The sequence below is a fragment of the Paraburkholderia sp. CNPSo 3274 genome (assembly GCF_024206475.1).
GTDB lineage: Bacteria > Pseudomonadota > Gammaproteobacteria > Burkholderiales > Burkholderiaceae > Paraburkholderia.
Map to the genome: position 1 here is coordinate 1 of NZ_JAMBPR010000013.1, position 56,151 is coordinate 56,151.

Below are 56,151 nucleotides of genomic sequence, written 5' to 3' on the forward strand. Positions count from 1 at the left end.
AAGAGAACAAGACCATCAACCTGGTGAGCAAGGAAGGGGTGCAGCTCGCGGCGATCGGCTATGCGCATCTGTCGCGCGACGAGATCTATCACCACCTGGAGCAGTTCTATCGCCAGTTCTATTTCCGGCCGTCGAAGATCTGGGAGATCGTGCGCGAGATGCTCACGAGCTGGGACATGATGAAGCGGCGTCTGCGCGAAGGCGTGGAGTTCTTCCGCTTCCTGCGCGCGCACGAGGCATGATGGACCGTTCGTCTCGCGATGCGCGCGCGCTCATCTTCACCGCCGACGACTTTGGCCTGCACGAGCGGGTCAATGCGGCGGTGGAGCGCGCGCATCGCGAGGGCGTGCTCGACTGCGCGAGCCTGATGGTGGCCGCGCCCGCCGCGCTTGATGCCGTGGCGCGGGCGTGCCGCACGCCGGGTTTGCGCGTGGGACTGCATCTGGTGCTGGCCGATGGCGCGGCAATGCTGCCGCGCGAGCAGATTCCCGCGCTCGTCGATGCGCAAGGGCGTTTCGGCGACAACATGGTCCGCGACGGCGTGCGTTTCTTCTTCCTGCCGCACGTGCGCAGGCAGCTCGCGAAGGAGATACGCGCGCAGTTCGAAGCGTTCGCGGCGACCGGGCTCGCGCTCGATCACGTGAACACGCACAAACATTTTCATCTGCATCCCACGGTGCTCGCGCTGATCCTCGAGATCGGCCGCGACTACGGCTTGCGCGCGATGCGTCTGCCGCTCGAGGCAGGTGCGCCGTTCGCGCTCAAGCCCTGGCTCGCGCTCGTGCGCGCGCGGCTAGCGCGTGCGGGTGTCGCGCACAACGACTACGTGGTCGGCATCGCGAAGACGGGCGCAATGGACGAAGCCGCCGTGCTCGACGCGCTCGCGCATCTGCCCGCGCAGGGCGTGGGCGAGATCTACTGCCACCCGGCGCTTGCCGATGAAGCGCACGACGGGCCCATCACGCCGTCGATGCAGACGTATCGCCACGCCGACGAATTCGGCGCGCTGATCTCGCCGCGTGTGGCCGCAGCGCTCGCGCAGGCGGGCGTGCGCCGGGGCGGATTTACCGACGTGTTCTTCGGCGCGGCTTCAGGCTCCGACCCCGCCGCGTCGCGCGGCCCCGAGGTGCAGGTGTCATGAAGTGGCTGAAATGGCTGGGCCTGCCGGTCGGGATCGCCATCCTGATCGGTCTCGTCGTCCATAACGGCGCGCACGACGTGCTGCGCGTGATTGGCACGGCAGGGCCCATGCTGCTCTGGCTCGTGCCGTTCCACGCGCTGCCGCTCCTGCTCGACGCTCATGCGTGGCGCCTCCTGCTCGACAAGCGCGCACCGCTCAGCTTCCTCTGGTGGACCGCGACCGTGCGCGAGGCCGTGAACCGGCTGCTGCCCGTGGTCGGGGTGGGCGGCGAACTCGTCGGCATTCGCCTCGCGCGCTGGAAGGTGCGCAATGCGAGCGAAGTCACGGCTTCGGTGATCGTCGAGGTGTTCGTGACGATCGCCGTGCAATACGCGTTCTCGGCGCTCGGCGTCGTGCTGATCGTTGCCGCAACCGGCGACGGCGGTTCGCTGCGCACCATCATCGCGATCTCACTCGCGCTCGTGCTCTCGGCGCCGCTGCCGGTGCTCGCCGTGTTCCTGCTGCGTCGCGGCGGCGTTTTCCATGCGATCGAACGCTGGGCCGCGCGGCTGCTCGGCACCGAAAATCCGCTCATGCTCGGCCTCGACGGCAAGCAGCTCGACGCCGATCTCGACGCGCTGATGTCGCGCACGGGCCTCATGTTTCGCGCTTTCTTCTGGCAGCTTGGCGGCTACATGCTCGGCGCGTTCGAGACGTGGTGGGCGCTGGCGCTGCTCGGTCATCCGGTGACGGTCGGCGACGCGCTCGCCATCGAGGCCATCACCCAGGCCGTGCGCCATGCCGCCTTCATGGTGCCCGCCGGCCTAGGCGTGCAGGAAGTCGCCGTGGTGCTGCTCGCGCAGCTCTTTGGCGTGAGCCAGGACGTGGCGTTCTCGCTCGCGCTCGTCAAGCGCATGCGCGAAGTGGTGTTCGGCGTGCTCGCGCTGCTTTCGTGGCAGGCCGCGGAAATCGTTCGCACGCGTCGCGCAGTGCGCCACGGTGTGCAGTCCGCCGCTCAGTCTGCCGATGCGCTGCCCGCCGTGGCGAGCGTGTCCGCAAGTGCGAGCCGCCCGAAGCGGGACTCACAGCACGACCCGGTCCATTGACGGTACATTGTGGACATGTCGGTGCGCGCCGGATCGGCGCGCGTAGACGCAAGCCCATGTTGATGCGTTAGCAAGGACATGAAGCCCACGTTTTCACTCACGCGTTCGCTCGCGCTCGCGTGCGCCGCCACGGCGGCGTTCACGCTTTCCGGCTGCGACGATCGCCAGTTCGATGCCATGCTCGACACCATCCGGCAGGGATTCAAGGCGTTCTTCGATTCCGTGAAGCCCGACGCGCTGCTGCTCAAGGGCCTCACGCCCGGCGTTTCCACGCTCGAGCAGGTACGCGAGCAGATGGGCAAGCCCGAGACCGAGCGCGTGTTCGACGATGGCTCGCGCCGCCTCGAATATCCGCGCGGCCCGCAGGGCCTCAAGACCTGGATGGTCGACATCGGTCCGAACGGGCGGCTCGTGGCCATTACTCAGGCGCTTACGGCGGAAAACTTCGCGAAGATCCGTGTCGGCATGAGCGAGGACGAGGTGCGGCGATTGCTCGGTAAGCCCGGGCAAGTGGCCGGCTACCGCTTGAAGAAGGAGACGGTGTGGAGCTGGAAGTGGCTGGAAGGGGGCGTGACGCCCGAAGCGTATTTCAACGTGCATTTCGGACCGGACGGGCGGGTCACGACGACCTCGCGCTCGGACATCATCCGCGGTCGATGACTCACTTGACTCAGTTGACCCAGAACCACGCAAGGAGGCGCGCATGATGAACCGGCGACGGCCCAAGCGCTTGGGACTCGTGCTCGGCGGCGGCGCGGCGCGCGGCTGGGCGCATATCGGCGCGATTCGTGCGCTCGAGGAAGCGGGCATCAAGCCCGACGTGGTGTGCGGTACGTCCATTGGCGCGCTGGTCGGCGCCGTGTATGCGAACGGCGATCTCGACTGGCTCGAGGACTGGGTGGGCAAGCTCACCTGGCAGACCGTGGTGCGCTTGCTCGACTTGCGTTTTTCGGGCGGCCTGCTCGGCGGGCGCAAGGTGATCGACCTTTTTGCGCACCGGTTCAACGGCCGCTCGATCGATGACCTGAGGCTGCCGTTCACGGCGGTCGCCACCGAACTCGACACGGGGCGCGAGGTCTGGCTGCGCGAAGGCGGCGTGGTGGACGCCGTGCGCGCTTCGATCGCGATTCCCGGCATTTTCACGCCGATCTGGCATGACGGCGTGTGGCTCGTGGATGGCGGACTGAGCAACCCGGTGCCGGTGTCCGCCGCGCGCGCGATGCGCGCGGACACCGTGATCGCCATCGACCTCAATCACGACATTCTCAACGGCCGCGACCTGGGCGGCGCGATCGACACGATGCCGCGCGAGTTGCCCGTGGAGGCGAGCGACGCGGCGAGGGCGGCATCGGCCGCCGGGGCGGTCGGCAGCGTCGCCAATGGTGCTGACAGCAGCGAAGCGGCGCTTGAACCGCTCCTGCGCCGCAACGGCAAGCGCTTCCCGCGCTGGCTGCAGCCAGCAGGCCCCGGCGCGGCTGGCGGGCCGGACGTACGCGTGGCGCCGCCGCCTAGCACGCGCGTGCCTTCCGTGTTGAGCTCGGTGGCCCAGAGCATCGACATCATGCAGGTGCGCATTACGCGCAGCCGCCTTGCAGGCGAGCCCGCCGACCTGCTGATCCAGCCGCGGCTGGGCGGCATGGGGATCTTCGACTTTCATCGCGCCGCGCCCGCCATCGAGGAAGGGCGCGCGGCCGTGCAGTACATGATGCCGGCCATCAAGGCGCAGCTAGGGCTGGACTAGGGCGCTTCTCGTGCGCTGCTGGCTACAGGTCCAGAATGCCGGCGACGGCGAATTTCGGCGCCTCCCGCTCCTCGGCTCAATCCACCACGGCGAGCCACACCCAGCCGTGCTGCATGCGGCGTAGCGCCGTCACGGAAAGCGGCGCGATTTCGATCGAGCGAAAACTTGATGACAGCGCGCCCAGCGCGTGAAGAATCGCCGCCCGGATCACGCTTGCGTGCGTGAAGGCGATCAGGTTGTGGCCCGAGTCGGGCACCGCATCGAGCCAGGCGCCGACGCGCGTACGGACATCGTCGAACGATTCGCCGCCGCCTGGCGGCCGAAAGCCTGGATCACGCGTCCAGGCCGCAAGGGCTTCAGGCACTTCGCGCGCGAGATCCGTGAGGCGCTGGCCTTGCCACGCGCCGAAGGCGGTTTCGGCGAGCGCGTCAGCTGGCGTTGCCCCCGCGAAGCCTGCCGCGTGTGCACTCGCGCGGGCGATTGCGGCGGGACTCGTGAACGCGCGCGGCACCTCGGCGTTGCGATTGCCACCGGCCAGCCGCGCATGCCAGCGTTCGCGCCAGGCGGCAAGCGCCTCGAGTGCGCGCGCATCGAGCGCTTCTTCGGCGTCATCGCCCGCTACAGGCGCTTGCGGGAATGTTCCCGAGCGCAGCGCGGCACTCGCCGCATGGCTCACCAGCCAGACTATCGTCGGCATGCTTTTCCTTATGCTTCACTACTCTGTGGCTGACCTATCCGGGTGACATCCGGGCCGCGGCCAGCCGTCGCAGCGCGTAGAATACAGGCTCCACGACACGCGGAAGCCGGTGCAAGTCCGGCGCGGTCGCGCCACTGTAACTGGTTGCCGTCGATTGAATCGAAGCAACGGAAGTCAGACCTGCGCGTCGTGAACCACTCTTGAACGACTAGCGGGGCGCGTAACCCCAGGAGAAGTCAGCATGTCCGAAACCTCATTCCCCTTGCAGCACGCACCGGCCGCGCCGGCGCCCGTTCCGCTGCGAGAGATCCTGCCCTGGGCGATCTTCGGCGGCCTCATGCTGCTGCTGGCCTTGTACTTCGTGGGCGCCGAGCAGGGCGCCACGTCGATCTTCCCGGGCATGTACGTCCACGAATTCGTTCACGACGGCCGCCATCTGCTCGGCTTTCCCTGCCACTGACCGGGAGCCGAATATGGTTGGCAAGTTGCTGGTACGCGGCATGCTCGCAGGCATCGCCGCGGGACTCCTTACGTTCGGCTTCGCGAAGATCGCGGGCGAGCCGCAGGTCGATCAGGCGATTTCCTTCGAAGAGAAAGCCGACGCCGCGAAGGGCGAGGCACCCGAGCCCGAGATCGTGAGCCGCAAGACCCAGGCGAGCTTGGGTCTCTTCACGGGCGTGATGGTCTATGGCGCGTCGATCGGCGGCCTCTTTGCGCTCGTCTTTGCATATGCGAACGGTCGCGTGGGGCGTCTTTCGCCGCGTGCGCTCTCGGCCTGGCTCTCGCTCGCGGCGTTCGTCGCGATCTACCTGGTGCCGAACATCAAATATCCGGCGAATCCGCCCTCGGTCGGCGACCCGGAGACAATCGGCTATCGAACCGGGCTCTTCTTCCTGATGATCGCGATCTCGATCGCCGTGTCGGTGTTCTCGCTCAAGGTGCGCGCCGCGTTCGTGCCGCGCCTTGGCGTCTGGAACGCTTCGATCGTGGCGCTCGTGCTGTTCGTCGTCGTGATCGGCGCGATCCAGCTCGCGCTGCCGACGATCAACGAGGTGCCCGCCGCCTTCCCGGCCGTGCTGCTGTGGAAGTTCCGCACGGTGTCGATCGGCATGCAGGTTATTCTCTGGACCACGATCGGCCTGCTGTTTGGCGCGCTCGCCGAAAAGCTGCCTGGTGCGAATGCCCGTGCGGGCGGCGCACGCGGCACGCAAACGCGCGCCGCTTAAGCTCCGCCGGGTCGCAGCGCGCACGCCGCGCACCTATCGAAAAAGCGACCCCAAACTTGCGTAAATGCCCCGCGCGCCTCGCGTGCCGGGGCATTTTTTTTCGCCTTTCAAAAGCATCGCGCCCGCGGCTGCGTGGGCCCGATCCGCCCGCATCCGTGCGTCGCGCCGCAATGCTGCACTGCAATATCCGGGCCGCGCGAGTTTGAGCAATCCATTTTGCACTGAGACGATCCGCGCCAGTTCATCGGTTTCGACGGCGCTCAGGTGCCGCGCGAGGCCGCCCGAAACGACAAAACGAATTTGTTCCGGAGACGCGCGTGATCCTTTACGGCTTTGGCCCGGTGCTGCTCGCCGGCACGATCCAGACCATCGAGCTTTCGCTGCTCTCGCTCGGCGTGGCTGTGCTGCTCGGCCTGGCCGGCGCGGCGGCCAAGCTCTCGTTCAACCGGCCGCTCGCGGCCGTGGCGACCGCCTACACGACACTGATCCGCTCGGTGCCCGACCTCGTGCTGATGCTGCTGCTCTTCTACAGCATCCAGATCGGCGTGAACGAGGCCACCGACGCGCTCGGCATGGCGCAGATCGACATCGATCCGTTCGTGGCCGGCGTCGTCACGCTCGGCTTCATTTACGGCGCGTACTTCACCGAAACCTTTCGCGGCGCGTTTCTCGCGGTGCCGCGCGGCCAGCTCGAAGCGGGCCATGCCTACGGCATGAGCGGCGCGCGCGTGTTCGCCCGCGTCCTTTTTCCACAGATGATGCGTTTCGCGCTGCCCGGCATCGGCAACAACTGGCAGGTGCTCGTCAAGGCGACGGCGCTCGTCTCGATCATCGGTCTCGCCGATGTCGTGAAGGCCGCCCAGGACGCGGGCCGCAGCACCTTCAACCTGTTTTTCTTCCTCGTGATTGCGGCGCTCATCTATCTCGCGATCACCACGCTCTCGAACTTCGCGCTCGTCTGGCTCGAACGCCGCTATTCGGTGGGCGTGCGTCACGCGCAACTCTGAGGAAAAGGCCGTCATGAACGAAATCATTCAGCAATTCGGCCGCGCGTTCCTCTACTGGGACGGCGAGCATGTTTCGGGCCTCGCGATGACGCTGTGGCTGCTCGTGATCTCTGTCGCCTTCGGCTTTGTGTGCGCGGTGCCGCTCGCCGTGGCGCGCGTCTCGAGCCGCCGCTGGCTCTCGCTGCCGGTGCGCTTCTACACCTACGTGTTTCGCGGGACGCCACTTTATGTGCAGTTGCTGCTCATCTACACGGGCGTGTACAGTCTCGCGTTCATCCGTTCGGAGCCGCTGCTCGACGCGTTCTTCCGCAGCGGCCTGAACTGCGCGGTTCTCGCGTTCGCGCTCAACACCTGTGCGTACACGACGGAGATTTTCGCGGGCGCGATCCGCGCCACCTCGCACGGCGAAGTGGAAGCGGCGCGCGCCTACGGCATGAGCCCGTTCACGATGTACTGGCGTGTGGTCCTGCCTTCGGCGCTGCGCCGCGCACTGCCGCTGTACAGTAACGAAGTGATCCTGATGCTGCACGCGACCACGGTGGCCTTCACCGCGACGGTGCCCGACATCCTCAAGGTCGCGCGCGACGCCAACTCGGCCACCTACCGCTCGTTCGAGTCGTTCGGCCTCGCGGCGCTGATCTACTGTGCGGTATCGTTCGTGCTGGTGGCCGCGTTCCGCCGCGCCGAAAAACGCTGGCTCGGCCATCTCGCCGTGCGCACCCGCTGATTCATCGGAAACTGGAGACCATCTTGGCTCAGACGCAATCCTCAGATAGCAAGCTCGTCGCGCGCGACATCCACAAGCGCTACGGCGACAACGAGGTGCTCAAAGGCGTCTCGCTCGACGCGAAGAAGGGCGACGTGATCAGCATCATCGGCGCGAGCGGCTCGGGCAAGAGCACGTTCCTGCGCTGCATCAATTTCCTCGAGAGGCCGAACGCGGGCGAGATCGTCGTCGACGGCGAGGCGGTGCGCACGAAGGCGGGCCGCAACGGCGATCTGGACGTGGCCGATCACAAGCAATTGCAGCGCATCCGCACCAAGCTCGCAATGGTGTTCCAGCACTTCAATCTCTGGTCGCACATGAACGTGCTCGAGAACGTGATGGAAGCGCCCTTGCACGTACTGGGCGTGCCGCGCAAGGAAGCCGAGGACCGCGCGCGGCAATATCTGGAGAAAGTGGGCCTCGCTCCTCGCGTCGAGAAGCAATATCCCTCGCATCTTTCGGGCGGCCAGCAGCAGCGCGTGGCAATTGCGCGCGCGCTCGCCATGCATCCCGACGTGATGCTCTTCGACGAGCCGACTTCGGCGCTCGACCCCGAACTCGTGGGCGAAGTGCTCAAGGTGATGCAAAAGCTTGCCGATGAAGGCCGCACGATGATCGTCGTCACACACGAAATGGGCTTTGCGCGCAACGTCTCGAATCATGTGATGTTCCTGCACCAGGGGCGTACGGAGGAAGAGGGCTCGCCCGCCGATGTGCTCGGCGCGCCGAAGAGCGATCGTCTGCGCCAGTTCCTCTCGGGCAGTCTCAAGTAGGCGGCGCGTTCGCTCTCGCGCCTCGTCTTGCCGATGGTCCGCTCCACCGTTCTTTCTCCCGCTTCCGTTCCTGCCGCGACGCCCGGCGGCCAGGCGCCGCTCGCGCGCGCCGGCCGCACGACCCAGGTGGCGATCGTCGCGCTCCCGCCCGTTTCGATGTCGGGCGTGGGCCCGATTGTCGACGCGCTCAATCTCGCCAACGAGATCGACGGCCGGGCGCTGTATCGCTGGCAGATGTGTTCGTGGAACGGCCGCCCCGTGCCGCTCGCGGGCGGCGCGCAGTGGCCCGCCGACTGCGCGTTCGGCGACGCCGTTTCAGCCGACTGGCTCATCGTCGTCACCGAGCGCTACCAGCAGTTCGCCGACTACCGGCTCTTTCTCGCGAGTCTCGCGCGCGTGGGGCAGCGCACGCCACTCGTCACGGGCATTCACCATGGCATCTGGTGGCTCGCGATGGCCGGACAGTTGCAGGGTTACCGCGTGGCCGCGAACTGGGAGACGTTCCAGCAGTTCGCCGAGCAGTTCGAGCGCACCATCGTCACGCAGCACATCTACGAAATCGACCGCGACCGCGCGACTTGCGCGGGCGGCCAGGCCACGCTCGACTTCATGCTCGCAATGATCGGCCGCGACCACGGCCCGGAACTCGCCGAGCGCATTGCCGACGCGCTGGGCGCAAGCACGTTGCGCAGCGGCGACGAGCGCCAGCGCATTCCGTTCGTGACCGCGCCCGGTGAGCGGCACCCGCGCCTGAACGACGCGCTCAAGCTGATGGAGGCGAATATCGAGGACCCGCTCACGACCGACGAGATCGCGAATCTCGTGGGCGTGTCGCGGCGGCAGCTCGAGCGGCTCTTTCGCCAGTACCTCGGCGCGATGCCGTCGAAGTACTACCTGGGCCTGCGCCTTGCCAAGGCGCGCTCGCAGTTGCAGCGCACCAGCAAGTCGGTGGTGCAGATCAGTCTCGCGTGCGGTTTTTCTTCGGCGGCGCATTTTTCGAATGCGTACCGTGAGCGCTTCGGCGTAACGCCGCGCGAGGACCGCCGCAACTGGATCGAGCGCCAGCACGGCGGGGCCGCCGCCGAGCCGCGCGCGGGCGCGCTCGTCGAGCCGCCGGAAGTTCAGTGAACGTAGCCGCGGCGCAGCAAGCGCCCGGACATTGCAGCTTCCGTACGAAAAAACGCGTCGCGCCTGCGCAAGACGTTTGCGCTCGGCTTGCCTACACTGCACAGGTGTCGACGGGACTTGGCGCTTGAGCGCTTAGTCCCGTCCCATGCAACGCTACTTGAGCGAAAGGGCGCCGCCCCGACGCACATTGACCCCGAATTCGACACGCACTGAGTAATAGAGGAATCGCCATGAACGACCAGACTGTGAGCCGCAAGACCTTCGACGAAGTGATGGTGCCGTGTTTCTCGCCCGCGCCGTTCGTGCCGGATCGCGGTGTCGGCTCGCGCGTGTGGGACACCGAGGGCCGCGATTACATCGACTTCGCGTGCGGCATCGCCGTGACCTCGCTCGGCCACGCGCACCCGGAACTGCTGCGCGTGCTCGAGGAGCAGGGCAGCAAGCTCTGGCACATCGGCAACGGCTACACCAACGAGCCGGTGCTGCGCCTCGCACGCCAGCTCGAAGCACTCACGTTTGCCGATCGCGCGTTCTTCGCGAACTCGGGCGCGGAAGCCAACGAGGCGGCGCTCAAGCTCGCGCGCCGCGTGGCGTTCGATCGGCACGGCGCCGACAAGTTCGAGATCATCTCGTTTACGCAGTCGTTCCACGGCCGCACGTTCTTCACCGTGAGCGTGGGCGGCCAGCCCAAGTATTCGGAGGGCTTCGGCCCCGTGCCGGGCGGAATCACGCATCTGGAGTACAACGACATCGAAGCGGCGAAGCGCGCCATCGGCGCGCAGACCTGTGCCGTGATCGTCGAGCCGGTGCAGGGCGAGGGCGGTGTGATTCCCGCCGATCCCGCGTTCCTGCGCGCGTTGCGCGAGGCGTGCGATGCGCACGGCGCGCTGCTGATTTTCGACGAAGTGCAAACGGGCGTGGGCCGCACGGGCCACTTCTACGCGTACGAAGATACGGGCGTCACGCCCGACATCCTCACGACGGCCAAGGCGCTCGGCAACGGCTTCCCGATCGGCGCGATGCTCACGACCGAGGCCATCGCCGCGCACTTCAAGGTGGGCGTGCATGGCACGACCTATGGCGGCAATCCGCTGGGCGCCGCGATTGCCGGCAAGGTGGTCGAGCTGGTGAGCGATCCGGCGCTGCTGGCGGGCGTGCGTGCGCGGGGCGAAGCGATTCGCGGCAAGCTCGCGAAGCTCAATGAGCGCTTCGACATGTTCAAGGAAGTGCGCGGCAAGGGGCTTTTGATCGGCGCCGAACTGAATGCGCGCTTTACGGGCCGCGCCAAGGACTTCAATGCGGCGGCCGCGAATCGCGGCGTGATGATGCTGATTGCCGGGCCGGACGTGCTGCGCTTCGCGCCCTCGCTCATCATTCCCGAAGCGGACCTCGACGAAGGCTTTGCGCGCTTCGAGCAGGCCTGCGAAGACGTCATCGGCGCACGCTAAATCGTAACCCAGCCGCAACCCAGCGCACACACAGGATCGACGATGCTATTCGTTCGCCCCGCCAGGCTTTCCGATCTCGACGCGATCGCCCACATGGCGCGCACCGCGCAGCCGGTGCTGCATTCGCTGCCGCATGACCGCGCGGCGCTGGAAGCGCGCATCGCGCTTTCAGAAGATTCGTTTCGCGCGGACGTGGACTTCCCCGGTGAGGAGTTCTATCTGTTCGTGCTCGAAGACTCCGCCACGGGGTGGCTCGTCGGCACCTCGAGCATCGTGGCGGCGGCCGGCTACGCCGAGCCGTTCTACGCGTTTCGCAACGACGCGCTCATTCATGCGTCGCGCGAACTGCACGTGAACCGCAAGATTCATGCGCTCACGATGTCGCACGAACTCACAGGCAAGAGCCGCCTCGCAGGCTTCTACATCGAGCCATCGCTGCGCGGCGACGCGGCCGCGCATCTCATGTCGCGCGCGCGCATGATGTACGTCGCGATGAACCGCCGGCGCTTCACGTCCGAAGTGTTCTCGCTGCTGCTCGGCGTGACCGACGAGACGGGCGCCTCGCCCTTCTGGGAGGCCGTGGGGCGCAAGTTCTTCGGGCGCGATTTCAAGGACATCGAACTGGCCTCGGGTGGACGCAGCCGCACCTTCATCGCCGAGGTCATGCCGGCTTATCCGCTCTATGTGCCTCTGCTGCCGGAGCACGCGCAGCGCGTGCTCGGCGAGCCCGATCCGAGTGCCTTGCTTGCTTACGAGATCCATCTGGAAGAGGGCTTCGAGCCGGATCGCTACGTCGATATTTTCGACGCGGGCCCGGTGCTGACCGCGCAGGTGGACCGCACGGCCTCGGTCGCCGGCAACGAGACGCGCACGGTGCGCGAAGTTGCGGGCGCAACGAACCTGGAAGGCGCGGCGTATCTGGTCGCGAGCCAACACGCGGGCGAGTTCCGCTGCGTGCTCGCGACGCTGCCTGAAAGCGAGAAGGGCGCGGGCATCATCGCCCCGCTCGACGCGAGCGCGCGCGCTGCGCTCGGCGTGCAGGACGGCGAGCCGGTGCGCTGTGCGCCGCTTTATCGCGCCACCCCGCAAACAGAGGACGCATATATGGGAGACGCACAATGATCGTGGTACGCGTCGTGCAAACGGGCGACGTGGACGCGCTCGTCGCGCTCGCCCAGGAAACGGGCCCCGGCCTCACCACCTTCAAACCCGACCGCGAGGCGCTCATGGCGCGCGTGGAGCGCGCGCGGCGCACGCTCGCTGGCGTTGCCGCGCCGCGCGAAGCCGGCTACTTCTTCGTGATGGAAGACACGGCCACGGGCGACGTGGCCGGCGTATGCGGCATCGAAACGGCCGTGGGACTGGAGCAGCCGTTTTACAACTACCGCGTGAGCACGGTGGTGCACGCGAGCCAGGAGCTCGGCATCTGGACGCGCATGCGCGCGCTCAATATCTCGCACGATCTCACGGGCTACGCCGAGGTGTGTTCGCTCTTTCTTTCGCCGCGCTATCGCACGGGCGGAATGGGCAGTCTGCTTTCGCGTTCGCGCTTCATGTTCATCGCGCAGTTTCGCGAGCGCTTTCCCGAGCGCCTGTGCGCGGAATTGCGCGGCCATTTCGACGCCGAAGGCACGTCGCCGTTCTGGCGCGCGGTCGGTTCGCACTTCTACCAAATCGATTTCAACGCTGCCGACTACCTCAGCTCGCACGGGCGCAAGTCGTTCCTCGCGGAACTGATGCCGCGTTACCCGGTGTACGTGGAGCTGCTGCCCGAGGAAGCGCAGGCTTGCGTCGGTCTCACGCATTCCGACACGATTCCCGCGCGCCGTATGCTCGAAGCCGAGGGGCTGCGCTACGAAAATCACGTCGATATCTTCGATGCGGGCCCGGTGCTCGAATGCCATATCGGCGACCTGCGCACGGTGCGCGACAGCGTCGTGGTGCAGGTCGAGATCGGTGAGGCGCGTGCTGAAGAGGGTGTGCGCTCACTCGTATCCAATACGTCGCTTGGCGATTTCCGCGTGGGTTTCGCGCCGGGCGTCGCGCACGACGGCGTGTTCACGCTGAGCGCCAGGGAAGCCGCGGCGCTGAACGTCTCGGCGGGCGATCCGGTGCGCGTGCTCGGACCCGCAGCGAAAGCAAAACAAGGATGACCATGAACGAGCTTTACATCGATGGACAATGGTGCGCGGCCTCGGGCCCCGCGTTCGCTTCGCGCAACCCCGGCACGGGCGAGACCGTGTGGAGCGGCAATGCCGCGAGCGCCGAAGACGTCGATCGCGCCGTAAGCGCCGCGCGCCGCGCGTTCGCCGCGTGGGCGCAAACGCCGCTCGAAGCGCGCTGCGAGATCGTAAAGCGCTTCGCCGCGCTCGTCACCGAAAAGAAGGAAACGCTCGCCCAGGCCATCGGCCGCGAGACCGGCAAGCCGCTTTGGGAAGCGCGTACCGAAGCGGCGTCGATGGCCGCGAAGGTCGCCATTTCGATCACCGCCTATGGCGAGCGCACCGGCGAGAAACGCGCGACGATGGCCGACGGCGTGGCAGTGCTGCGCCATCGCCCGCATGGCGTCGTCGCCGTGTTCGGTCCGTACAACTTCCCGGGCCATCTGCCCAACGGCCATATCGTGCCGGCGCTGATCGCGGGCAATGCCGTCGTGTTCAAGCCGTCGGAACTCGCTCCCGAAGTGGCGCGCGTAACGGTCGAACTTTGGCGCGAAGCGGGCTTGCCCGCGGGCGTGCTCAACCTCGTGCAGGGCGAGCGCGACACAGGCATTGCGCTTGCGAATCACAGACAGATCGACGGGCTCTTCTTCACGGGCAGTTCGGACACGGGCACGCTGCTGCATCGCCAGTTCGGCGGACGGCCCGAGATCGTGCTCGCGCTGGAGATGGGCGGCAACAATCCGCTCGTCGTCGCGCCGGTCGAGGATATCGACGCAGCCGTGCATCACGCGATCCAGTCGGCGTTTCTTTCGGCGGGGCAGCGCTGCACGTGCGCGCGCCGCATTCTCGTGCCCGCAGACGCATTCGGCGAGCGCTTCCTTGCGCGTTTCGTCGAAGTGAGTTCGCGTATTACGGTGGGTGAGTACGACGCCGAACCTCAGCCCTTCATGGGCGCCGTGATTTCGGCGCGCGCGGCGGGCAAGCTGATGAGTGCGCAGGCGCTGTTGCTCGAGCGCGGCGCACGCGCCTTGCTGCCGATGGCGCAGCGCGATCCGGCGCTCGGTTTCGTCACGCCGGCGATACTCGACGTAACAGGCGTGGCCGATCTGCCCGACGAGGAGCACTTCGGTCCGCTCGCGCAGGTCATCCGCTACGCGGGTTTCGACGACGCCATTGCGCAGGCCAACAATACGGCGTACGGCCTCTCGGCGGGCCTGCTCGCCGACGACGAAGCGCTGTGGCAGCGCTTCACGCGCGAGATCCGCGCGGGCGTGGTGAACTGGAACCGGCCAACCAACGGCGCGTCGAGCGGCGCGCCGTTCGGCGGCGCGGGCCGCTCGGGCAACCACCGGCCGAGCGCGTACTACGCCGCCGACTACTGCGCCTACCCGATGGCGTCGGTGGAAAGCGTGCAACTGCAGATGCCCGCGAGCGTTTCGCCGGGTCTTTACTTCTAAGGAACGACGATGCAAACCCTTGAAGCCAACTTCGACGGACTCGTCGGCCCCACGCACAACTACGCCGGGCTGTCGTTCGGCAACGTCGCCTCGCAGAGCAACGAGAAGTCCGTAGCAAACCCGCGCGCCGCGGCGCAACAGGGTTTGCGCAAGATGAAGCGGCTTGCCGACCTCGGCTTCGCGCAAGGCGTGCTGCCGCCGCAGGAGCGGCCGTCCATGCGGCTGCTGCGCGAACTGGGCTTCGGCGGTAAGGATGCCGAAGCGATTGCGCGCGCCGCGAAAGACGCGCCCGAACTGCTCGCGGCGGCCAGCTCCGCGTCGGCCATGTGGACCGCGAATGCGGCCACGGTGAGCCCTTCGGCGGATACGCCTGACCGGCGTGTGCATTTCACGCCCGCGAACCTGTGCAGCAAGCTGCATCGCGCGATCGAGCACGAGGCCACGCGCCGCACGCTCGCCACGGTGTTCGCAGACCCGTCGCGCTTTGTCGTGCATGAGGCGCTGCCGGGCACGCCTGCGCTCGGCGATGAAGGCGCGGCCAACCATACGCGTTTTAGCGCGCAGTATGGCGAGCGCGGCGTGGAGTTCTTCGTGTACGGGCGCAGCGAATACCGTCGTGGACCGGAGCCCAAGCGCTTCCCGGCGCGGCAGACGTTCGAGGCGAGCCGCGCCATTGCGCAGCGCCACGGCCTGACCGATGCCGGCACGGTGTTCGCGCAGCAGAATCCGGACGTGATCGACGCCGGTGTGTTTCATAACGACGTGATCGCCGTGGGCAACCGCAGCACACTGTTCTGCCACGAGCGCGCGTTCGTCGACCAGAGGGCGGTCTACGACGAACTGCGCACGAAGCTCGCAGCGCGCGACGCGCCGTTCCACGTGATCGAAGTGCCCGAAGCGCGCGTGAGCGTGGCTGACGCGGTGTCGTCCTATCTCTTCAACAGCCAGTTGCTGAGCCGCGCGGACGGCACGCAAATTCTTGTCGTGCCGCAGGAATGCCGCGAGAATCCGCACGTGGCGGTCTACCTCGACGAACTGGTCACGAGCAGCGGGCCGGTGGACGAAGTGCTCGTGTTCGACCTGCGCGAGAGCATGAAGAACGGCGGCGGTCCGGCGTGCCTGCGTCTGCGCGTGGTGCTCAGCGAGGAAGAGCGCGCGGCGACGGCGCCCGGCGTGTGGATGAACGACGCGCTCTTCACGCGCCTCGACGGCTGGATCGAGCGGCACTATCGCGACCGGCTCGCGCCGCAGGATCTGACCGATCCGGTGCTGCTCGTCGAGTCGCGTACGGCACTCGACGAACTCACTCAGATTCTCGGCCTCGGATCGCTCTATGACTTCCAGCGCTGATCGCCCGCTCGAGGACTTTCTTGCGTACACGCTGGCGGGCGCGCGCCCAGCCACGCCCGAAGCGGCGCGCGGCGAATGCGCGGGCGGCGTGCGCTGGCAATGGCTCGACGAGGGCGTGCTGGAACTGGAACCGGCACGCGTTGACGATACGACGCGCAGCGTGCTGCTTTCGGCGGGCGTGCACGGCGACGAGACGGCGCCGATCGAACTGCTCTCCCAGCTCGTGGCCGACATTGCGGCGGGCCGCGCGACGCTAGCCTGCCGCGTGCTCGCGGTGCTCGGCAACGCAGGCGCGATGCGCGCTGGCGAGCGCTATCTCGACGACGACCTCAACCGCCTGTTCGGCGGCCGCCACGCACGCGTGCCGGCGAGCCGCGAGGCGCCGCGCGCCGTGGCGCTCGAAGCGGCGGCGCAGCGCTTCTTCGCGAAGGCCGCGAGTTCCGCCGATGCGCCATTCGCGCGCTGGCATCTCGACATGCATACGGCGATCCGCGCTTCGGCGTTCGAGCAGTTCGCGCTGCTGCCGCACACGGGCGAGCCGCCTGCCCGCGCGATGCTCGAATGGCTCGCCGACGCGCGCATCGCGGCCGTGCTGATCCACACCGAGAGGGGCGCAACCTTGTCGTCGTTCACGGCCGAGACGTGCGGAGCGCTCGCCTGCACGCTCGAACTTGGCAAGGTGCGTCCGTTCGGCCAGAACGACCTGGCGCGCTTCGCCGGTGCCGATGCCGCCGTGCGCCGTCTCGTGGCGGGGGGAATATCGTTGCCAAAGGGTGCGCAGATGCCGCGCATCTTCACGGTGATTGGCCAGATCACGAAGCAGAGTGCGGCGCTCAAGCTCAACGTGGCCGCCGACGTGCCCAACTTCACCCCGTTCCAGCGCGGCGAGGTGCTGGCGGAAGACGGCGCCTACCGCTACGTGGTGCAGCACGACGAGGAGCGCATCGTGTTTCCGAATCCCGGCGTGAAGCCTGGCTTGCGCGCGGGCCTGCTCGTCGTCGATACGACCCGGGAGACGCTCGCCGCGCTCGCCTGAGCGCTTGCCGCGGCGGGGCGCCGGCGCCATCGCGGTACAATCGCTGCCCTCGCGGTTGCTGCGGCGCACCACACTCGGTGCGCGCGATTGAGCCGTGTGTTTGGAGCAGCGATCCTGCGCCGGCGCCAGGAAGCCTTTGTTTAGCGACGAATCGAACGACGAAGCGGTATGAAGGGGCTTCGCTGGCGCACCCAATCTGACTGGAATGAGACACTGATGAAGAAGAACTGGAACAAGCTGGCAACGCTCGCATTCTGCGCGGCCGCCATGACGGCAGGCGCGGCAGGTGCCGCACACGCCGCCGATATCAAGGAAATTCGCTTTGGCGTGGAGGCGTCGTACGCGCCGTTCGAATCGAAGTCGCCCGCGGGCGAACTGCAGGGCTTCGATATCGACGTGGGCAATGCCGTCTGCGCGAAGCTCAAGGCAAAGTGCGTGTGGGTGGAAAACTCGTTCGACGGCCTGATTCCGGCGCTGCAGGCGCGCAAGTTCGCCGCGATCAATTCCGACATGTCGATCACGGACCAGCGCCGCCAGGCCATCGACTTCACCGACCCGATCTACGCGATTCCGAACCAGATGATCGCGAAGAAGGGCAGCACGCTGCAGCCCACGCCCGAGTCGCTCAAGGGCAAGCACGTGGGCGTGCTCCAGGGCACGATCCAGGAAACCTACGCGAAAGCGAAGTGGGCGCCCGCGGGCGTGGACGTCGTGCCGTACCCGACGCAGGACCAGATCTACGCGGACCTCGTTTCGGGGCGCCTCGACGCCTCGTTTCTGGACGCCGAAGCCGCTTCCAGGGGCTTCCTGAACAAGCCGCAGGGCGCGGCCTTCGCGTTCGCGGGCCCGCAGGTCGTGGACGTCAGGCTGCTCGGCGAGGGCGTGGGCTACGGTGTGCGCAAGAACGACGCGGCGCTCAAGGCCGCGCTGAACGGCGCGCTCAAGGACCTGAAGGCGGACGGCACGATCGACCGCATCGCAGCGAAGTATTTCGACGTGAAGGTCGTGCTCAAGTAATCGGCCCGTACCGATAGACCGACCGGCTGGACGAAATCCAGCCGGTCGGTTTTTTTTGCGCCTTTGCTTCGGATTGCATATCAAATCGTTCGTGCGTCGAGCGGTAACGCTGTGCCGGCGACGGGCGGGGCACGGCAAAAACTACAAAAAATTCCCGCGGATCGCGCAGAACTTCATTTCCGCGCCTTACTTGCCAGGATAAAATCGAGGTAAGAAAGTGCCGCGTCCGGCGCGCCATGTGTGCGAAGCGCAAACGGTTGCGGCATGCCAAGAAACAAGACCAGGGCGCCGCCATGCGCGCGGCGCCGCGCGGGGGACCCCATGAGCTTCAACGCCGCAGACCGGCCGCAGACGACAGGAGTCGCGGGCAGCACGCAGCCGCCGGAACACGCCGGCCCGCCCATCGACGTGTATTTCGCGCGCCAGCCGATGCTCGACCGGGAGGGCCTCCTCTGCGCGTTCGAGACATTGCCGCGCCTCGTGGACCGGCGCGAGAGCGCTGAACTCGGGCAAGAGGCCGAAGCGGCCGCCAAAGACCAGGCCTCGGGCCTGACGCCCAAACCTTCCGCCACGAGCTCCGCGCTCCTCAAAAGCTTCGCCGCGTCCGCCTTGCACGCCTCGCTTGCGGGCCATCCAGCCTGGCTCGACATGACGCGCGACGCGCTTTTTCACGACGGCCTGCTGCGTGTGAGCCCCGAGCGCGTCATGCTCGAGTTGCCCGTGAACATCGGCGCGGACCCGGATTTGATTGCGCGGCTCGTCGAGCTGCACCGTCGCCGCTACCGTTTCGCGCTCGACCATGTGTCGAAGGCGGATGAGTCGCTCGCGAAACTGCTGCCCTATGTGGACGCGATCAAGATCGATATCCGCGAGATCGCGCCCACGGTGCTGCCGAAGTTCGTGAGCGTGATGAAGTCGGCGGGCAAGCTTCTCGTGGCCATGGGCGTCGAGACCCAGGAAGACTATCAGCGCGCGCACGACCTCGGCTTCGACCGCTTCCAGGGCTACTTCTTTGCGAAACCGCACGGCGGCGCGCGCCGCTCCAGCGCGCCGCGCCAGGCGCTGCTGACCCTGCTGCATCTGCTTGCGGCCGAGCCCACCGTCGCGCAGCTCGAAGCGGAGCTGAAGCTCAACCCCGTGCTCGTGATGCATCTGATGCGGCTTGCCAACTCGGGAAGCATGAACATCGGCCGCAAGGTGACGACGCTGCGCGAGGCGATCAATGCGACTGGCACGAACGCTATCGCGCGCTGGACGCAGCTGCTGCTGTACGCGGACGGCCGCAAGATCGCCGCCGAAGACGACCCGCTGCTGCAACTCGTGGCGACGCGTGCGCGCTTCATGGAAACCGCGGTGACGCAGCTCGCCCACGCGCACCTCGAAGAGGAAGACGCGGCGTTCCTCGTGGGGGTGTTCTCGTTCGTCGAGGCGGTGTTCGGCGGCCCGCTCGAAAGCACGCTCGAAGTGCTCACGCTGGCCAAGCCGATCCGCACGGCGATCGTGAAGCGCGAGGGCGCGCTCGGGAGGCTGCTCGAACTTTCCGAGGCGCTGGAGCGCGCAGACTGGGCCCGCGTCGATGCACTGTGCGCGCAACTCGAGCCACTCGACGCCGCGACGGTCGCGGCTATCTCGCTCACGGCCGCGGAATGGGCGGGCACGTCCGGCCGCGACGCGGAAGACGAGGGGCTGGAACGGATCGAAGATTGAGCGGGCGGGGCGGTGCCGCGAAGGGATGCGGTGCGCCCCAGCTCAGTTGAGACTCAGTCGAGCGTCAGGCAGTCTGCGCAACGGGCGTGAAGAAGCGCGCGAGTTGCTGCGCGAGATCGTTCAACGCGCTCATCTCTTTCTGTGAAATGCGGCGCGGCTCCTGGTTCACGAGCCAGTCGCCGTACATCAGCGCAACGGGCTCGACGCCAGGCGCGCCCACGGGCAGCAGGACGAACGCGCGCGCGTCGTCGAAGCTCGAGCGATACCAGCCGGGCAGCCGCGCGAGAATCTTCGCATCGCGCGCATTCTCGATGAAGATGCCGACCTTGTTCGCGATGGCGAGGTGAAACACGTCGGGCTGGAACGCGGCGGAAAACGAGAGCTTGGGCAGCACATCGCCCATATGCGGGCCGAAGCCGTGCTGCGCCTCGAACATGTTCGCCCCGCGTCGCACGAACACCACGCTGCGTGCGAAGCCCAGGCCCGCGAGCACGGTTTCGGTTGCGAGTGTAAGGGCGGTGCTGAGTGCGCTGTCGGCCGGCAGCGCGCGCAGATCCTCGACGCCGGCCGCAATGCGCGCCTCGGGATCGAGCGCTTCGCGGGCGATGGCGTCGGCGTTGGCGCGCAATTCGACGATTTCGCGCATGACGCCGTCTTCGGCTTCCTCGCGCGCGAGCGCGAGGCTCATCTGCACGAGCACATCGGCATCGGTCGAGAGCGCGCGGCCGTAGTGCTGCGCAAGTTCGGCGATATGCGTCTCGCGCATCTCCTCGGAGAGGCCCGCCGTGGTCAGCACGCGCGCGACTTCAGTCGAATAGTTGGTGATGGCGCGCAGCCACTGCACGTCGCGCGGTTCCTTGTCGGCCGGGTCGTAGTGGCGCATGCCCGCACGGATCGTGTCGGGCAGGCGCCAGCGCGTGGCGGCTTCGAGGCCGAGCTCTTCGAACGTGACGCCGAGCACTTCGAGGCAGGCCTCGTCGTCGCTCGAGCCTTCTGCGATCTCGCGGCGGATCTGGTCCCACTCGGGTTCGAGATAGAACACCACGAGCAGCTTTCCCACCTGGCGCATGAGCGTGCAGACCACGGCCTCTTCGCCCGCGCGCAGGTCGCCGTGCTCGGTGAGCTTGCGCGCGACGCAGCCCGAGAGCATGGTGCGGTTCAGTTCGAGCTTGGCGTCGATGCGGCGCGGCGCGCTGTGGTGAAAGTGATCGACGATCTTCAGGCCGACGACGAGATGGCCGACCGCGTCCATGCCAAGGACCATCAGCGCGCGCGTGACGGTCGTGATGTTGCCGCCGAACGCCATGTACATGGCCGAATTCGCGAGACGCAGCACTTTTTGCGTGAGCGCGAAATCCGAGAGCACGACCTTCACGAGCGCGCTGAAATCGTAGTCGTCATTCGTCATCGCCGCGACCGTGGTGCGCAGCGATTGTGACAGCAAGGGGAAGTCCCCGCGTTCATTCATGCGGGCCCACAAGCGGTCTAGCAGGACGGCCTTTACCATCTGAACCATGTCAATTTCGCGAAAGCCCTGCTGTTTGCGATGCCCGCATCATTGCACCTCGTGCACGTGCAACGCACCCGAAACGAAGCGCTGCTGCAATTCTTCTGAAGGCAGCGCCTTGCAGACGAGCCATCCCTGGATATGCTCGCAACCCATGTTCGTCAGCAGTTCGCGCTGCGCCTCCGTTTCCACGCCCTCGGCCACGAGCTCGAGATCGAGCGTACGCGCGAGCCCCACCACCGCGTTCACGATCGCCTGATCGTTGCGCGAAGTGATGAGGTTCTCGACGAAGCTTCGATCGATCTTCAGCTTCGAGAGCGGGAAGCGCTGCAGGTACGCAAGACTCGAATACCCCGTGCCGAAGTCGTCCACCGCGAAGCGAATGCCAAGCGAGGTGAGCTCTTCGAGCAGCGTTTTCGCATGCTGCGGATCGTGCATGAGCAGGCTTTCGGTGATCTCGAACACGAGCCGGCACGGATCGACTCCGGTGAGCTCGATCGCCTCCTCGACACTTTCCCTGAAACGCGGATTGCGGAACTGCTGGGGCGAGACATTGACCGCAACGTACTGCAGCTCGATGCCTTGCTCGTCCCATTGGGTCAGTTGCATACAGGCAGCCTTCAAAACCCAATTGCCGAGATAATTAATCAGGCCGACCGATTCCGCAAGGGGAATAAATGTTGAAGGCGGCACGAGACCGTGCAATGGATGTTGCCAGCGGATCAATGCCTCCACGCCGACCACGCCGCGCGACGCGCTGCTCGTGATGGGCTGGAAGTGTAGCGAGAATTCGCCGTTGCGCACACCGTCGTAGAGGTCCGACTCCAGCTTCAGGCGCATGGCGTCGGTGGGATCGTCAACGGGCACGTGCAACGTTAGCGTGTTGCCGCCGATCGCCTTGGCCTGCTGGAGCGCCTGGTCCGCGCGGCGGATGAGCGGCGTGGTGTCGGCGCCGGTATCGGCGTCGCTCGCACCGGATGCATCCGGCCGCTGGTCCGGATGGAACGCAATTCCGATGCTCGCCGAAAGGTGCACGGGCTGGTTGCGAAACGAGTACGGCTGCAGGATGGAGGTGAGCAGACGCCGGGCGAGCGCTTCGGCGGCGCCGCGCACGTCGTCCGGCGCGGCGTGGCGTTGCGGCGTGATCAGAATGGCGAACTCGTCGCTGCCGATGCGCGCGATCATTTCGCCCTGCAGCGCAAGGTGGGTGAGGCGCCGCGCCGTCTCGCGCAGCAGCTCGTCGCCGGCATCGTAGCCGAGTGCGCGGTTCACGCGCTGATAGTCGTCGAGGTCGAGCAGCACGAGCGCCACCGGCACGCCGAAATGGTCCGCGTCGGCCTGGGCGCGCTGCAACGCGGGCGCGAGCGCAGTCTGGTTGGGCAGGCCGGTGAGCGGATCGTGATGGAGCGCGTGGGTGAGCGCGGCCTCTGTGCCTTGCCAGCCGGAGACGTCGAAGCCCGCCACGGCGAAGCCGGCCGTCTCGCCATACTGGGCGCGCTGCACGCGCAGTTCCACGGGAAGCGGGTAGGTGAGCGCCTTGACGAGATCGACCGTATCTTTTTCCACGGCGCCGCTGTGCGCGGCGCGCGCGATGAGCGCCTCGAGGCGCTCGTGATGCTCGGGCGTCACGATGTCGGCGAGCGTGGCGCCGAGCAGGAACTCGCGGTGATAACCCGCAAAGCGCAGGCTCGCGTCGGAGACGTAGAGAAAGTGCAGCCTGGCGTCCACGTGCACGAGGAAATCCACCGCGGCGGCCGTGTTCTCGAACGAGCGCGAAGTGGCGTCGGCGTAGTCGGGGCCGGCTGCGGGAGGCGACGGGGGCACGAGCGGTGCGGCGCCTTCGTCGTCGTCTGCTTGCGCTGCGTTCCGTGCGTGTGCGGCAGGCGGTGCGTCCGCGTCGCAAGGCATGGGCGGGTCGCCGGCAATGCCCTTCAGGCCGGCAAGCGCATAGAACCGGTCAATGACCGTGCGCAACCAGCCCTGGCGGGGCGCGGAGATCCTGTTCGCTTCCATGTCTGTCGCTGGCAACCCTTTGTTTGTCTGTGGCGTCCCGGCCGGTTTCCATGTCCGGCTGAAGCCGCCCATCAGAGCAAGTTATCGACCTCGGGCGGGAAATCTTTAGCGGCGGCGACGGAAAAAACACCTAACGCATAAACGTGACGGGAGAGCGGTGCGGTGGCGTCCAGATTCGGTTAAAGTGGCGCCGGTCGAGACGCCGTTCGCCATGCGCGATGGGTCGGCGCGCGTAAAGCGCCCGTCTTGCCGGCCGCAGGGGCGGCTCGGCGCGTCGGCGGCAATTACCGGCTATTCCATCCGTACGAGTCATCCGCCATGTCCGATTCATCGTCAGCGTTTGCCGCGCCGGCAAGCGAGGCTGCGCGAGACGATGCGGGCAGGGGCACCCCTGGTTCCGCGCCATCTATGCCGTCAGCTTCGCAACCCGGCCTTGCGCCCGGGTCATCAACCGGTTCGCAGCCGGGCGCCGCGTCCGCGCCGCAGACCTCTGATCCGTCGCTTGAGCCGTCGCCCGTGCCGCCTTCTCGCGAGCCGGCGCAGGCTGCGCCCGGCGCGGGTTCGGGCGCTGTGCAGCCTTTCGTCTATCTCGGGCGGCAGCCTATTCTCGATCGCAATGGCGCGCTCAACGCCTATGAGCTGCTGTTCCGCGGCGGCGCGCAGAACCGCGCGGACGTCGACGACGACGCGCTCGCCACGGCCCAGGTGATGACGCGCACCATCGGCCAGCTCGGTGTGCCCGCGGTGCTCGGCCGTCACTACGGCTATGTCAACATCAGCCGCGAGTTGCTGTTCGACGACATCGTGCATCTGCTGCCGCCGGGCCGCTTCGTGCTGGAGGTGCTCGAACACGTGCGCTTCGACGCCGCGGTTCTGGAGCGTCTCGCGCAACTGCGCCGCGCCGGCTACCGCATTGCCTTCGACGACGTGTGCGAGATCACGGAGAGCCTGCTGCGCGCCTTGCCTTACGCGGACATCATCAAGGTCGACCTGCTGCAGACCGAGCGCGCGGCGCTGCCGGGGCTGGTCGCGAGCCTCGCCGCGCATGGCAAGACACTGATCGCCGAGAAGGTCGAGACGGGTGAGGACTTCGAACTGGCCTCGTCGCTCGGTTTCGAGCTTTTTCAGGGCTACTTCTTCGCGCGCCCGCAGGTGCTGCGCGCGCCGCGCGTGCGGTCGTCACGCCTTGCGCTCGTGCGCCTGCTCGCGCTGGTGGCCAACGACGTCGGCACGGCGGAACTCGAGCGCGAACTGCGCAGCCACCCGGGCGTAGTGGTGCAACTGTTGCGTCTCGTCAATTCGAGCGCGTACTCACCGGGGCGGCCGATTTCGTCGCTGCGCGAAGCGGTGCTCGCGGCGGGCACGCGCCAGATCGCGCGCTGGGCGCAACTGCTGCTCTACGCGAGCGGACGCGACTTGCCCTGGGGCTCGGACCCGCTCGTGCAGCTCGCGGGCACGCGCTCGCACTTCATGGAGCTTGCCGCGCGCAGCCTGAGCCCGCAGGACCCCGATTTCGCCGATGCCGCCTTCATGACCGGCATCTTCTCGCTCGTGCACGTGCTGGTGGGCTCGACGCCCGAGCACACGCTCGATCGTCTCGGCCTCGCGCGCGAGATCGTCGAGGCCGTGGATGGTCATCGCGGCGAACTCGGCACGCTGCTGCGCATCGCCACCGCCGCCGAGCGCGGCGATCACGATGGCGCGCAGCGCCTCGCGCGCGAGGCGGGCGGCATGTTCAACGCGCTCACGCCGCCGCTGCTCGGCGAGTTGAACCTGTGGGCCGGAGCGTGGTTCACGGCCTACGCCGAGGGTTGAAATCAGGTTGTAAGCCTTGCGCCGGGGCGCGCGCTGCGAGTGCCGCAATTGTGTGATCCAATATTGGTATCGCCGCGGCGTCATGCGTCTCATTTGCATGATGGGCAAGACCCGCGGGCAAAACGCGCGCCGACGTGGCGATTCAACTCGAGGGCATTTGACATGAAACCGAGGTTCTTTGCGGCGGGAGCCGCGGCGCTCGTCTGCGCCGGGCTTGCGCTCTTTACGCTGTCTGCACAGGCAACACTCAAGCCGGGCGACGCTGCACCCGACTTCACGACCCAGGCATCGCTGGGTGGCAAGACCTACACCTATTCGCTCGCTTCGGAGCTGAAGAAGGGGCCGGTGGTGGTGTATTTCTATCCGGCCGCGTTCACGAAGGGCTGCACGATCGAGGCGCACGAATTCGCTGAAGCGGTCGATCAATACAAGCAGTACGGCGCGACCGTGATCGGCGTTTCGCACGACAACATCGAGACGCTCACCAAGTTCTCGGTGAGCGAGTGCCGCAGCAAGTTCCCGGTGGCCGCCGACGAAGACTCGAAGATCATCAAGTCGTACGACGCGTCGATGCCGATGCACGAGTCGATGGCCAATCGCGTTTCGTATGTGATCGCGCCGGACGGCAAGATCATCTACGAATACACGAGCCTGTCGCCGGACCAGCATGTGGCGAACACGTTGCGCGCCGTGAAGGAATGGGCCGCGCAGCATCCGCAGCAGTAGCTTTCGCGCGTTATCGCGAGTCATCGCGACCCCCAGCAAGAAACGAGGCCCGCCACGCGCGCGGGCCTCGTCGCGCTCATTCCCGGTCGTCCCTCCGCGTTTGTCCTGGCATTTCTCTCCTGCCGCACGGAATACCCGCATGCCGATCATCGTCGTTCTATTTGCCATTGCCGCGCTCGTCTACGGCGCGTACTGGTCCTTCAACGCCATCACGGCGCACTTCGGCACGGGCGTTGCCGTGGGCGCAGCCGTGATTGCCGCGGCGTTGTTCGTCGCGCTCATCGCCTGGTGGTGGCGCCATATACGCGAAGTGGCGCCCAATGTGCGCGGCGAAGGCGACTGGACGCACCGCGTGGCCGGCGCGTGGGGCGAGGCCCGTCTCGCGGCGGGCAAGCGCTTTTGCGAGCTGACGCAGGGCGGCGCGCGTGGCGCGTATATCTTCGCCGACCTGCAAGGCGCGCAACCGGCGCGCGACGCCAACGGCTGGCACGTGGCGCTGCGTGTGGCCGATCCTAAGCGCCCGCTCTGGCAATTGCCGATGCAAAGCGAGCGCGAAGCGAAGCGCTGGGCGCGCATTTTCAGGCTCGCGATTGCGCAGAAGCTGTGATCGTGGCAACCGCTCCGTACGGGCGTTAGTCGGAGGACGCTTCGTAATCGCCGCCTGGTGGCGTCCGCCGCAGCTCAGCCGAACGTTCCGGACGCACCGCTGTCCTAACAACTTCCCGGCAGTCTTGCCCGCCAACGCAAACTGGATATGTCACGAAAAACCTGGATCGCAGCGGCCTTGATCGCCGTCTGCGCCACGCTGCTTGCGGCGTGCGACCAGCAAAAAGTCGCCGATGCGGTCAACGCGATCAAACCCGATTCGATGGCGTTCGGCGGCCTGCGTATCGGCGTTTCGACGGTCGAGGACGTACGCCAGCAGGCGGGCAAGCCCGAAATGGTCTGGGAGGACGACGACGGCGCGCAGCGCCTGGAATACCCGCGCGGGCCCAACGGCCTCACCACGTGGATGCTTGACTTCGACGCAAACGGCAAGCTCGTGGCGATGACCCAGGCGCTCACGGCGCAGAATATCGCGCAGGTCGTGCCGGGCATGCCGCAGGACGAAGTGCGGCGCCTGCTCGGCAAGCCGGCCACCGTGGCAAAGTATGCGTTGAGCCACGAGGAAGTGTGGAGCTGGCACTGGGCCGAAGGCGGCGTGGCGGGGGACGGCATGTTCAACGCCCATTTTGCGCCGGATGGGCTCGTGATCAGGACGTCGCGCTCGGACGCACCGGGCCACGAGCAGCATTGAGGCGGCGAGCGCACTTATCGCGCGAACCGCAAGGAGGAAGCAGATGAAACGTATCGCGTTGCTATGGAATGTGGTGAAGGGCGATGCGCGCGTACTGTGGCACGCGCTGCGCCAGCCGGAACGCCCGGTGTGGCTAATGCCCGCCACGGCGTTGCTAGGGCTCTATGCGCTCGACCCGTTCAATATTGCGCTACCGCTGGCCGGCGTCGTGGACGACGGCATCATCGTGCCGCTGGTGCTGCATCTGATCGTGCGTTGTCTGCCTGCGCATTTGCAGCAGCCTCGGCCTCGAAGCGCGCGGGCATAAAAAAACGGCTGAAGCCACGCTTCAGCCGTTTTCTACTGCAAGAACGCTCACTCATTCCACCTGCGCAGCGGGCGCCGCGCGCCCGCGCTTCGCATCCCACCACACGCGCAGCCGGTCCATGTACAGGTACACCACCGGCGTCGTATAGAGCGTGAGCATCTGGCTCACGATCAGCCCGCCCACGATCGAGATACCGAGCGGCGCGCGCAGTTCCGCGCCTTCGCCGCGCCCGAACGCGAGCGGCAGCGCGCCCAGCAGTGCCGCGCAGGTTGTCATCATGATCGGCCGGAAGCGCAGCAGGCAGGCCTGATAGATCGCATCGCGCGAACTCAGCCCCTCACGCGACGCCTGGATCGCGAAGTCCACCATCATGATCGCGTTCTTCTTCACGATGCCGATCAGCAGAATCACGCCGATCAGCGCGATGATGCTGAACTCCGTCTTGAAGAGCAGCAGCGCGAGCAGGGCGCCCACGCCCGCCGAGGGCAAGGTGGAGAGAATCGTGAGCGGGTGGATGTAGCTCTCGTACAGAATGCCCAAAACGATATACACGGCCGCGAGCGCCGCGAGAATCAGGAGCGGCTGGTTGTCGAGCGACTGCTGGAACGCCTGCGCCGTGCCCTGGAAGCTGCCGTGAATCGTCGCGGGCATGCCGATCTCGGCCATCGTGTCGTAGATCGCCTGGGTAGCGTCGGAGAGCGATTTGCCGGGCGGCAGGTTGAACGAGATCGTCGAGGCCACGAACTGGCTCTGGTGATTCACCGAAAGCGGCGTCGTGCCGGGGCCGAACGAGGCGATCGACGAGAGCGGCACCATGGTTTCCTTCGACGTGGAGACGGCCGCGCCCGACGACGCGCTCGACTTGCCGCTCGCGGCGAGCGAGTTGGTCGCGAGGTTGCGCGCGGAGTCGCCGGCGATGGCCGCGGCGCTCGAAGCCGTGGTGGCGGCCGTGCCGCCCGTCGACGCGGTGGTCGGGCCAGTCACCGTGCCCGCCGTTGCGTTGGTGCTCTGCGCGCCGCTCGCCGTGCCGCCCGAGGTGCTCACCCAGATCTCGTTGAGCATGGTCGGGCTCTGCCAGTACTTCGGCGCGACTTCCATCACCACGTGGTACTGGTTGAGCGGGTTGTAGATCGTCGAGACCTGACGCTGGCCGAACGCGTCGTAGAGCGTGTTGTCGATCTGCGAAGGCGTGATGTTCAGCCGCGCGGCGCTCTGCCGGTCGATGTTGATCATCGACTCGAGGCCGCCTTGCTGCTGGTCCGAATTCACGTCGGCGAGTTCGGGGCGCGCCTGCAGTGCCTCGGTGAGCTTCGGCCCCCACTTGTAGAGGTCGGTGGTGTTGTCCGCGAGCAGCGTGAACTGGTACTGCGCGTTCGACTGCCGGCCGCCCACGCGAATATCTTGCACCGCCTGCAGGAAGGTGCGTGCGCCCGTCACGTTCGAGAGCGGCCCGCGCAGCTGCGCGATCACCTCATCGGCGGAAAGCTTGCGCTCGCTCTTGGGCTTGAGCGAGACGAACATGAAGCCCGAGTTGGTCGCGCGCCCGCCTGAAAATCCCGCGACCGATTCCACCGCCGGATTCGCTTGCACGATGCGCATCATCTCGGAGAACTTCACCTTCATCGCCTGGAACGAGGTGGCCTGGTCGGCCTGGATGCCGCCGACGAGGCGCCCCGTGTCCTGCTGCGGGAAGAAGCCCTTGGGCACGACCACGTAGAGCGCGACGTTCAGCGCGATGGTCGCAACGAGCGTGAGCAGGATGACGAACGGATGGGCCAGCGCCCAGCCGAGCGTACGCTCGTAGCCGCCCTGCAAGCGCAGGAAGCCGCGCTCTAGCCACTGCGCAAAGCGGCCTTCCTCCTTCTTCTCGTGCGCCTCCTGGAGCAGGCGCGAACACATCATCGGCGTGAGCGTGAGCGAGACGGCGAGCGACACCGCAATGGCAAGCGAAAGCGTGAGTGCGAACTCGCGGAACAATCGCCCGACAATGCCGCCCATCAGCAAAATAGGCAGGAACACGGCGACGAGCGACACGCTGATCGAGAGCACCGTGAAGCCCACCTCGCGCGCGCCGAGCAGCGCCGCCTTCATGCGCGGCACGCCGTTTTCGATATGCCGCGAAATGTTCTCCAGCACGACGATGGCGTCGTCCACGACGAAGCCTGTCGCGATGGTGAGCGCCATCAGCGAGAGATTGTCGAGCGAGAAGCCCATCAAGTACATCGCCGCGAAGGTGCCGATGATCGAGATGGGCACGGCCACGCTCGGAATGAGCGTCGCGCGCCAGTTGCGCAGGAACAGGAACACCACCATCACGACGAGCGCCACGGCGATCAAGAGCGTGCGCTCGGTGTCCTTGAGCGAGGAGCGGATCGTGACGGAGCGGTCGGAGGTCGGGACCACCTCGACGTCGGCGGGCAGCGACGCCTTGAGCTGCGGCAGCATGGCGACCACGCGGTCCACGGTCTCGATGATGTTCGCGCCCGGTTGGCGGTAGAGGATCACGAGGACGGAACGTTTGCCGTTGGCGAGACCGATGTTGCGCAGGTCTTCCACCGAGTCGACCACTTCGCCCACGTCCGAGAGTTTCACGCCCGCGCCGTTGCGGTAGGCGATCACGAGGTCCTTGTACTGGCTCGCCTTGCTCGCCTGGTCGTTGGTGTAGAGCTGAAAGCGCTGCGGGCCGAATTCGATATCACCCTTCGGGCTGTTGGCGTTGGCCGAGGCGAGCGCCGCGCGCACGTCTTCGAGGCCGATGCCGTAGTGAAAGAGCGCGTGCGGCTCCAGCTCCACGCGCACGGCCGGATTCGCCGAGCCGCTTACGTCGACTTCGCCCACGCCGTCCACCTGCGAGAGCGACTGCTGGAGCACCGTGGCCGCCGAGTCGTAGAGCTGGCCCGCGCTCAACGTGGGCGAGGTGAGCGCGAGAATCAGAATCGGCGCGTCGGCGGGGTTGACCTTGTGGTAGGTCGGGTTCTGCCGCAGGCTCGTGGGCAGGTCGGCGCGCGCGGCGTTGATCGCCGCCTGCACGTCGCGCGCCGCGCCGTCGATGTCGCGGTTCAGGCCGAATTGCAGCGTGATGCGCGTGCTGCCCACTGAGCTTTGCGAGGTCATCTCCGTGACGTCGGCGATCGAGCCGAGGTGCCGCTCCAGCGGGCTCGCCACGCTGGTTGCCACCGTTTCGGGGCTCGCGCCCGGCAAGGTGGCCTGCACGGAGATGGTCGGAAAGTCCACCTGCGGCAAGGGCGCGACCGGCAGCTTCGTGAACGCGAAGAGGCCGGCCAGTGCGATGCCGATGGCGAGCAGCGTGGTCGCGACGGGGCGCGAGATGAACGGGCGCGAGAGATTCATCGCGTCAGCTCTCCGGCGAAGACGACGACGCGCCTTGCGAACCGCCGCCGAAGCGCTGGCGCAGACGCTGTGCGATCCGGTCGAACGCAAGGTAGATCACAGGCGTCGTAAAGAGCGTGAGCGCCTGGCTCACGATCAGACCGCCCGCAATCGCGATGCCGAGCGGCCGGCGCAGCTCGCTGCCCGCGCCGTAGCCGAGAATCAGCGGCACGGCGCCGAGCAGCGCTGCCATCGTCGTCATCATGATCGGGCGGAAGCGTAGCAGACACGCCTGGTAGATCGCCTCGCGCGGCGGCTTGCCTTCGTGGCGCTCGGCTTCGAGCGCGAAGTCGATCATCATGATGGCGTTCTTCTTCACGATGCCGATCAACAGCACGATGCCGATGATGCCGATGATGTCGAGATCGTGCCCGGTCAGGATGAGCGCGAGCAGCGCGCCGATCCCGGCCGATGGCAGCGTGGAGAGAATCGTGATGGGATGCACGAAACTCTCGTACAGCACGCCGAGCACGATGTACATCGTGACGATGGCCGCGAGGATCAGGAACAGCTCGTTGGAAAGCGACGCCTGGAACGCGAGCGCCGCGCCCTGGAAGCGCGTCTGGAACGAGCCCGGCAGGCCGACGTCCTTTTCCGCCTGCTGGATCGCCTTCACCGCCGCGCCAAGCGAGGAGCCCGGAGCGAGATTGAACGAGACCGTCGTGGCCGGGAACTGCGAGAGATGCGAGACGAGCAGCGGCGCGGGCCGCTCGTGGAACTTCGCGATGGCCGAGAGCGGCACCTGGCCCGTGGTCGAGGTGGAGGAGGGCAGGTAGATCGAATTCAGCGCGTCGGTGTAGTGCTGAAGAATCGGATCGGCTTCGAGAATCACGCGATACTGATTCGACTGCGTGAAGATCGTGGAGATGATGCGCTGGCCGTAGGCGTCGTAGAGCGCGTTGTCCACGGTCGCCGGCGTGATGCCGTAGCGCGCCGCGCTCACACGGTCGATCTCGATGAACACGGAGCTGCCCTTGTCCTGCAGGTCGGTCGCCACATCCGCGAGTTCGGGCAGTTGCTGCAAACACTGCACGAGCTTCGGCACCCAGGTCGTGAAGTCCTGGATGTTCGGCGTGGTGAGCATGAACTGGTACTGCGTCGGGCTCACGGTCGAGTCAATCGTGAGGTCCTGCACCGGCTGCATGTAGAGCGTCGCGCCGGGCACGTGGGCCACGCTCTTTTGCAGGTCGCGGATGATCTCGCTCGCCGTTTCGCTGCGGTCGTCGCGCGGCTTCAGGTTGATGAGCATGCGGCCGCTATTGAGCGTGATGTTGGTGCCGTCCACGCCAATGAACGAGGTGAGGCTTTCGACGTTCTCGTTCTTGAGGATCTCCGCGGCGAGCGCCTGCTGGCGCTCGGCCATCGACGCATAGGACACCGACTGCGGCATCTGTGTGATGGCCTGGATCACGCCCGTGTCCTGCACGGGGAAGAAGCCCTTGGGCACGATCACGTAGAGAATGCCGGTGAGCACGAGCGTGATGAGGAACACGATCATCGTGAGGCGCTGGCGTGCGAGCACCCATTCGAGCGCCACGCCATAGCGGCCAATCACATAGTCGAAGAACGCATGCACGCGCGCCTCGAAGCGGTGGCTTTCGGGCGGCGGCGTGTGGCGCAGCATCTTCGCGCACATCATCGGCACGAGCGTGAGCGAGACCACGGCCGAGATCACGATCGTCACGGCGAGCGTGATGGCGAATTCGTGGAAGAGGCGGCCCACCACGTCGCCCATGAAGAGCAGCGGAATCAGCACGGCGATGAGCGACACCGTCAGCGAGATGATGGTGAAGCCGATCTGCTTCGAACCCTTTAGCGCCGCTTCGAGCGGTGTTTCGCCATCCTCGACGTAGCGCGCGATGTTCTCGATCATGACGATGGCGTCGTCCACCACGAAACCTGTCGCGATGGTGAGCGCCATCAACGACAGGTTGTCGAGCGAGAAGCCGCACAGGTACATGACCGCGAGCGTGCCGATGAGCGAGAGCGGCACCGAAAGGCTCGGAATGATCGTGGCGTAGATGTTCGCGAGGAACAGGTACATCACGAGCACCACGAGCACCACCGACATGAGCAGTTCGAACTGCACGTCGCGCACCGAGGCGCGGATCGTGGTCGTGCGGTCGGTGACGATCTGCACGTCGAGCGAAGAAGGCAGCGCTTCCTGCAGCTGCGGCAAGAGCGCCTTGATGCTGTCCACCACCTGGATCACGTTCGCGCCCGGCTGGCGCTGCACGTTCAGGATGATCGCGGGCGTGCCGTCCGCCCACGCGCCGAGCTTGGTGTTCTCCGCGCCCTGCACGATGTTCGCGACATCGGTCAGCATGACGGGGCGGCCGTTGCGGTAGGCGATCACGGCGTCTTTATACGCGTCGGCGTCGGTCAACTGGTCGTTCGCGTTGATCGTGTAGGCGCGCGTGGGGCCGTCGAAGTTGCCCTTGGGCGTGTTGACGTTCAGGTTCGAAATGCTCGTGCGCAGGTCGTCGAGATTCAGGCCGTAGGCCGCGAGCGCACGCGGATTCGCCTGGATGCGCACGGCCGGGCGCTGGCCGCCCGAGAGGCTCACGAGGCCCACGCCCGCCACCTGCGAAATTTTCTGCGCGAGGCGGGTGTCGGCGAGATCCTGGATCTGCGTGAGCGGCAGCGTTTTCGAGGTGATCGCGAGCGTGAGGATCGGCGCGTCGGCCGGGTTGACCTTGGCGTAGATCGGCGGCGCGGGCAGGTCCGAGGGCAGCAGGTTGCCGGCCGCGTTGATGGCGGCCTGCACTTCCTGTTCGGCCACGTCGAGCGGCAGGTCGAGGCTGAACTGGAGCGTGATGACCGAAGAGCCCGCCGAACTCTGCGACGACATCTGGTTGAGCGACGGCATCTGCCCGAACTGACGTTCGAGCGGCGCAGTGACCGAGGACGTCATCACGTCCGGGCTCGCCCCCGGGTAGAAAGTCTGCACCTGAATGGTCGGGTAATCGACTTCGGGCAGGGCGGAAAGCGGCAGAAAGCGCAGCGCGACGAGGCCGACCAGCATGATCGCCGCCATGAGCAGCGCCGTGCCGACCGGCCGCAGGATAAAGGCGCGGGATGGATTCATGCTGGCTTACTGGGCTTGCGTCTGCGATGCGTGGCGGTGGCCATGACGCGCGCCCGAGGCCGCGCCGGCCGACGATGCGCCCGATGCCCCCTTCGCGTGTTGCGCATGCTCGGCGGGAATCGTGATCTTCGCGCCTTCGCGCAGACGGTCGGAGCCGTCGGTCACCACGCGCTCGCCCACGGCGAGGCCCGAGGCGATGCTGGTGCGCTCGGCATCGACGGGGCCGACCTTCACGAGCCGCACCGTCACCGTGTTGTCGGGCTTCGCGACATAGACGTACTGCCCTTGCGAGCCGTTGAGCACGGCCGACGTGGGTACGATCACGGCGTCATGGATCGTATCGACGAGCAGGCGCGCGTTCACGAACTGATTCGGAAAGAGCCCTTGTTCGTGGTTCGTGAAGCTCGCGCGCAGCTTGACGGTGCCTGTGGTGGTGTCGATCTGGTTGTCGATGGTCTGGAGCGAGCCGGCTTCCAGCATCGTCGTGTTGCTGCGGTCGTAGGCCGCGACCGACATTTTCGTGCCCGCGCGCAGCTGCTTCATGATGGGGGGCAGGTTGTCCTCCGAAGTCGTGAAGATCACGCTGATCGGCTCGAGCTGCGTGAGCACGACGATGCCGTTGGTGTCGCTGGGCGTCACGTAGTTGCCCGGATCGACCTGGCGCAGGCCCACGCGGCCCGAAACGGGCGCCGTGATGCGCGCGTAGGTGAGGTCGAGCTTGTAGGTATCGACGCTGGCCTGATCGGACTTGACGGTGCCCTCATATTGCTTGACGAGCGAGGCCTGCGTGTCGACCTGCTGGCTCGCGATCGAGTCTTGCGAGAGCAGCGTCTGGTAGCGCTTGAGGTCGAGGCGCGCCGTGGCGAGCAGCGCCTGGTCGCGGGCGAGCTGGCCTTCGGCGTTGGCGAGCGAGATCTGGTACGGGCGCGGGTCGATCTGCGCGAGCACATCGCCCTTTGTCACCATCTGGCCTTCCTGGAAGTACACGTCCTGAAGCGTGCCGGATAGTTGTGTGCGCACCGTGATGTCGGCCAGCGGCGTGACCGTGCCGAGCGCGGTGATGACGATGGGCATGTCGCCGGCCTTCGCCGTGGCCACGCTCACTGGCTGCGGCAGGTTGGCCATGGCGCCCGGACCGCCGTGACGCATGCGCGCACCGGCCGCCGGTGTGGCGTCGCCGCCCGAGAGCGCCTTGTTCCACGGTTGCCAGCGCGCGAGCACGATGCCGGCGATCAAAATGACCACACCCAGCACGATGAACTTTCCCTTGCTGCGCCTCGCGGCGACCGGAGCGGGGGACTGCGGCGTCGTTTCTTTACGGGGGGAATCCGGGCGCTTTTCTCGTTGATCCATCGGTCAGGTCGGTAACAGGTTCTCGAAGCGAGGTTCTCGAAGGCTCTTGGCTGAGCGGACTATAGGTGCGGGCCGCGAAGCGCACGCAAACCGCGCACGGAGCCGGCACAGCGGGCGCGCGCCGATGCTACGCATGGCGTGCGCAAGCAAGATGTCAGGACGCGCCGCGCTCCGGGCCGAATGCCGCGCCATGCGTTCACGGGCATGGACGGCTTCACGGGCGGCTGGCTGGCGTTGCACGCGAAGGGCGGCAGCTCGGCAGGCCCTTGACGCCAAAAAGCATGATGCTACGTTGCCCCCTTCGTTACAGTCCAGTGCCGTTTCTTTCGAGACGTTACGAGCGTTACACCCTTCGTGTGTTTTTTGTAAGGCGCAAGCGCTCGCATTGTCAGGTCAAGTGGGGCAGGCGCAGGGCGCCGCCAATTTCGTCGACGATACGCGCGGTGCATTCGCGCATCAGCGGCACGACATGGGTGACGAGCCACTCGCGCGGGCACTGCTGCGAGGCGCCGCCGCAGTTGATGGCGTAGATTTCGCCGTGGGGGCCCGCGAACGCCGTCGCGATGGCGTTGAGCCCCTCGTACCACTCGCCGATCGCGAGCCCATAGCCGTCGGCGGCGGTCTCGGCGAGCGCGGCGTCGAGCCGGCTGCCGAAAACGCCCCAGTCGTTGCCGCTCGAGGTCTGCAGCGCGGCGGTGAGTTCGGCGCGCCCGTGCGGGTCGAGCGCGGCGAGGTAGGCGCGCCCGACGGCGGTGCGTCCCATGTCGATACGCGAACCGACCTCGAGGCGCGTAACGAGCACGGCGGTGCGCGGGCGAATCGCGTCGATCACGACCATGTCCAGACGGTCGCGCACGGTGAGGTGCACCGAGAGCGCGGTGCGCTCGGCAAGCCGCGTGAGAAAAGGCCGCGCACGGCTGCGGATGTCGGAGTTGCGCAAGAAGCCGTTGGACAGCTCCAGCACCGACGACGTGAGCACGAAGCGTTCGCTGTCGGGCAACCGGGCGAGAAAGCCCGTGCTCACGAGCGTGCCGGTGAGCCGCGAAAGCGTGGGCTTGGGAATGCCCGTCAGCTCGGTCAGTTCGCGGTTGCTGAGCGGCGCGTCGGCGGCCGCGACGCAGCGCAGGACGGCAAGACCGCGCGCGAGCGCGGTCACTTCGTCGGCGCCGCTGTCTTTATCTCGCCGAGTTTCGTCAGAATTGCGCGAATCGGATGCGGAAGTCATTGGCGGGACAATTTTCCGAAACAGGATTTCAGATTTGAGATTTCGCGCGAGGTGTTACAAAGTCAACGCGGGCTTGCTGCGCAGTAAGGCCGTTTGCGTTTGATCAACGCGGCGCTCCCTAAATTAGGGCGCAAATTTTCAGACGATTGTAATGGATGCCAGATGCTCGACGATTGGCGCATTTTGGCGAGATTTTGCTTGACTTAGTCAGCACGTAGGTAAAAAATGGAACCCGATTTCGGCAATACGCCTCAACCCCGCAAACTCGCGGGGTTTTAATGTGCCTTGCGCTATGCAATTCGCATAATTGCGCTTTGTTTTTCGATGGCACGGCTTAGCCCGAATACCGTCTCTCAGGTTCTAGCACGGCCCTCGGAATGGCTAGAACTTTTCAAGGCGCCACGTGCAAACGTGGCGCTTTTTTTTCGCCCGGCTGCAAACGGGCGATTAGCGGCCGATCAGGCGACCTCGCCGCTAAAGCGATCCCGCAACTCACGTTTGAGCACCTTGCCTATCGGGCTGCGCGGTAGCGCGTCGACAATCACCACGTCGGCAAGTCGTTGCATCTTCCCCAATTGCCCGTTGGCCCAGGCGGTGAGTTCGTCGGCGGCCAATGCCGAACCGCGCTCGAGCGTGACGAACGCCACCGGCGTTTCGCCCCAGCGTGGCGATGGCACGCCAACCACCGCAGATTCAACGACTTCGGGGTGCCGGGCGAGCACCTGTTCCAGATCGCTTGGGTAGATGTTGAAGCCGCCCGAGATGATCATGTCCTTCTTGCGGTCCATCAGCACGAGGAAGCCGTCGTCGTCGAAGCGGCCGACATCCCCGGTTCGGATGAAGCGCCGGCCATCGCTGTCGTACCACTCGGCTTGCGCCGTCTTGTCCGGTTGCCGGTAGTAGCCGGTCATCATGGCAGGCGAACGCCCGACGATTTCACCCGCTTCCCCGGCGGCGACCTCGCGTCCGTCGGCATCGATCAGGCGCATTTCATGGCCGTTCAGCGGGCGGCCAACGGTGTGCAGCTTGTTGGGAAACTCGTCCGCGCAAAGCTCGCACGACGCGCCGCCTTCAGTCATGCCATAGAACTCGGTGAGCTTGCCTGGCCATCTGCGGAGGGCGTCCGCCTTGAGGTCGGCCGCGAAAGGCGCGCTCGTGCAGAACTTCGCGCGGAAACTGGACAGGTCGTAGCGATCGAAGTCCGGATGGCCGAGGATACGTTGGTATTGCACCGGCACCAGCATCGTGTGCGTGACGTGCTTGCGCCCGGCAAGTTCGAGATATTGCTTCGCGTCGAACCTGGGCATGAGGACAACCGTTCCGCCGAGCGCCAGCGTCGGGAAGAAGCTCACCAGCGTGGTGTTCGAATAGAGCGGCGTAGCTATCAAGGTGACGGAGTCCGGCCCGTATCCGCGTTCGACGCTACGCAGCGTATAGGCGTAGCGCATCGCGTGCGACTGCACGATCCCTTTGGGCGCACCCGTCGTGCCAGACGAGTAGATGATGTTGAACGCCCACTCCGGCCGAATTTCCACGTACGAGGGCGCGGCGCCCACGGGCGCCAGCCAGGCGTCGTATTGCCCGGTTGCACTGACGTTGATGACGGGCAGCGCAGGCGGCAACGTGACGCCCGCAAGCGACTGGCAAACCGCGTCGTCGGCGAAGAGGATTTGCGCCCGGGAGTTGTCCAGTATGGCGACGAGGCTGTCCGGATGGGTGGAGGGCGACAGCGGGGCGACCGCCAGTCCCGCTCTGAGCGCGCCGAAGAATACGGCGGCATATTGGATGGAACTCGACGCACAGATGGCAACGACGTCTTCGGGTGCCAGTCCATCACGCTGCAGCGCGGCGGCACAGCGGTCGATCAGCGCCTCGAGCGCGGCGAACGTGACCGTCTCGCCTTCGCAGACAATTGCCGCATGCGCGCCGTGTTCCGCCGCACGTTGGCGAATCATGGCGGTCAAGTCGACGAACGGTGAGTCGGGTGACGGGGACTTCACGGACATGGCCTCATACCTCACTGGAAAGATGTCTTCGCGATGGAGTGATCCGGTTCTCTTGCGCAATGGTCTCCCTTCTGGTGCGCGCGCGGCCACGCTTCGTCGTTTGTGAACGTGCGTTCGATTTTCTGCCGGGTAACTACGCTAGACAACGACAAATTTTTTCGACAGACCGTCAAGGCGACTTTGACAGTCTGCCCGCAACGCGGCGTCATATGTGCGGACTCACGCCCCGTTTTTGCCATACCATCGCCTGATCACCCGTTCGATGGAGTCGCACATGCTCTCCGAAGAGGAACTGGCGTTGCTCGACGCCATCCGCGAAACCGGCAGCCTGTCGCGCGCGGCGGCACGCCTGAACAAGGCGCCTTCCACGATTTCGCATGCCGCGCGCCAACTCGAGGCGCGCTTCGACGCGCTGCTCTTCGACCGCCGGCGCTACCGGCTGCAGCTTACGCCGGCCGGACATCTGCTCGCCGAGGAGGCGAGCCGCCTTATGCAGGACGTCGCGCGCATGACGCAGCGCGTGCGGCAGGTCGCGAACGGCTGGGAAGACCGCTTGTGGATCGTCACCGACGAGATCCTCGAATTCGAACTGTTGATGCCGGTGATCCGCGACTTCGACGCGCTGCAGTCGGGCGTCAAGCTGCGTTTCACGCACGAGGTGCTCTCCGGCACCTGGGAGGCGCTGCGCGACGGCCGCGCCGATCTCATCGTCGGCGCAACCAACGAGCCGCCCGCCATCGACGGTTTGCACTGGTTCGAACTCGGCGTGATGGATTGGGTGTTCGCGGTGGCGCCGCGCCATCGGCTCGCGCGCGAGAAGGCGCCGCTCACGCGCGAGCGCATGCTGGCCGAGCGCGGGGTGGCGGTCGGCGATTCTGCGCGCCTCACGCCCGGCCGCGGCTACGGGCTGCTCGGGGGGCAGGAGGTGCTGGCGGTGCCGTCGATGCGCGCGAAGATCCTCGCGCAGCGCGAGGGGCTGGGTGTCGGCTGGGTGCCTCGGCGGCGCGCGGCGAGGCTCATCGAGCGCGGCGAACTGGTCGAGAAAGTCACGGCGAACCCGCGCGAGCCGAACGTGCTTTACGTGGCGTGGCGCGGCGAGCACGTGGGGCGCGCACTGCAATGGTGGATCGACAGGCTGCGCGAGGCGCGTCTTGCAAAGCGCCTCGTGGAAGGAATCGAGGTCACGGGCTGAAGCAGGCTACCCGCGCACTGGCGCAAACGTTCGATGGCTTCGAACGTTTGCGCCAGGACCATCGTACGGCAGGCGGCGCGCCGCCCGGCAATATGGCATCACAGTCTCAGATCGAGACCATCCCCTTCAAGGAGAACGTCATGAACCGCTTTGCAAACAAAACTGTCCTCGTCACCGGCGGAACCAGCGGCATTGGCCTTGCTGCCGCACACGCCTATGCCGCCGAAGGCGCGCACGTCATCGTCACTGGCCGCGATGAAGCCGGGCTCGAAGCCGCGCGGGTCGCGCTCGGCCCGAACGCGCACGCCTGGCGCAACGACGCGGCCTCGATCACCGGCGCGCGCGAGTTGGCCGCCGCCGTGCGCGACGCCGGCCTGCGCCTCGACGCGGTGTTCATCAACGCGGGCGTGGCGAAGCTCGCGCCGTTCGAGCAAGTGGACGAAGCGCTCTGGGACGTCACCTTCGACACCAACGTGAAGGGCGCGTACTTCCAGATTCAGTCGCTCCTGCCGGTGCTGCGCGAAGGTGCGGCCATCGTGCTCAACGGCTCGATCAACGCGCATATCGGCATGCCCACTTCGTCGGTGTATGCGGCGAGCAAGGCCGCGCTGATCTCGTTCGCCAAGACGCTATCGGCCGAACTGCTGCCGCGCGGCATTCGCGTGAATGTGGTGAGCCCCGGGCCCGTGAAGACGCCGCTCTACAACAAGTTCGGCATGGACGCGGCCGCGCTCGCGGCGGCCGAGGAATCGATTCGTGGGCTGGTGCCGCTCAAGCGCTTTGCGACGGTGGAAGAGATCGCCTCGACCGTGCTGCATCTGAGCGCAGACGAGTCGGCCTTCATGATCGGCACCGAGGTGATCGTTGCCGGTGGCATGGGCCAGCTTTGATGGTCCGTCAGTGATGTGTACCGAGTGCGGGCGGCAGGGCGCCGCCCGCATGAGCGTATTGCGCGTCGGTCAGGAAACCGTTTCGCGTTCGGGCGTGGCCGTGATCTTGTGGATCGACAGGTCGGTGCCGTTGAATTCCTGTTCTCGATCGATGCGCAGGCCGACGAATTTGCGCAGCAGGCCGTACACCACGAGGCCGCCAAGAAAGGCGATCACGATGCCCGCAATCGTGCCGACGATCTGCGCGCCGAGCGAGACGCCGCCGAGCCCGCCGAGCCACCGCTGACCAAAAATACCCGCGGCGATGCCGCCCCACGCGCCGCACAGGCCGTGCAGCGGCCACACACCGAGCACGTCGTCGATGCGCCAGCGGTTTTGCACGCAGGTAAACATATAGACGAACAGCGCGCCGGCTACCGCACCCGTCGCGAGCGCGCCGAGCGGATGCATGATGTCCGAGCCCGCGCACACGGCCACGAGCCCCGCGAGCGGCCCGTTGTACGTGAAGCCCGGATCGTTGCGGCCCGCGAACCACGCGGCGAGCGTGCCGCCCACCATCGCCATGAGCGAGTTGACGGCGACGAGACCGCTGATCTTGTCGATGGTCTGCGCGCTCATCACGTTGAAGCCGAACCAGCCCACCGCGAGCACCCATGCGCCGAGCGCGAGAAACGGGATGTTCGAAGGCGGATGCGCGGCGATGCGGCCGTCGCGCGTGTAGCGGCCGTGGCGCGGCCCGAGCAGCAGCACGGCCGGCAGCGCGATCCAGCCGCCGAAAGCGTGGACGACCACCGAGCCCGCGAAGTCATGGAACGGCACGCCGAACACGTGCGTCATCGCATCCTCGAAACCGAGGCGGTTGTTCCACACCATTCCCTCGAAGAACGGGTAGATGAAGCCGACGATCACGAAGGTCGCGAACAGCTGCGGATTGAACTTCGAGCGCTCGGCAATGCCGCCGGACACGATGGCCGGAATGGCCGCCGCGAAGGTGAGCAGGAAGAAGAAGCGCACGAGCGCGTAGCCGTTGTGCTCGGCGAGCACGTCGGCGCGCGAGAAGAACTGCACGCCGTAGGCGAGCGTATAGCCGATGAAGAAGTAGGCGATCGTCGAAATCGAAAAATCGACGAGGATCTTCACGAGCGCATTGACCTGGTTCTTCTTGCGCACGGTGCCGAGTTCGAGAAACGCGAACCCCGCGTGCATGGCGAGCACCATGGCGGCGCCCAGCAGCAGGAATAGCGTGTCGGTGCCGGTCTTGAGATTGTCCATCTGGCGTACCCAGTTTGCCCAAAATGGGCGCATAGTGAGCAAGATGCGGGCCAGCTTCGGCGCCAAACTGGTGAATTCGCGGCGCAACAGGCGTCAAGCCGGTGCGGCCGTGCACCGATGCGGGAAAATAGTCGGTACCGTGTCGTCGGTCCGGGTGCGGGTATCTGGGGCGCATGCACCACGTCCGGCACAATCTCGGGGCCTGCGCGCAAAGGTGGGGAAATCGCGCGCCAGAATAGGGCGAGGTATTCGATTTTCCTTTCCATATCAATGAATTGTCGGCTAATCGAAATAATCTCCGGTTTTCGTGAGGGGCAAACTTCGGGCGCACATAGGGCGCAAACGTCGACATAATGGTCAGATTCCCACCTCACGCACGTCCGGTCGCCCGGTACCCGCCACGCAATGCGCCTCACGACCAAAGGGCTTCTGCTGATCGCGATTCCCGCCGTATTCGAACTGAGCTTGCTATCAGCCATCGTGAAGGCCGAGACCGACGCCGCCGCCGCCGAGCGCTGGGGCCAGCACAGCCAGGCCGTGCTGGCGCAGGCGTCGCGCGTGCTCGAACCGGTGCTGGTCGAGTCGGTCAAGCTGCGCGGCGCGGTGGCGGCCAACGACACGAGCTACTCCACACCGGTTTCGATGTGGATGGACGTCGACCGCCGCATCGACAGGCTCGTCGATCTCGTCCCCGATAATCCCTCGCAGGTCGAGCGCGCCGTGCAGATTCGCCACGCCGTGCAGAACTATCGCCAATGGTCGGATCGCGTGCAGGATCTGCTGCGCTCGGGCCGCCGCGCCGACCTCGCCGAGCGCTTTCGCGCGCTCATGGCCGCCGATGTGCTCGACCGCGTGCGCACACAGATCGTCTCGTTCCAGACCGAGGAGCGCCGCCTCGACGTGTTGCGGGTTTCCGCCGCCGAAGCGGCGCGCGCCCAGCAGCAGACGCTCGTGATGACGGCCGTGCTCGGCTCGATCGTGCTGGTCGCGCTCGCCGTCTGGGTCTTTACGCGCGGTGTGCGCGGGCGGCTCGATGCGCTTTCCGACAACGCGAACCGGCTGGCCGCAAACGAACCGCTCGCGCCGCTCGCGGCGGGCAACGACGAAATCGCCGAACTCGATCTCACGCTGCACCAGATCAGCCAGCGACTGATCGAAGCCGAGCGGCTGCGCCTCGGTTTTCAGGCCGACCTCGCGCGGCGCGCGGACCAGCTCGCGCGCATCAACGAAAACCTGCGCCAGCAGACTCAGGAAAACGAGATGTTCATCCACGGCGTGTCGCACGATCTGCGCGCGCCGCTCGTGAACCTGCAGGGCTTCTCGCGCGAACTCAATCACGCGTGCAACGACCTGCGCGAGCGCATCGCGAATTCTTCGCTTTCACCACAGGCGCGCGAGCGCATCGAGCGGACCATCAACGAGGATATCGGCGAGGCGCTGCGCTATCTGCAAACGGCCGTGTTGCGCGCATCGCACATCATCGACGCGTTGCTGCGGCTCGCGCGCGTGGGGCGCGTGGAGTACCGGCGACAGCGCGTGAGCGTACAGGAGCTGGTGCAGCGCGTGGTCGACGCGATGCACGCCTCGATCCGCGCACGCGGCGCGCAGGTGAGCGTGCAAACGCTGCCCGACGTATGGGGCGACCCGACGGCGCTGGAGCAGGTGTTTGCAAACCTGATCGGCAACGCGCTCAACTATCTCGATCCGGCGCGCGACGGGCGCGTCGAGATCGGCACGGCTCATGCGCCGCCGGGCGTGGAGTCGCTGCAGATTTTCTATGTGCGCGACAACGGGCTTGGCATTCCCGAGGTGGGCTTGCCGCGGCTCTTTCAGGCGTTCCAGCGCATGCACGGCAATGTGGCACCGGGCGAGGGCATCGGGCTCGCGCTCGTGCGCCGCGTGGTGGAGCGGCACGGCGGGCGCGTGTGGGTGGAGTCGATGGAAGGCGAGGGGACGACGTTCTATCTGTCGCTGCCCGACGCGCTTGCGGTCGCGCCGCCTTTGCCCGGCGACGCGGAGCAGATCATCAGCGCGCTCGAACGCGCGGAGCGTACGGAAGCATCGCCCGGTGGCCTTGCAGGGTATGGTGCGAGCGATGGGACGGGTGGCGCGAACGCGAAGGGCAGCGTTCGAAGCGAGTCAAGGGCGGGACCCGCAACGGCGTTGCGACCACCCGCAGGCGCTTAGACACTTCCAGGCCAGCGGCGCGATGCGGTGACATCGGACCAGTCCGAACTGGCGGTCGGCGCGCGCCGCGCCCCGTGCAAGACAGGCGCGACGCGCGAGTGGATCAGCGCTCGCTCACGGCTCGATGCGCGTACCGAGGAGCGCGAGGAACTGGCGCAGCCATTCGGGATGAGCGGGCCACGCCGGCGCGGTGACGAAGGGGGCGTCCGTCACGGCGCTGTCGATGGCGATGTCGGCGTATTCGCCACCCGCGAGCCGCACCTCGGGGGCGCAGGCCGGATAGGCCGAAATGCGCTTGCCACGGATCACCTCGGCCGCGGCGAGCAGTTGGGCCGCATGGCAGATCGCCGCGATCGGCTTGTTCGCCTGGGCGAAGTGACGCACCATTTCGATGACCTTCGGGTCGAGGCGCAGGTATTCGGGCGCGCGGCCGCCTGCAATGGCGAGCGCGTCGTAGCTGGCGGCGTCGATTTCGTCGAAGGTCGCGTTGAGCGCGAACTGGTGCCCCGGCTTTTCGGTGTAGGTCTGGTCGCCCTCGAAGTCGTGGATGGCGGTCTTCACGCGCTCGCCGGCCTTCTTGCCGGGGCACACGGCGTCGACGCGGTGGCCGACGGCCTGCAGCGCCTGGAACGGCACCATCGTTTCGTAGTCTTCGGCGAAATCGCCGGTGAGGAACAGGATCTTCTTGACGGCCATCGTTTGTCTCCAGAGGTGGACGGTGGAACGGATCGTGCGCGAAGGCAGTCTACCCCATCATGTTTGACGATTTCGCAAAGCATGGCGTCGCGGGCGATGCACTGCAAACCGCCGACTGGCGGCGCTACGTGCCGGGCCGCGACGCGAGCGCGCTTGCCGCCTTGTTTCGCGCGTCCGTGACCACGCTCGCGGCATCGCGCTACGACGCGGCGCAGCGCGCCGCCTGGGCCGCGGCCGCCGACGATCTCGCGGACTTCGACGCGCGCCTCGCGCGCGGCGTGACGCTCGTGGCGCAGTGTGACGGTGCGGCAGCGGCGTTCGGTCAGCTCTTTCCGCTCGATCACGTCGAGATGCTTTACGTCGCGCCGGCATGGTCGCGTCGCGGCCTCGCGACGGCGTTGCTGGCGCGGCTCGAAGCGCTCGCGCGCGAGGCGGGCTCGACGGTATTGGGCGCCGACGCGAGCGCGGTGTCGCGGCCGGTTTTCGAGCGCGCGGGCTTTTCGCTTATTTCGTCGGAATGGGTCTTGCGCGACGGCGTATCATTGCCGCGTTTTCATCTATGCAAGCCGCTTCATGCGGCGAATTTTTCAGGATAACCATGTTTTCGAAGGTTTCGACGCAAAGGCTGACGCTTGCCTCCCTGCTCGTGTGTGTGGCGCTCGCCGCCGGATGTAACAAGCAGGACGCTTCCGCGCCCGATCTGAGCAAGCAGTCCGCCGACGCCGTGAAGCAGGCCACGCAGGACGCCGCCAACCAGGCCGCGCAGCAGGCGGCGCAAACGCTCGGCAAGGCTGCGAGTTTCGTGAACCAGCAACTCGGTGCGGCGCAGCAGAAGCTCGATTCGGCGGCATCGCAAGGTCAGCAGGCGAGCGCCTCGACGGCCCAACTGGCTTCGTCGGCGCAGGGCCAGTTGCGCGGCGCGGCAAGCACGGCGCAAGCCTTGCTCGGGCAGGCCGCCGCGGCCACCGGCACCGGTTTGACGAATGCGGGGCACTCGTTGCAACGCTGGGCGAGCAATGCAGCAGAGGCCGCGTCGGCGCCGGGGCAGGCATCGGATGCCTCGAAGTAACGCTGCAGCCGTGCGAACTGCACTGGACGGGTTGACGCTACGAATTAATGTAATTATGATGGTTACACTTTTTGGCGCGTGGTTCGATACATACGCGCGCGGCTCAGCAGTGGCAGGTTCGCCGTGAATACGAGTAGCCGTTTCGCTTTTGCCGTTCACGTGCTTGCGTTGCTAGCGCAGCAGGAGGGCGTGCCGCTGTCGTCGGAGATCATCGCGGGAAGCGTGAACACGAATCCCGCGCTGATTCGCAGGCTCCTGTCGATGCTTGCCAGCGCGGGCCTCACGGCGTCGCAACTGGGCGCGGGCGGTGGCGCGCTGCTGGCGCGCGAACCGCAGGCGATCACGCTGCTCGACGTCTACCATGCGGTCGACGACGCGCAGTTGTTTGCTATGCATCGCGAGGAGCCGAATCCCGCTTGCCTCGTCGGGCGTCATATCCAGCAGACGCTGCGCGGTGTCATCGACGACGCACAGCGCGCGATGGAGGGGTCGCTCGCATCCCGCACGCTCGCGGACGTTGTTGACGACATGGCGCGCAGCGAGCGCAAACTCGAACGCGCGCGGGCGCGGCGGGCCTGAGCGGAAGGCGCGCGGGCAGATTCATCAGCGGGGCATTGCCCCGTTTTTTCACCCCTGAAATGTAACGTTGTTAGTTACATAAATACGGAAAACAGGAGTCAGTTCATGAGCAAGACGCTGAAAATCGCCCTCTTTGGCGCAACGGGCATGGTCGGTTCGCGCATTGCCGCCGAAGCGGCGCGCCGCGGCCACCAGGTGAGCGCGCTGGTGCGCCAGCCCGAGCGTGTGACGGCCGCACCGAACATCCACGCGGCGAAGGCCGATCTGCTCGACGCGGCGAGCGTCGCCGCCGCGGTGAGCGGCCATGATGTGGTGGCGAGCGCCTACGCGCCGCCCAAGGATCTGCTCGGCGATCTGCTGGTCGCGAGCCGCGCGCTCGTGGAAGGCGTGCGCGCGGCGGGGCTCGAGCGTCTCGTGGTGGTGGGCGGCGCCGGCTCGCTGGAGGTTGCGCCCGGCAAGCAGCTCGTCGATACCGAAGGCTTCCCGGACGCCTACAAGGCGATCGCGCTCGCCCATCGCGAGGCGTTCGACTACTTCCGCACGGTCACCGACATCGACTGGACCTTCTTCGCGCCGGCCGCGATCATCGCACCCGGCGAGCGCACGGGCGCGTTCCGCACCGGCGCCAATACGCTGATTGCCGATGCGAAGGGCGAGAGCCGCATCTCGGCCGAGGACTACGCGATCGCCTTCGTCGACGAGCTGGAGCAGGGCCGCTTCATTCGTCAGATCGCAACGGTGGCCTACTGAGGCGCGAAGCGGCGCTCCCTTCGCGCTGACAAACTGTTACGCACGCGCGAGGCGCGGGGAGGCGGAGTGCGGCTAAACTGGAACGTCCTGTTTTTGCCCCTCCGCCATGAATTCCAGCATCGGACGCGATGGCGCGGGCGCCGGGCCGTCGCGCATGCGCTTCTGTCCGGCGGATCGTGCACTACTTTCACGCGCCGCGCCGGCGCGCTTGTGTGTTCGCGCGCTTCTTCGTGCGCTCGTTCGCGCGCTCATGCTCCTCGCATGCCTCGCGGCGTGCCTCGCCATGCCGGTGCGGGCCGCCGCCCAGGCCGTGCCGGCGCCCGTGCTGCCCGTGCTCAAGAGCATCATTACCGGGGCGCCGGCGGCTGCCTCGGGGGCTTCGGCGGCAGAGGCAGCTTCGGCGCCGTCCCCCGCGAGCCAGGCTGAGTTCACGCGCTCGCTCGACAGCGTCATCGCCACGCTCGACAACGAGCGCCAGCGCACCGCGCTCCTGAATCAGCTCAAGAAGCTGCGCAGCGCGTCGCAAAACGTGGCGCCCGCGCCCGCTTCGGGCGCGGCGGCGACCTCGGGGCTGCTGGGCGCAATCGCGTCGGGGCTCGCTTCGGTCGAGGCGGACGCGCGGCGCGGACGCAGTCCGTTTCATTACTGGGCGGGGCGCTTCAGAGCAGCTGGTGTCGAGCTTTATGACATCGCCTCGGGCGGCGAGGGCGAAAGCCTCGGCCGCGTCGTGTTCGATCTGTTCGCCATGCTGGCCGGCTGGGGCGCCTGCGCGGCGGTGCTGCGCTGGCTCGAGCGGCGGCTGCTCAGGCGTTTCGATGTCGAAACCGGCCTGCGGCCCGATCCGCGCACTATCGATCTGCTCATTTTCGTCGTGCATCGCGCGGCGCCATGGATCGTGGCGTTCCTCGGCGCGCTCGTGGTCGAGCGCTCGCTGCCGGACGCGCTCGGGCGCACGCTCGCCCTCGTGATCGCCTATGCGATCGTCGCGGGCGCGGTGTTCTCGTCGATCTGTCTGATCATGTTTTCGCTGTTCGGCTCGGGGCACCGGCGCGCGGCCGTCCGCCTTCTGATCGCGCGCTCGCGCCGGCTGCTCTTCGCGATCGGCGTGCTGGCCGCACTCGGCGACGCCGCGACCAATTTCGAAGTCGCGCGTCAGTTGGGCGCGAACCTGTCCGCACTGGTGAGCACCGCGGCGAACATGGCGGCCGCGGTGCTGACGGTCGTGTTCGCCATCGGCTTCCGGCGGCCGGTCGCGCATCTCATCCGCAACCGCAGCTATTCGCTGCGCCACGGCCACAAGGCGCTCACCGAAGTCCTCGACGTGCTCGCCTCGCTCTGGCAACTACCGATGTTGCTGCTCGCCGGCGCATCGATCGTCGCCACGTTCGGCGGCATCGGCAGCCGCGACGACGTGCTGCAGATCTCCGTGGTCTCCGCGCTCCTGCTCGTGCTCGCGTTCTTTCTCTCGGCGGTCGTGCTGCGCATCACGCGCCCGAACCCCGCACGCGTGCGGCGGCGCTCGCCGTATCTGCGGCGCCTGCTGCGCTTTGCCGGCACGCTGCTCGTGGTGTTCATCTGGTTCGCGTATTTCGAATCGTGCGCGCGCCTCTGGGACATTTCGCTCGCCGCGATCATCGAGGCGAGCGTGGCCGCGCGCGGCATCGCGCACGCCATTTTCGCGATCGTGTCGACGGTGTTTCTCGCGTGGCTCGTGTGGATCACGGTCGACACCGCGATTCTCGAAGCGCTCAATCCAAGCGGTCCGCGCACCAAGGGCCGCGCGCCCAGCACGCGCGCGCGCACCATGTTGCCGCTCGTGCGCAACGCGGTGCTCGTGACGATCCTCACCATCACCGGCATCGTCACCGCGGCGAATCTCGGCATCAACGTCACGCCGCTGCTCGCTGGCGCGGGCGTGATCGGTCTTGCCATCGGCTTTGGCGCGCAGTCGCTCGTAGCCGATCTCATCACCGGTCTTTTCATCATCATCGAGGAGACAATTTCGGTAGGCGACTGGATCGACATCGACAACGGCCATGCGGGCACGGTCGAGCATCTGTCGATCCGCACCGTGCGGCTGCGCGACGGGCAGGGCGCGATCCACGCCATTCCGTTCTCGCAAATCAAGATCGTGAAGAACCTCTCCCGCGATTTCGCGTTTGCCGTGTTCGAAGTACGCGTGCCGTTCTCGGTCGATCTCGATACGGTTACGCGCATGATTCGCGAGACCGGCGCAGAACTCGTGGCCGACTTCCGCTATCGCCGCGAGATACTTGGGCCCGTGGAGGTGTGGGGGCTCGATCGGTTCGACCCGAACTGGATGGTCGTAAAAGGGCAAATCAAGACGCGGCCGCTGCAGCAGTGGAGCGTGGCGCGTGCGTTCAATGCGCGCCTGAAGCGCCACATGGACGAAGCCGGCATCGAGATGCCGGTGCCGCAGATGCAGGTGCACATGTCCACGCACAGCGGCGATGTCGAGGAGCCGCACGGCGCGGCACATGGTCAGCCGCATCCGCCTGGCGCGCGCGCGGGTGGCGGCATAGCGCGCGATGCCTCGCACGAGCCGCGGCCCGCGCCGCCGCCGACGGCGGGCCCCGAGGGCGCGCCGCCGCAGATTCCCACGGCGGGCAGCCGCGGCTGAACGTCTGCGCCGCGCAGGCCAACTCAAATCACCTTGTCGCGCCGCAGTTGCGCGAGTGCTTCGGCGCTCAGACCCGACACGATGTAGACCGGAGCAATCGCGCCAGCGCATTCTCGAAGCGGCCCGGCGCGATGCGGCGCACTCCCCGGTCAACGAGGGCGCACAGCAACGGACTATGGCGCCTTCGATGGATATGGGGCAGTCGCGTTAAGAGGCGAGCGCCGTATTGCGCACGAGCGGCAGCACGTTGTTGACCTGCGTGGCGATGTGGTCGACGGCCACTCCGTAGACATGCAGCGAGACGGCCTGCACGTCGCTGCCGTTCGAAAGCCTGTGAATGCCGGCGCGACCGCGTCCGCCGAACGACACCGCTCCGCTTGCGCGCGGATGCGAGCGAACCACGTCGGCGCCCTGGCGTGCGTCGTCCCACGCGTAGAGCGTTTCGGTCAGCGTGCCGTCGAGCACGGCGTAACCGCACCAGGTGTGATGCGCATGGATCGGGCTCGCGTGGCCCGGCTGCCAGACCAGCGCCGCGACCGTGTAGCGGCCGCGGCTGTCGGCCGCGATGACATGACGCCGATACGTGTCGGCGCTGCCTTCGCGCTGCGCGCGCGTGACGAGCGCCGGGTCGGCGAGCGCACGCGTGAGCGCCGCGCGCATGCCGCGCGCGAAGCGTGCGCAGCGCGACGGGTCGCCGGGCATCGCGCAGCCATCGAAGGCGGCGTCGAGTGCGGCGGTAAAGCGCGCGACGGCGGCAGCGTGCTGCTCGGCGGCGTGGACGGTGCTCAGCAGGGCGAGTTCGGCAGGGGCGTTCATGGCGTGTTCTTCTTCCGGTTTCTACAAGAAGATTTATAGCTGTTCGCGCCTAGAAAGAGTTTTCCTATTCTTTTCCCGTTTGCCCATCGTGTAGAATAAATTTCTACGTTTCGGGGAGTGCGGAAATGGATCTCATCGACAGAAAGCTGGTTGAGCTGCTGCAGCAGGACGCGACCATGCCGGTCGCGGAATTGGCGCAGAAAGTCAATCTTTCGCAAACGCCGTGCTGGAAGCGCGTGCAGCGTCTGAAGGAAACGGGGGTGATCCGCGCGCAGGTCGCGTTGTGCGACCCGCGCAAGCTTGGCGTGGGGACAACGGTATTCGTCGCCGTGCGCACGAACCAGCACACCGAGGCATGGGCGCAGACTTTCACGCGCGCCGTGCAGGAGATTCCCGAGATCGTCGAGGCGTATCGGATGAGCGGAGAGACCGACTACCTGCTGCGCATCGTGGTCTCCGATATCGACGACTTCGACCGCGTCTACAAGCAGCTCATTCGCGCCGTGCCGCTGTTCGACGTCAGTTCGAGCTTCGCGATGGAGCAGCTCAAATATTCGACGGCGCTGCCGGTGCGCAGCGGCACCTAACGGCTCGCGGCGCAAGCCGTCTGCAAGGCATGGCGGCGTAGAATGCCCGTTCCTGTCATCCAATTCGAGGCTGGGCACGACCGATGAACGAACCGCGCAAGAAGAACCCCACCATTGGCGTTGCCGTGCTCATCGTCGTGGTGGTGCTGTTCGTGATCGGCACCGTGCTGTTCAACGCGCTGAAAAGCAAGCGCGAGTATGAAGAGACCGTTGGCGCTGGCGGGGCGAATGCATCTGCGAGCACGGCCGCCTCGCAAGCCAGCGGCTCGACGCAGTGACGCGCCGGGCCTTCTCCTTGTTATTCCTCCGGTAGCCGGATGACGCTCGCGTCCCGGCGAATGAGCCAGGACGCCGTGATCATCTGCTTGCACTGGTGTGCGAGCAGCTTGAGTTCCTGGGAAAGTTCCGCGGAGGCGCCGAGCGCGCGCTCGGCTTCCACCACCATCGCATCGAGTTCGCGCGTGAGCTGCTTCGTGATGTCGGCCTGATCGACGGGCGCAGGCGTGCCCGCTTCAGCGGCGACGAGGTTCTCGCGCACGCACGAAAGCGCGCGCTCGAGCGCGTCGAGCTTGATCTCTGGCTGCTCGGGCCGCGCGGTGCTGCGCAGGAGCGGGGCGGTGGCCGTGATCTGCGAGGCGAGCACGTGGCTGCGCACGAGCAGGTCGTTGAGCTCAGGCACGAACTTCTGCGCAGCCTTCGGTTCGAGCATCATGCGCTGGAACGCCTGGCCGAGATTCGCAAACGCCACGTGTACGTTTTTGCGCGCGAGCCGGTAGCGGAAGTCGCGCGCGAGCGAGGGCGCTGTTGCGGCTGCGCCCGCAGCGGCCTGCGCGGTTTGTGCAGTGGCTTTCGCGCCCACGGCCGACACAGGCGAGCCGGGAGCGCTGGCTGTGGGGGAGTCGTCGATGGTTGCGGCGGTGGAGGTGGCGGCGACGGGTTCGTCAACGACGCTCGCTGCGTTTGCCGAAGCGCTCGCCACTGCGCTCACGCTGCTCGACACCGTATTCGCCACGCCGCCCGCTTCGGCTGCGAACGTCGCCGTGGGCGCTGCATGGGCGGCGGCCACGCGTGCGCCGGCCTCGCTCACCGCGGCCCCCGCGAACGCTGGCTGCGGCGCGTTCGTGCGCCCGCTCCACCACCAGCTTGCCTCGAGATAGCTGCGTGTCGCGGCGATCATGTCGTGCACGAGCTTGCCCATCAGACGGTATTCCCAGTACGGGAACAGATGGCTCGCGGCGATGGCGATCATGCAGCCCACCACCGTGTCGATCGCGCGCTCGCCGATGATGCGCATGCTGCCCGGCGCGAGCAGATGGAACATCAGGAGCACGTAGGCCGACGTGAACACCACGCTCGCCGTGTAGTTGAAGAGCAGGAGGCTGTAGCTCATCACCATCGCCGCGAACATCGAGACGAGCAGCACGAGCGGCTGCTTCACGAGCAGGATCAACGCAATGCTCGCGACACAGCCGATCAGCGTGCCGACGATACGCTGCGCGTTGCGCTGGCGCGTGAGCGAGTAGCCTGGCTTCAGGATGATGATGCTCGTCATCACGATCCAGTAGGCGTTGGTGAGCGGCAGAAGCCGCCCGAGCCAGAAGCCCACCGCCACGGCGATCGTCACGCGCAGCGCGTGGCGAAAGCTCGGCGAGGCCATCGTGAGATTCGAGAAAATCTGCAGCCAGGACACGCGTCGGTTCGTCACGAAGCGTGTGAGCGCCTCGTCGATGCGCAGCTCGGTTTCGGTCGTCGGCACTTCGCTCGCGAGGCTGCGGCGCATGCGGTCGATCAGTCGTGTCGCGCTCCAGATACGCCGGAACGACGCCGAGATCGCCGCATAGGCCTCCGGGTCGGTCGTGGCCAGGTCGCGCTTTTTCAGCAGCTCGAGTTCGTATTCGATGGCGCGCAACTCGGCCTTCACGTTCACGCTCGCGCGCGGCGCCTCGTTTTGCAGCACCGCGAGGCCAATGTCTTCGAGATCGGCGGCGGCCTTGCGGATCAGGTCGCGGTAGAACACGAGCAGGTCGGAGCCGCCGAAGGTGTTGCGCACGAGTGGGTAGTCGGTGTGCGCGCCCACGAACAGCTCATGCAGATCGACCGTGTTGATGAACAGGTTGAAGTGCATCGCGCGCCGCGCATCGATCTTGCCGGCCCTGAGTCTGGGCAGGTTGCGCAGCACGATATCGCGCGCCGCGTCCTGGCGCTCGACGGCGGCGATCTGCTTCGCGACGAGGTTGCGATAGCACTCGTCGAGATCGTTGTCGAGGTCGAAGAACTGGGCGCGTGCGAGCAGGTAGTCGGCGCAGGCGAACACGCTTTCGGCGAGCGCCTGCTGCTCGATGCGATCGAACATGAGCTGGCTGATCAAGGTCGACCACGCCGTGTACCAGAGGCCGCCCAGCAGAATCCACAGCGCATTGACGAGGGCGAGGTGCGGCGTGAAATGCTCCTCGAGCGTCATCACCATCATGAAGAGGGTGGCGAAGCTGATCTGCGGCCAGCGGTTGCCGTAGACCACGATCAGCGAGAGCGCGAAGGTGAGCGGCACCACGGTGGCCCATAGCGCGATGGGACTGAAGGTGGCGAGGCCGGTCGCGTAAGCGGAGAGAAACCCGATCATGCTGCACGCGAGCATTTCGTTGCGCTTGTACTTGAGCGGCCCCGGCATGTCGACCACGCAGGCACCGAGCGCGCCGGTCGAGATGGTGAAGCCCAGCTCGCTCTTGTGAAACACGAACAGGCACAGGACAGCGGGAAGCGAGATCCCGATCGCGATGCGCAGGCCGCCGTAAAAGTACTGGCTATAGAGGAATTTCCTGATTTCTACGGAGTAGCGCATCGACTGCCGGGAAGTTCGAGAGCGGGCGGTACGCCGCGGACTGTGGCGCTGAGTCTAACGTATTTCGGGCTCGATCTGACCGCGGATGCGTGCCGCGCCGGGCCGAAGCTGGCGCCGACGCCTCAGTCCACGCTGAGCGTGTTCGCGTTCGTTGTGGCGGCAGCGTCGCCGAGCAGGCCGTGCGTGCCGTGAATGCGCCGCATGCGCGTGCGATACCAGAAGGTCCAGGCCATCAGGCCGCCGAACACGCCATAACCGATGATCGGCGAGACGACGAGAAAGCGCTCGATCGGCCAGGTCGCGGCCAGGTAAGTGCGCAGCGCGGAGTCGAGACAAAGCCCGAAGCCCCAGATGAACGTGAGTAGCCGCATGGCCGCCGCGAAGCTCGCGTTCTCCTTCCAGAGCTGTTCGAGCCGCGCGACACCCTCGCGCGTCTCGCGCGCGACCGTCGCGCGTGTGAGATAGAACACGAGCGGGCGCTTCGCCAGAAGTGAGATCAGGAACGCGGCGCCGATCGCGCCTGAGGCGAGGCTTTCGCGCATCAACAGCATGCGCGGGCTGCCGCCGAACGCCACGGCGAGCAGCGAGAGCACGATGCCGAGCAGAATGACGGCGGAGAGCGCATCTACGCGCCGAAAGCGCACCAGTTCGACGATGCTCCAGGCAAGCGGCGGCGCGGCCGAGGCAATGAGGCCGCCGACTTCGCCCCAGTGCGGCTCGGCGAGACGGTAGGCGACCCAGGGAAGCAGCAGGTTGACCGCCAGTTCGGCAACGAATGCTGGACGCAGCTTCATGGGGTGCGTGCTCCTGAGGGGTCGCCCAAGGAAATGTCGCCAGTATGGTTCATGCGCAGCGTGGCGGCAAACTGGCTGCGCAGCCGGCCGACTGCGTGGCGGCATTTCGCATGCCTGCGGTGGACCGGCTTGCCGCTTGCGCTGGGGATGTCACGCTTGTGTCATGCCTGAGCCGATTCAGCCGCGCTGTGCGACACTGCCGCGTGCCCGGCCCGATGCGGCCTGCTTTCTTTCCATTTGCCCATGACCGCCCGCGCGCCCATCCCGTTGCAGGAAATCGAACTCGTCGCCGTTCGCGCACAGGGCGCGGGCGGCCAGAACGTGAACAAGGTGTCGAGCGCGATTCACCTGCGTTTCGACATCCGCGCCTCGTCGTTGCCCGAGGTGCTCAAGATGCGCTTGCTCGCGCTCGCCGACCGTCGGATTACGAGCGAGGGCGTCGTCGTGATCAAGTCGCAGGAATACCGCACCCAGGAACAGAACCGCGTGGCCGCGCTTGCGCGCCTCGAGGAACTGGTCGACAGCGTGAGCGTGACGCGCAAGGCGCGCGTGGCGACGCGCCCCACGCGCGCCTCGAAGCTGCGCCGGCTCGACAGCAAGGCGCGCACCGGTGAGGTGAAGGCGGGGCGTCGGCGCGTATCGGAATAGCGACCAGAGCCGCGCAACTGCCGTCTATAGCAGGTGCTCGCCCGACGGCGGGCGGGCAGAGGTGATGCCGGGAGAGGGCGCCCGCGTGAGGCGCTCAGTGCGCCGTGTCGGGCACGTCGAGAATCAGGATGATGGTCCAGTCCGCGTCGCCTTCGTGATGGTATTGACGCTCCGCCACGATGAACGGCTGCTGCTTGCCGGCCGGGCCGAGAAACAGCACGTCGCCTTCCATCGGCAGGCATTCGATGGGGGGCAGCGCGAGATACGCGTCCTGGTTGCCGCCGCGCGGCATCAGCTTTTCGATCTTGCGCGAGGCCGCTTCGGTCCATTCGATGTCGAGCTGGATGTTGCTCATTGTGTTTCTCCGCGCGTGGCGCGCACAAAAGGTTGGGTCTATGCCGACCGCGTCTGGCCGACCGCGTCTAGCCGACCGCGTCTAGCCGACCGGGGCGTTTTCGAGGTGCGCGACTTTAGCATACCGCGCTGGCGCGTCGGCGCGGCGGCGAAGCGCGCAGGGCCACAAACGCAGCGGGATGGCGCGGCGAAAAAAAGCCGATGGCGGCTAGACCGGCATCGGCTTCATTCCCGGGAGGGCGCTGCCCGCGTGCGCCGGGCAGCGCGCGGCAAGGCCTCGCCTGTTCTTACTGGGCGGGGGCCTTCTTGTGATGCGAATGCCCCGACTTGTGATGCATCATGGGCGCCGGCGCGGGCGTGGCTTCCTGT

General features: G+C 66.5%; 49 protein-coding genes, 1 pseudogene and 1 riboswitch (1 of these 51 only partly in view). Of the genes and pseudogenes, 35 read left to right on the top strand and 15 right to left on the bottom strand.

All coding sequences use genetic code 11. The features are described 5' to 3' along the window. The 5 genes and pseudogenes from M3I54_RS11190 to M3I54_RS11210 form a co-directional block, all read left to right on the top strand. Positions 1-242 (top strand): annotated as a pseudogene (locus M3I54_RS11190) (hopanoid biosynthesis associated radical SAM protein HpnJ); the annotation flags it as partial. Then, positions 242-1,141, top strand: a complete 900-nt coding sequence (hpnK, locus tag M3I54_RS11195) for a hopanoid biosynthesis-associated protein HpnK (protein WP_254336002.1) — start codon at positions 242-244, stop codon at positions 1,139-1,141. The pseudogene M3I54_RS11190 and the gene hpnK, both read left to right, overlap by 1 nt. Beyond that, the gene (locus M3I54_RS11200; protein ID WP_254335792.1) at positions 1,138-2,226 is read left to right on the top strand and encodes a lysylphosphatidylglycerol synthase domain-containing protein; all 1,089 of its coding nucleotides are present in this window, start codon (positions 1,138-1,140) and stop codon (positions 2,224-2,226) included. The genes hpnK and M3I54_RS11200 overlap by 4 nt, the downstream gene beginning before the upstream one ends. A 78-nt stretch (positions 2,227-2,304) precedes the next feature. Next, positions 2,305-2,886 (top strand): outer membrane protein assembly factor BamE, encoded by a 582-nt coding sequence (locus M3I54_RS11205; protein ID WP_254335794.1) that lies wholly within the window; start codon positions 2,305-2,307, stop codon positions 2,884-2,886. Between the two features lie 43 nt (positions 2,887-2,929). Further along, positions 2,930-3,967: a patatin-like phospholipase family protein gene (locus M3I54_RS11210; RefSeq protein ID WP_254335796.1), complete on the top strand. Its 1,038-nt coding sequence runs from the start codon at positions 2,930-2,932 to the stop codon at positions 3,965-3,967. 76 nt (positions 3,968-4,043) lie between these two features. On the opposite strand, the gene M3I54_RS11215 is transcribed toward M3I54_RS11210, so the two are convergent. Next, entirely contained in the window at positions 4,044-4,664 is a 621-nt protein-coding gene (locus tag M3I54_RS11215) for a histidine phosphatase family protein (protein ID WP_254335798.1), read from the bottom strand. Positions 4,665-4,721: 57 nt separating this feature from the next. Beyond that, positions 4,722-4,867: riboswitch (cobalamin riboswitch) on the top strand. Between the two features lie 38 nt (positions 4,868-4,905). Between M3I54_RS11215 and M3I54_RS11220 the strand changes: the two genes are divergently transcribed. The 14 genes from M3I54_RS11220 to M3I54_RS11285 all read left to right on the top strand — a co-directional run bounded on the left by M3I54_RS11220 (position 4,906) and on the right by M3I54_RS11285 (position 19,741). Continuing rightward, positions 4,906-5,124: a CbtB domain-containing protein gene (locus M3I54_RS11220; RefSeq protein ID WP_254335811.1), complete on the top strand. Its 219-nt coding sequence runs from the start codon at positions 4,906-4,908 to the stop codon at positions 5,122-5,124. 13 nt (positions 5,125-5,137) lie between these two features. Beyond that, on the top strand, positions 5,138-5,890 hold the full coding sequence (locus M3I54_RS11225; protein ID WP_254335812.1) for a CbtA family protein: 753 nt from the start codon (positions 5,138-5,140) through the stop codon (positions 5,888-5,890). 317 nt (positions 5,891-6,207) lie between these two features. Further along, a complete protein-coding gene (locus tag M3I54_RS11230) occupies positions 6,208-6,897 on the top strand; it encodes a histidine ABC transporter permease HisQ (RefSeq protein WP_254335813.1) in 690 nt (229 codons plus the stop codon). A 13-nt stretch (positions 6,898-6,910) separates the two neighbouring features. After that, positions 6,911-7,624 (top strand): ABC transporter permease, encoded by a 714-nt coding sequence (locus tag M3I54_RS11235; RefSeq protein ID WP_028204763.1) that lies wholly within the window; start codon positions 6,911-6,913, stop codon positions 7,622-7,624. Positions 7,625-7,644: 20 nt separating this feature from the next. Beyond that, positions 7,645-8,436: an ABC transporter ATP-binding protein gene (locus M3I54_RS11240; protein ID WP_375542130.1), complete on the top strand. Its 792-nt coding sequence runs from the start codon at positions 7,645-7,647 to the stop codon at positions 8,434-8,436. A 156-nt stretch (positions 8,437-8,592) separates the two neighbouring features. Then, a complete protein-coding gene (locus M3I54_RS11245; protein WP_254336004.1) occupies positions 8,593-9,564 on the top strand; it encodes a GlxA family transcriptional regulator in 972 nt (323 codons plus the stop codon). Between the two features lie 230 nt (positions 9,565-9,794). Beyond that, complete coding sequence (locus M3I54_RS11250; protein ID WP_254335816.1) at positions 9,795-11,012, top strand: aspartate aminotransferase family protein; 1,218 nt, start codon at positions 9,795-9,797, stop codon at positions 11,010-11,012. Between the two features lie 42 nt (positions 11,013-11,054). Beyond that, positions 11,055-12,134 (top strand): arginine/ornithine succinyltransferase subunit alpha, encoded by a 1,080-nt coding sequence (gene aruF / locus M3I54_RS11255; RefSeq protein WP_254335818.1) that lies wholly within the window; start codon positions 11,055-11,057, stop codon positions 12,132-12,134. Continuing rightward, positions 12,131-13,165 (top strand): arginine N-succinyltransferase, encoded by a 1,035-nt coding sequence (astA, locus tag M3I54_RS11260; RefSeq protein WP_254335820.1) that lies wholly within the window; start codon positions 12,131-12,133, stop codon positions 13,163-13,165. The genes aruF and astA overlap by 4 nt, the downstream gene beginning before the upstream one ends. 2 nt (positions 13,166-13,167) lie before the next feature. Then, positions 13,168-14,631: a succinylglutamate-semialdehyde dehydrogenase gene (astD, locus tag M3I54_RS11265; protein WP_254335822.1), complete on the top strand. Its 1,464-nt coding sequence runs from the start codon at positions 13,168-13,170 to the stop codon at positions 14,629-14,631. 9 nt (positions 14,632-14,640) lie between these two features. Further along, on the top strand, positions 14,641-15,981 hold the full coding sequence (astB, locus tag M3I54_RS11270; protein ID WP_254335824.1) for an N-succinylarginine dihydrolase: 1,341 nt from the start codon (positions 14,641-14,643) through the stop codon (positions 15,979-15,981). Further along, complete coding sequence (astE, locus tag M3I54_RS11275) at positions 15,965-17,017, top strand: succinylglutamate desuccinylase (protein ID WP_254335826.1); 1,053 nt, start codon at positions 15,965-15,967, stop codon at positions 17,015-17,017. Before astB ends, astE begins: the two co-directional genes overlap by 17 nt. A 216-nt stretch (positions 17,018-17,233) precedes the next feature. Continuing rightward, on the top strand, positions 17,234-18,034 hold the full coding sequence (locus tag M3I54_RS11280) for an ABC transporter substrate-binding protein (RefSeq protein ID WP_254335828.1): 801 nt from the start codon (positions 17,234-17,236) through the stop codon (positions 18,032-18,034). 321 nt (positions 18,035-18,355) lie between these two features. Beyond that, positions 18,356-19,741, top strand: a complete 1,386-nt coding sequence (locus M3I54_RS11285; RefSeq protein ID WP_254335830.1) for an EAL and HDOD domain-containing protein — start codon at positions 18,356-18,358, stop codon at positions 19,739-19,741. 64 nt (positions 19,742-19,805) lie between these two features. On the opposite strand, the gene M3I54_RS11290 is transcribed toward M3I54_RS11285, so the two are convergent. After that, positions 19,806-21,248: an HDOD domain-containing protein gene (locus M3I54_RS11290; protein WP_254336006.1), complete on the bottom strand. Its 1,443-nt coding sequence runs from the start codon at positions 21,246-21,248 to the stop codon at positions 19,806-19,808. Positions 21,249-21,296: 48 nt separating this feature from the next. Beyond that, positions 21,297-23,261: a bifunctional diguanylate cyclase/phosphodiesterase gene (locus M3I54_RS11295; protein ID WP_254335832.1), complete on the bottom strand. Its 1,965-nt coding sequence runs from the start codon at positions 23,259-23,261 to the stop codon at positions 21,297-21,299. Between the two features lie 516 nt (positions 23,262-23,777). On the opposite strand from M3I54_RS11295, the gene M3I54_RS11300 reads away from it, so the two are divergent. From M3I54_RS11300 to M3I54_RS11320, 5 genes are all read left to right on the top strand, one after another. Continuing rightward, positions 23,778-25,076: an EAL and HDOD domain-containing protein gene (locus tag M3I54_RS11300; protein ID WP_375542126.1), complete on the top strand. Its 1,299-nt coding sequence runs from the start codon at positions 23,778-23,780 to the stop codon at positions 25,074-25,076. Between the two features lie 162 nt (positions 25,077-25,238). After that, on the top strand, positions 25,239-25,802 hold the full coding sequence (locus M3I54_RS11305) for a peroxiredoxin (protein ID WP_254335834.1): 564 nt from the start codon (positions 25,239-25,241) through the stop codon (positions 25,800-25,802). 139 nt (positions 25,803-25,941) lie between these two features. Then, positions 25,942-26,409 carry a hypothetical protein gene (locus M3I54_RS11310; protein WP_254335836.1) on the top strand — a complete coding sequence of 156 codons (468 nt, stop codon included), beginning with the start codon at positions 25,942-25,944 and terminating at the stop codon, positions 26,407-26,409. 147 nt (positions 26,410-26,556) lie between these two features. Further along, entirely contained in the window at positions 26,557-27,099 is a 543-nt protein-coding gene (locus tag M3I54_RS11315) for an outer membrane protein assembly factor BamE (RefSeq protein WP_254335838.1), read from the top strand. A gap of 43 nt (positions 27,100-27,142) precedes the next feature. Further along, positions 27,143-27,406: a hypothetical protein gene (locus M3I54_RS11320; RefSeq protein ID WP_254335840.1), complete on the top strand. Its 264-nt coding sequence runs from the start codon at positions 27,143-27,145 to the stop codon at positions 27,404-27,406. Between the two features lie 51 nt (positions 27,407-27,457). Here M3I54_RS11320 and M3I54_RS11325 read toward each other — a convergent pair whose 3' ends face one another. The 5 genes from M3I54_RS11325 to M3I54_RS11345 form a co-directional block, all read right to left on the bottom strand. After that, positions 27,458-30,757 (bottom strand): efflux RND transporter permease subunit, encoded by a 3,300-nt coding sequence (locus M3I54_RS11325; protein WP_254335842.1) that lies wholly within the window; start codon positions 30,755-30,757, stop codon positions 27,458-27,460. Between the two features lie 4 nt (positions 30,758-30,761). Next, on the bottom strand, positions 30,762-33,884 hold the full coding sequence (locus tag M3I54_RS11330) for an MdtB/MuxB family multidrug efflux RND transporter permease subunit (RefSeq protein WP_254335844.1): 3,123 nt from the start codon (positions 33,882-33,884) through the stop codon (positions 30,762-30,764). Positions 33,885-33,890: 6 nt separating this feature from the next. After that, positions 33,891-35,237, bottom strand: coding sequence for an MdtA/MuxA family multidrug efflux RND transporter periplasmic adaptor subunit (locus tag M3I54_RS11335; protein ID WP_254335846.1), 1,347 nt, complete (start codon positions 35,235-35,237; stop codon positions 33,891-33,893). Between the two features lie 388 nt (positions 35,238-35,625). Beyond that, complete coding sequence (locus M3I54_RS11340; protein ID WP_254335848.1) at positions 35,626-36,462, bottom strand: IclR family transcriptional regulator; 837 nt, start codon at positions 36,460-36,462, stop codon at positions 35,626-35,628. A gap of 458 nt (positions 36,463-36,920) precedes the next feature. After that, on the bottom strand, positions 36,921-38,468 hold the full coding sequence (locus M3I54_RS11345) for a class I adenylate-forming enzyme family protein (RefSeq protein WP_254335850.1): 1,548 nt from the start codon (positions 38,466-38,468) through the stop codon (positions 36,921-36,923). 274 nt (positions 38,469-38,742) lie between these two features. Between M3I54_RS11345 and M3I54_RS11350 the strand changes: the two genes are divergently transcribed. Together M3I54_RS11350 and M3I54_RS11355 are read left to right on the top strand one after the other, a co-directional pair. Next, the gene (locus M3I54_RS11350) at positions 38,743-39,660 is read left to right on the top strand and encodes a LysR family transcriptional regulator (protein WP_254335852.1); all 918 of its coding nucleotides are present in this window, start codon (positions 38,743-38,745) and stop codon (positions 39,658-39,660) included. A gap of 140 nt (positions 39,661-39,800) precedes the next feature. Then, complete coding sequence (locus M3I54_RS11355) at positions 39,801-40,550, top strand: SDR family oxidoreductase (protein WP_254335854.1); 750 nt, start codon at positions 39,801-39,803, stop codon at positions 40,548-40,550. Between the two features lie 69 nt (positions 40,551-40,619). Here the strand turns inward: M3I54_RS11355 and M3I54_RS11360 are convergent, their stop codons facing one another. After that, complete coding sequence (locus M3I54_RS11360; RefSeq protein ID WP_254335856.1) at positions 40,620-41,822, bottom strand: ammonium transporter; 1,203 nt, start codon at positions 41,820-41,822, stop codon at positions 40,620-40,622. Positions 41,823-42,227: 405 nt separating this feature from the next. On the opposite strand from M3I54_RS11360, the gene M3I54_RS11365 reads away from it, so the two are divergent. Continuing rightward, entirely contained in the window at positions 42,228-44,009 is a 1,782-nt protein-coding gene (locus M3I54_RS11365) for an ATP-binding protein (protein WP_254335859.1), read from the top strand. Positions 44,010-44,123: 114 nt separating this feature from the next. Here the strand turns inward: M3I54_RS11365 and M3I54_RS11370 are convergent, their stop codons facing one another. After that, positions 44,124-44,705 (bottom strand): DJ-1/PfpI family protein, encoded by a 582-nt coding sequence (locus M3I54_RS11370; RefSeq protein WP_028204790.1) that lies wholly within the window; start codon positions 44,703-44,705, stop codon positions 44,124-44,126. A 59-nt stretch (positions 44,706-44,764) separates the two neighbouring features. Between M3I54_RS11370 and M3I54_RS11375 the strand changes: the two genes are divergently transcribed. The 5 genes from M3I54_RS11375 (at position 44,765) to M3I54_RS11395 (ending at position 49,744) form a co-directional block, all read left to right on the top strand. Continuing rightward, complete coding sequence (locus M3I54_RS11375; RefSeq protein ID WP_254335861.1) at positions 44,765-45,301, top strand: GNAT family N-acetyltransferase; 537 nt, start codon at positions 44,765-44,767, stop codon at positions 45,299-45,301. A gap of 2 nt (positions 45,302-45,303) precedes the next feature. Beyond that, the gene (locus tag M3I54_RS11380; protein ID WP_254335863.1) at positions 45,304-45,774 is read left to right on the top strand and encodes a hypothetical protein; all 471 of its coding nucleotides are present in this window, start codon (positions 45,304-45,306) and stop codon (positions 45,772-45,774) included. A 123-nt stretch (positions 45,775-45,897) separates the two neighbouring features. Continuing rightward, complete coding sequence (locus tag M3I54_RS11385) at positions 45,898-46,353, top strand: Rrf2 family transcriptional regulator (protein WP_254335865.1); 456 nt, start codon at positions 45,898-45,900, stop codon at positions 46,351-46,353. A 105-nt stretch (positions 46,354-46,458) separates the two neighbouring features. Continuing rightward, positions 46,459-47,103 (top strand): NAD(P)-dependent oxidoreductase, encoded by a 645-nt coding sequence (locus tag M3I54_RS11390; protein ID WP_254335866.1) that lies wholly within the window; start codon positions 46,459-46,461, stop codon positions 47,101-47,103. 106 nt (positions 47,104-47,209) lie between these two features. Further along, positions 47,210-49,744: a mechanosensitive ion channel family protein gene (locus M3I54_RS11395; protein WP_375542127.1), complete on the top strand. Its 2,535-nt coding sequence runs from the start codon at positions 47,210-47,212 to the stop codon at positions 49,742-49,744. Between the two features lie 207 nt (positions 49,745-49,951). Here the strand turns inward: M3I54_RS11395 and M3I54_RS11400 are convergent, their stop codons facing one another. Next, on the bottom strand, positions 49,952-50,560 hold the full coding sequence (locus M3I54_RS11400) for a cysteine dioxygenase family protein (protein ID WP_254335867.1): 609 nt from the start codon (positions 50,558-50,560) through the stop codon (positions 49,952-49,954). A gap of 125 nt (positions 50,561-50,685) precedes the next feature. Here M3I54_RS11400 and M3I54_RS11405 point away from each other — a divergent pair, with 125 nt between their 5' ends. Next, entirely contained in the window at positions 50,686-51,147 is a 462-nt protein-coding gene (locus M3I54_RS11405) for an Lrp/AsnC family transcriptional regulator (protein WP_254335868.1), read from the top strand. A gap of 83 nt (positions 51,148-51,230) precedes the next feature. Beyond that, positions 51,231-51,425, top strand: coding sequence for a hypothetical protein (locus tag M3I54_RS11410; protein ID WP_254335869.1), 195 nt, complete (start codon positions 51,231-51,233; stop codon positions 51,423-51,425). 20 nt (positions 51,426-51,445) lie between these two features. Here the strand turns inward: M3I54_RS11410 and M3I54_RS11415 are convergent, their stop codons facing one another. Next, on the bottom strand, positions 51,446-53,986 hold the full coding sequence (locus tag M3I54_RS11415) for an FUSC family membrane protein (protein WP_254335870.1): 2,541 nt from the start codon (positions 53,984-53,986) through the stop codon (positions 51,446-51,448). A 122-nt stretch (positions 53,987-54,108) separates the two neighbouring features. Then, complete coding sequence (locus M3I54_RS11420) at positions 54,109-54,780, bottom strand: VC0807 family protein (protein ID WP_254335871.1); 672 nt, start codon at positions 54,778-54,780, stop codon at positions 54,109-54,111. A 243-nt stretch (positions 54,781-55,023) separates the two neighbouring features. Between M3I54_RS11420 and arfB the strand changes: the two genes are divergently transcribed. Beyond that, on the top strand, positions 55,024-55,428 hold the full coding sequence (gene arfB, locus M3I54_RS11425; protein WP_254335872.1) for an alternative ribosome rescue aminoacyl-tRNA hydrolase ArfB: 405 nt from the start codon (positions 55,024-55,026) through the stop codon (positions 55,426-55,428). Positions 55,429-55,522: 94 nt separating this feature from the next. On the opposite strand, the gene M3I54_RS11430 is transcribed toward arfB, so the two are convergent. Both M3I54_RS11430 and M3I54_RS11435 read right to left on the bottom strand, forming a co-directional pair. Further along, a complete protein-coding gene (locus M3I54_RS11430) occupies positions 55,523-55,783 on the bottom strand; it encodes a DNA-binding protein (RefSeq protein ID WP_133184189.1) in 261 nt (86 codons plus the stop codon). A 286-nt stretch (positions 55,784-56,069) separates the two neighbouring features. Then, positions 56,070-56,151: the final stretch of a hypothetical protein gene (locus M3I54_RS11435; protein WP_254335873.1), read on the bottom strand. 146 nt of this gene lie beyond the right edge of the window; the window shows 82 of its 228 coding nt (coding positions 147-228); its start codon lies beyond the right edge, outside the window — the gene reads right to left on this strand; it ends in the stop codon at positions 56,070-56,072.

What these genes read in the sequence shown, in the direction of transcription:
- hpnK (WP_254336002.1), top strand. Translation starts at nt 242, where the DNA reads ATGGACCGTTCGTCTCGCGATGCGCGCGCGCTCATCTTCACCGCCGAC.
- M3I54_RS11200 (WP_254335792.1), top strand. Translation starts at nt 1,138, where the DNA reads ATGAAGTGGCTGAAATGGCTGGGCCTGCCGGTCGGGATCGCCATCCTG.
- M3I54_RS11205 (WP_254335794.1), top strand. Translation starts at nt 2,305, where the DNA reads ATGAAGCCCACGTTTTCACTCACGCGTTCGCTCGCGCTCGCGTGCGCC.
- M3I54_RS11210 (WP_254335796.1), top strand. Translation starts at nt 2,930, where the DNA reads ATGATGAACCGGCGACGGCCCAAGCGCTTGGGACTCGTGCTCGGCGGC.
- M3I54_RS11215 (WP_254335798.1), bottom strand. Translation starts at nt 4,664, where the DNA reads ATGCCGACGATAGTCTGGCTGGTGAGCCATGCGGCGAGTGCCGCGCTG.
- M3I54_RS11220 (WP_254335811.1), top strand. Translation starts at nt 4,906, where the DNA reads ATGTCCGAAACCTCATTCCCCTTGCAGCACGCACCGGCCGCGCCGGCG.
- M3I54_RS11225 (WP_254335812.1), top strand. Translation starts at nt 5,138, where the DNA reads ATGGTTGGCAAGTTGCTGGTACGCGGCATGCTCGCAGGCATCGCCGCG.
- M3I54_RS11235 (WP_028204763.1), top strand. Translation starts at nt 6,911, where the DNA reads ATGAACGAAATCATTCAGCAATTCGGCCGCGCGTTCCTCTACTGGGAC.
- M3I54_RS11245 (WP_254336004.1), top strand. Translation starts at nt 8,593, where the DNA reads ATGTCGGGCGTGGGCCCGATTGTCGACGCGCTCAATCTCGCCAACGAG.
- M3I54_RS11250 (WP_254335816.1), top strand. Translation starts at nt 9,795, where the DNA reads ATGAACGACCAGACTGTGAGCCGCAAGACCTTCGACGAAGTGATGGTG.
- aruF (WP_254335818.1), top strand. Translation starts at nt 11,055, where the DNA reads ATGCTATTCGTTCGCCCCGCCAGGCTTTCCGATCTCGACGCGATCGCC.
- astA (WP_254335820.1), top strand. Translation starts at nt 12,131, where the DNA reads ATGATCGTGGTACGCGTCGTGCAAACGGGCGACGTGGACGCGCTCGTC.
- astD (WP_254335822.1), top strand. Translation starts at nt 13,168, where the DNA reads ATGAACGAGCTTTACATCGATGGACAATGGTGCGCGGCCTCGGGCCCC.
- astB (WP_254335824.1), top strand. Translation starts at nt 14,641, where the DNA reads ATGCAAACCCTTGAAGCCAACTTCGACGGACTCGTCGGCCCCACGCAC.
- astE (WP_254335826.1), top strand. Translation starts at nt 15,965, where the DNA reads ATGACTTCCAGCGCTGATCGCCCGCTCGAGGACTTTCTTGCGTACACG.
- M3I54_RS11280 (WP_254335828.1), top strand. Translation starts at nt 17,234, where the DNA reads ATGAAGAAGAACTGGAACAAGCTGGCAACGCTCGCATTCTGCGCGGCC.
- M3I54_RS11285 (WP_254335830.1), top strand. Translation starts at nt 18,356, where the DNA reads ATGAGCTTCAACGCCGCAGACCGGCCGCAGACGACAGGAGTCGCGGGC.
- M3I54_RS11290 (WP_254336006.1), bottom strand. Translation starts at nt 21,248, where the DNA reads ATGGTAAAGGCCGTCCTGCTAGACCGCTTGTGGGCCCGCATGAATGAA.
- M3I54_RS11295 (WP_254335832.1), bottom strand. Translation starts at nt 23,261, where the DNA reads ATGGAAGCGAACAGGATCTCCGCGCCCCGCCAGGGCTGGTTGCGCACG.
- M3I54_RS11305 (WP_254335834.1), top strand. Translation starts at nt 25,239, where the DNA reads ATGAAACCGAGGTTCTTTGCGGCGGGAGCCGCGGCGCTCGTCTGCGCC.
- M3I54_RS11310 (WP_254335836.1), top strand. Translation starts at nt 25,942, where the DNA reads ATGCCGATCATCGTCGTTCTATTTGCCATTGCCGCGCTCGTCTACGGC.
- M3I54_RS11315 (WP_254335838.1), top strand. Translation starts at nt 26,557, where the DNA reads ATGTCACGAAAAACCTGGATCGCAGCGGCCTTGATCGCCGTCTGCGCC.
- M3I54_RS11320 (WP_254335840.1), top strand. Translation starts at nt 27,143, where the DNA reads ATGAAACGTATCGCGTTGCTATGGAATGTGGTGAAGGGCGATGCGCGC.
- M3I54_RS11325 (WP_254335842.1), bottom strand. Translation starts at nt 30,757, where the DNA reads ATGAATCTCTCGCGCCCGTTCATCTCGCGCCCCGTCGCGACCACGCTG.
- M3I54_RS11330 (WP_254335844.1), bottom strand. Translation starts at nt 33,884, where the DNA reads ATGAATCCATCCCGCGCCTTTATCCTGCGGCCGGTCGGCACGGCGCTG.
- M3I54_RS11335 (WP_254335846.1), bottom strand. Translation starts at nt 35,237, where the DNA reads ATGGATCAACGAGAAAAGCGCCCGGATTCCCCCCGTAAAGAAACGACG.
- M3I54_RS11340 (WP_254335848.1), bottom strand. Translation starts at nt 36,462, where the DNA reads ATGACTTCCGCATCCGATTCGCGCAATTCTGACGAAACTCGGCGAGAT.
- M3I54_RS11345 (WP_254335850.1), bottom strand. Translation starts at nt 38,468, where the DNA reads ATGTCCGTGAAGTCCCCGTCACCCGACTCACCGTTCGTCGACTTGACC.
- M3I54_RS11350 (WP_254335852.1), top strand. Translation starts at nt 38,743, where the DNA reads ATGCTCTCCGAAGAGGAACTGGCGTTGCTCGACGCCATCCGCGAAACC.
- M3I54_RS11355 (WP_254335854.1), top strand. Translation starts at nt 39,801, where the DNA reads ATGAACCGCTTTGCAAACAAAACTGTCCTCGTCACCGGCGGAACCAGC.
- M3I54_RS11360 (WP_254335856.1), bottom strand. Translation starts at nt 41,822, where the DNA reads ATGGACAATCTCAAGACCGGCACCGACACGCTATTCCTGCTGCTGGGC.
- M3I54_RS11365 (WP_254335859.1), top strand. Translation starts at nt 42,228, where the DNA reads ATGCGCCTCACGACCAAAGGGCTTCTGCTGATCGCGATTCCCGCCGTA.
- M3I54_RS11370 (WP_028204790.1), bottom strand. Translation starts at nt 44,705, where the DNA reads ATGGCCGTCAAGAAGATCCTGTTCCTCACCGGCGATTTCGCCGAAGAC.
- M3I54_RS11375 (WP_254335861.1), top strand. Translation starts at nt 44,765, where the DNA reads ATGTTTGACGATTTCGCAAAGCATGGCGTCGCGGGCGATGCACTGCAA.
- M3I54_RS11380 (WP_254335863.1), top strand. Translation starts at nt 45,304, where the DNA reads ATGTTTTCGAAGGTTTCGACGCAAAGGCTGACGCTTGCCTCCCTGCTC.
- M3I54_RS11390 (WP_254335866.1), top strand. Translation starts at nt 46,459, where the DNA reads ATGAGCAAGACGCTGAAAATCGCCCTCTTTGGCGCAACGGGCATGGTC.
- M3I54_RS11395 (WP_375542127.1), top strand. Translation starts at nt 47,210, where the DNA reads ATGAATTCCAGCATCGGACGCGATGGCGCGGGCGCCGGGCCGTCGCGC.
- M3I54_RS11400 (WP_254335867.1), bottom strand. Translation starts at nt 50,560, where the DNA reads ATGAACGCCCCTGCCGAACTCGCCCTGCTGAGCACCGTCCACGCCGCC.
- M3I54_RS11405 (WP_254335868.1), top strand. Translation starts at nt 50,686, where the DNA reads ATGGATCTCATCGACAGAAAGCTGGTTGAGCTGCTGCAGCAGGACGCG.
- M3I54_RS11410 (WP_254335869.1), top strand. Translation starts at nt 51,231, where the DNA reads ATGAACGAACCGCGCAAGAAGAACCCCACCATTGGCGTTGCCGTGCTC.
- M3I54_RS11415 (WP_254335870.1), bottom strand. Translation starts at nt 53,986, where the DNA reads ATGCGCTACTCCGTAGAAATCAGGAAATTCCTCTATAGCCAGTACTTT.
- M3I54_RS11420 (WP_254335871.1), bottom strand. Translation starts at nt 54,780, where the DNA reads ATGAAGCTGCGTCCAGCATTCGTTGCCGAACTGGCGGTCAACCTGCTG.
- arfB (WP_254335872.1), top strand. Translation starts at nt 55,024, where the DNA reads ATGACCGCCCGCGCGCCCATCCCGTTGCAGGAAATCGAACTCGTCGCC.
- M3I54_RS11430 (WP_133184189.1), bottom strand. Translation starts at nt 55,783, where the DNA reads ATGAGCAACATCCAGCTCGACATCGAATGGACCGAAGCGGCCTCGCGC.